Here is a 55,389-nt window from a genome sequence, read left to right as displayed (position 1 = left end):
CCCGGAGAACCGGTTGCGCGATGCGGATGGCTTCGCCGGGATCGACGGGGCGTTCCGGTTCGGGCGCGACAATGTCGCCGAGCGCGCGCTGGAGGTGCAGGAGATCCGGGGCGGCGAGACGGTGACGGTGTCGCCGGCGCCGACCGGGTTCGAGGGGAAATAATCGGGCGCTTTCCGGGTTGCTCTCTGCGAGGCCCCTTACCCAACCCGTTCCGGATCACGCGAAAATCGTTGCGGCGGGGTATGGCAAGCGGATGGGGGTCGTGTAGAGGATCGGGATGCCGATCCTGACCGCCGTCACCCATGCCGACCTGATTGCCGATGTCCGCGCGCTGGCCGCGAAGATCGCGCGCGAGACCGCCTGGCGCCCCGACTGGCTGGTAGGCGTCGGGCGCGGCGGATTGGTGCCGGCGGTGTACCTGAGCCATGCCGCGGGCGTGCCGATGCAGTCGGTCGATTATTCGGCGCAGGACGATGCGCGCGCCGCACCGGCGATCGAGCGGCTGGCCGCGCTGACCCGCGACGGGCAGCGGTTGCTGTTCGTCGACGACATCAACGATTCCGGGCGCACGATCGCGCAGCTGCGCACGCTGCTGGAGCAGGCAGGGGCGGCGCGGACGCATGTGCGCTTCGCGACGCTGATCGACAATCGCGGCTCGGCGGCGAAGGTCGATCTGGCGGCGCGCACGATCGACCGCGCGGTGACGAAGGACTGGTTCGTGTTCCCGTGGGAGGCGCTGGCCCCCGCGACCTCGATCGCGGCGGACGCGGACGAGGTGCCGGAGCGGACGGCGTAGGCCTTATCTAAATTCAACGAGTGTGCCGCTCCCTCGCCCCTCTGCGGGGGGAGAGGGATGCGCAGACTTAGGCTTTGCGGAGCAAAGTCTTAGTCGAAGCTGGGTGAGGGGTGGCGCTCACGCCAGGGAGCGCGCGAGCCTCCGGCTCGCTCGACCCCTCACCCAAGCTGCGCTAGCCAGCAAGCTGGCAAGCTCCGCTATCCCTCTCCCCTGTCCAGGGGCGAGGGCAGGACGGCGAGCGTCATGGATGTCGATCCGCGCTACGACCGCATCTACCTCACGGAAGCGTCACGATGCCCGTCACGTGCACGGTCGCGCCCTCGGCGTGGACCGCGCCGTTGACGATGCCAGTGATCGTCACCTCGGCGCCCGGCTCGGCGGTGATGTCGCCGCGGACCATGCCGGAGATGGTGACGCGGCATCCGGCCGCGATCGTGATGTCGCCGCTGACGATCCCCGAGACGTCGGCGTCCTGATCCAGCCGGAACGCGCCGCTGACGATCCCCGACAGGTCCCTCATGCCTTGATCAGCCCGATCTCGACGAGCCGCTGGTGGAGATAGCCGTTCGCGGTGATCGGATCGGGGTAGCGGTTCGGATTGTCGGCGGTGATCGTCTGCGGCAGCGTCTCGATCAGGAAATCGGGCGCGGGGTGCAGGAAGAACGGCATCGAATAGCGCGAATGGCCGCGGCGCTCGGGCGGCGGGTTGACGACGCGGTGGGTGGTCGAGGGCAGGACGTGGTTGGTCAGCCGTTGCAGCATGTCGCCGACGTTGACGACCATCGCGCCCTCCGGCGGCTTGACCGCGAGCCATTGGCCCGAGGCGCGGTCGAGCAGTTCCAGCCCCGCCTCCTCGGCGCCGAGCAGCAGGGTGATGAGGTTGATGTCCTCGTGCGCGCCCGCACGAACCCCTTCCGCATCGGCAGGGATCGGCGGATAGTGGAGCAGGCGCAGGACGGAATTGCCGTCCTTCACCGCCGGATCGAACCAGTCGGGCGCGAGGCCGAGATGGCGCGCGATCGCCGACAGCAGCCGGTCGCCGGCCCGGTCGAAGGCGGCGAAGAGTTCGACGAAGGTATCGCGGAAGCCCGCCGGGCGCGCTGGCCAGACGTTGGGCGCCATGTCGGCGGCGTAGCGGTGGCCTTCCGGCAGTTCGCGGCCGACGTGCCAGAATTCCTTCAGGTCGACGTGGCGCGCGTCCTTGGCGATCTCGGTCTTGAACGGGGTGTAGCCGCGCGCACCGCCGCCGCCGGGGGTGTGGTAGCGGCGCTTCTCGTCCTCGGGCAGCGCGAACAATTGCCCGGTCTCGGCCCAGGCGCGGTCGATCAGCGGCTGCGGCACGCCGTGGTCGGCGACGATCGCGAAGCCGAACCGCTCGAACGAACCACCCAGCGCGGCGGCGAACGCATCGGGATCGCGGGCCTGATCGGCGAGGCTGAGCGTGGGGACGTCAGCGGTGTCGGGAGCGGTGGCGGGGGTATCGAGCATGATGGGGCGGGTCCGTGATTCTGATCGCCCTAGGTAGGCGCTGCGCGGCGGCGATGCCAGCCACCGGAACCCGCATGGCGCGTCTGCCGTTCGATGAACGTAACGATTGGAGGAGCTTCGCGATGGGCGGGCATCAGGTGCATGGCCAGGGTTCGGGTGACGACGGCTACGACGAGGACGGCTATGACGAGAGCCAGCGCGCCGAAATCCTGGAGGCGACGCGCGACGGGCCGGGCGACGGCACGATCATCGTCGACCTCGACCCAGATGTCGGCAGCGACGACGACGCCGAGGACGAGGACGAGCTGCTGATGACCGACGACGAGGTCGCGGCCCCGGCGGGCGACGTCGACGCCGACGACGCCGATATCGAGGAAGACGAGTTGCAGGAGGAGTTCGACGACGGATCGGTCGAGGACGACGAGCTCGACGACCGCAGCGACACCGCCTTGCGCCCGTGATCCGCGATTGACCGGGCAGGGCGGCGGGCGCAGGATGCGCGGCGATGCTGATCGTCGCGCTTCTGCTCCAGGCCGCCGCGCCCGCCGTGCCGGCGCAGCACTCGATCCTGGCGCCGGTCGCCGACCAGCCGTGCGTGCGGCGGCGCGACGGTGACGAGGTCGTCGTCTGTGCCGATCCGCTGCCCGAACAGGCGCTGCCGCTGCCGGGCGAGGCGGTGTCCACGCGGCCGGTGCCGATCAACCGCGACATGACCGGCACCGGGGCGCTGAACGCCGAGGGATCGCCGTGCGCGACGAAGGTGGGCGGGTGCCAGGCCGGGCTGGACGTCTTCGGGGCGGGCACCGCGTTGATCCGCGGCGTGCAGAAGCTGGTCGCGCCGAACAGTTGCTGCGAGCGGCCGGGCGAGGCGACGAACCCGTTCATGCTGGTCGGCGACGTGGTGGGCGGGGCCGCGAAGGCCGGCCGGCGCAAGCCCGACAAGGCGAAGCGGGTCGCGATCGACCTGGACGAGCCGGTGCTCGCCGGGCGGGTGCATCCCTAGACTTCGATCCGGCAACGCTGGATCGGCGCCGCTTCCACGACAGTGGATCAAATCTAGAAGCGGGGCGGGGTCGACTCGCGTTCGACGACCGCGTGCGGGACGATCAGGTCGGTGGCGTCCTCCGCGCCGTCGCCGGTGCGGATCAGGCGCTCGGCGGCGCGGAACGCCATGTCCTCGGCGGGCTGACGGACGGTGGTGAGCGGCGGCCAGATCCGCGCGGCGAGCGTGGTGTCGTCGAACCCGGTCACCGCCAGGTCGCGCGGCAGGACGAGGCCGTGGCGGTGCGCCTCGGCGATCACCCCGGCGGCCATGTCGTCGTTGCTGCACATGATCGCATCGGGGCGCACCGCGCCGGTCAGAAGCGTGCGCGCGGCCTCCTCGCCCGAGGTGCGGTCGAAGCGGCCGGCGATCAGCAGCGCCGGATCGGCGACCCGCCCGTGCGCGGCGAGCGCGTCGTGATAGCCCGCGACCCGCGCGGCGCTGTCGGAATGGCGCGGGTTGCCGGCGATCAGCGCGATCCGGCGATAGCCGCGCGCGATCAGCAGCGCGGTCAGCTCGGCCATCGCGGCGCGATTGTCGATCCGCACCGTCGCGATGCCGGGCAGGACGTGCCCGGTGGCGATCGCCGCGACGGGCAGGCCCAGCTCGGCAAGCGCGGGCGATCCGCCGAGCAGCTCGGCGAACGGCGGCACCAGCAGCAGCGCGTCGGCGCCGCCGCGCGCCAGCGCGCGCGCCGCGGCCTCGGCGGCGGCGACTTCGCCCGGTACTTCCTCGTGGAGCAGCAGTTGCAGCCCGCGCGCGTTGGTGGCGCGCAGCGCGCCGACCAGGATCGCATCGAGGAACGGCGCGCGCGTGCCGCTGTAGAGCAGGCCGACGGTGGTGGCGCGCGCGCGGGCGAGTCGGCGGGCGAGGACGTTGGGGACATAGCCCAGTTCGGCGACCGCGGCATGGACCGCGGCGACCGTCGCCGGGCTGGCGCGCCCGGCGCGGTTGATGACGTTGGAGACGGTCATCGCCGACACGCCCGCACGCTCGGCCACCGCGCGGATCGTGACGCCGTGGCGGCGGCGCTCGGTCATGGCGCGCCGGCTGCGTCGCGGGGGGCGGGGCGCGGTTCCCGCAACGGGTCGCACCCTCCGCGCCGTCCTTGGCGAGTTCGAAGGACGTGTCGTGGGACACGTGCTTCGACAGGCTCAGTACGAGCGGGTGGTGGTGGTGCGCCCCGCCGCGCGACAAGCTCAGGACGAACGACGCAGGAGCGAACGCCAGGCGACATCGCGTCCACCGTCATCGCGGACGCCGCGCCGCGATCCGGACCCGGATCACGGCGCACGCGCCCGCGATGACGACCGTGTCGCTCAGATCGTGCCGGCCTTCATCAGCTTCACCGCATTGTCGCACGCGCGGGCGGTGAGCGCCATGAAGGTCAGCGACGGGTTGACGCACGACACCGACGCCATCTGCGCGCCGTCGGTGACGAACAGGTTCGGCGCGTCGTGCGCCTGGTTCCAGCGGTTGAGCACCGAGGTGCGCGGGTCCGCGCCCATGCGTGCGCCGCCCATCTCGTGGATCGCGTCGCCCGGCACATGCTCGCCCTCGCGGCTGGTGACCTCGGTGAGGCCGGCGCCGCGCAGCATCGCCTCGCCCTGCTCGCGCGCGTCGGCCATCATCTTCAGCTCGTTGTCGCGGAAGGTGACGTTGAACACCATCAGCGGCACGCCGAAGCGATCGACCTTGGTGGGGTGCAGCGACACGCGGTTGTCCTCGTACGGCAGGCATTCGCCGAACGCGGTCATGCCGAACTGCCAGTTGGCATATTTGCGCATGCCGTCCTTCATCGACTTGCCGAAGCCGACCGGCGCGGCGGGCGAGCGGAAGGCCGAACCCTGATAGCCGTAGCCGCGCTTGAACCCGACGCCCTCGTCGCCACCGACGTTGCGGAAACGGGGGATGTACACGCCGCCCGGACGCCGACCATATTCGATATATTCGGTCATGCCCGGGATGTTGCCGCCGATGCTGACGCGGAAGATGTGGTCCATGACGTACTTGCCGAGCGTGCCGCTGCTGTCGAACCAGCTGCGCCCGTCCGGCCGCTTCGAGTTCATCATGATCTGCACCGAGGCGAGCGCGGAGGCGCACAGGAACACGATGCGTGCCTGCACGACCTGCGCCTGGCCGGTCTTGGCGTCGATGTAGCGGACGCCGGTCACGCGCTTCCTGGCGGCATCATATTCCAGGTTGGTGACGACCGCGTCCGAGCGCAGCGTCAGCTTGCCGGTCGCGCGCGCGGCGGGCAGCGTCACTGCCTGCGTCGAGAAATAGGCGCCGAACGAGCAACCGTTGCCGCACTGGTTGCGATACTGGCACTTGGTGCGGTTCTGGTCGGGCTTGTCCTCGGTCATGTTGGTGAGGCGCGTGTTGATGAGCTTGCGACCGGGGAACTTGGCCTCGAGCCGCGGCTTCACCCACTTCTCCGCGATGTTCATGTCCATCGGCGGCTGGAAGTCGCTGTCGGGCAGCTGCGGCAAATTCTCGCGCGAGCCCGACACGCCGATGTAATTCTCGACGTACTTGTACCAGGGCTCGACGTCCTCGTAGCGGATCGGCCAGTCGATCGCGATATTGTCGCGCTTGTTCGCCTCGAAGTCCTCGGGCGCCCAGCGGAACGACCAGCGACCCCAGATCAGCGACTTGCCGCCGACCGCGGCCGGGCGGATCCAGTAGAACTTGCTGCCTTCGTCATAGGCATAGGGGTTCAGCCGGTCGTCGTTGTAGAACTTGCGGTTGCTGGGCGTGACATAGCCGTGCTTGGTGATGAAATAATCGCTTTCCATCAGCGCGGGCGGCATCGAGTTGCGCGCGGGCACCTCATAGGCGGGCTTGCCGTCATAGGGGTAGCCTTCGCCATGCTCGACCATGATGCCGCGGTCGAGCATCAGGACGCGCAGGCCCTTCTCCGTCAGCTCCTTCGCGGCATATCCGCCGCTGACGCCGGAGCCGATGACGATCGCGTCGAAAGTGTCGGTCGCTGCCATTTCTGTAATCCTCTCCGTCGGCGCGATCAGAAGCGCAGGGCGCGCAACGTGCGGTAGCTGGTGGTGATGTCGGGCAGATAGGGCGCCGGGCACTGATCGTTCTCGACGTAGAAGTGCTTCACGCCGGCGACACGGTTCAGCTTGAAGATCGCGCCGAAGTCGATCTTGCCCTCGCCGACCGCGCACATGCTGCCGTCGGGGCGCTTGTCCTTGACGTGATAGGCGTAGATGCGCCCGGCCAGCCGGCGGATCAGCGCCGCCGGGTCCTGCCCCGCGGTGATCGCCCAGAACAGGTCGAGCTCGACCTTGACCAGCGCCGGATCGGTTTCCTTGAGCAGCCGGTCGTAGAGCGACACGCCGCCGGGCTTCACCGTGAACTCGAAATCGTGGTTGTGATAGGCGAAGTCGAGCCCGGCCTTCTTCAGGTCGCGCGCGAAGCGGTTGAAGTCCTTGAGCGCCGTATTCCAACCCGCCTCGTTGCGATGCTGGTCGGTCATGTACGGCAGGATGACCGTGTCGGCCCCCAGCGTCTTGGCCATCTTCACCGCGCCGTTGAAGTCGGCGAGCAGCCACTCATAGGGCACGTGGACCGACGGCGCCTTCAGCCCGAGCCGGTCCTGCGTGCGGCGCAACGCGGCATGATCCATCTTGTCATAGCCGCCGCCGCCATATTCGATCTCGCGGTAGCCGATCTTCGCGACCTTCTCGAGCGTGCCCATCGGGTCGGGCCCGAAGATCTCGCGAACGGTGTAGAGCTGGAGCCCGACCGCGCCGAGCTGCGCGGCCGAGGCAGACCCGCCGAACAGCCCGAGGGCTGCCAGACCGCCGGCACCGGCGAGGACGTTGCGACGCGTGGCGATCATGACGAATACACCTTGTTGACCTTGGAATAGGGGAAAGCACCGTCGTAGCTGCCGGGGACGGGCAGATACTCGCGCTCCTGCGTGATGCCGATTTCCGACGTGTAATAACCGGCGATCACCATCTGGCGGAACGGATCGAAGAACGCCTTGCCGCCCGGCAGCTTGTCGTCCATCGCCAGCGTCAGCAGCGCATCGTGCTGTGCCGGCGTCAGCTGCGCGGCGGGCTTCTTGTAGTCGGCCTTGGCGCGCGCCTCGATCGCGTCGAGCCCGGCGATGATCGGCACTCGGTCCTCGGGCGTAGACCAGTCGGCCAGCAGCTTCTCGATATATTGCGGCACGCCCGCGGCGATCGCGCCGGGCGTGTCGGTGGTCGGCACCACCCGGTCGCTGAGCGCGGTCATCAGCGCGCGCTGCGGGGCGGTGAACACCTGAACGCTCGGCGGCCCCTCGCTGATCGTGGGGATGACGCCCTTCGTCTGCGCCACCGCCGCGGCGGCGCGCGCCAGCGGGGCGTAGAGCGACGCCCCGAACATGGCGGCGATGCCGCCCATAGCCTGTCGTCTGTCGATCACTCACCCTCTCCCAGAATATGCGTCACGCGGCGTCGATCGCGCGATAGGCGGCGATCAGCCGCTCCTCGCCCGCGCGCCCCGCTACCGAATTGCCGTGTTCCATGCCGATCACCCCGGCGTAGCGCCGTTCGCGCAGGTGCCGGACGACGTTGCGGTAATTGACCTCGCCGGTCCCCGGCTCCTTGCGGCCGGGATTGTCGCCGAACTGGACGTAGCCCATCTCGTCCCAGACCATGTCGAGCGAGCGGATCAGGTTCCCGGACTGGATCTGCTCGTGATAGCAGTCGGTCAGGATCTTGATCGCCGGGCTGTTCACCCCGCGCGCCACCGCATAGCCCGCCGCCCACGATCGCATGTAGACGTTGGGATGGTCGGTGCGGGTGTTGAGCGGCTCCATCACCGCGACCAGCCCGTGGGGGGCGAGGATGTCGCCCGCGCGGCGCATCAGGTCGATGACGCGCCCGGTCTGGATCTCCATCGGGACCTTGTGGTCGACGAAGCCGGTGACGACGGTCATGTGCTTCGCGTTCAGCCGCTTGGCGACCTCGACCGAGGCGCGGACGTCGGCCAGGAACGCCTCGCGCTCCGCGCCGTCGTCGCTGCCGAAGATCGGCCTGAACTCGGCCCATTTCGGCATCGATGCGACGAACACGCCCATCGTCATCCCGCGCTGTTGCAGCGCCCTGGCCATCGCCTTCTGGTCGTCGACCGAACGCCCGCGCGCCTCGTTGTCTTCCCACGCGCGAAAGCCCTGGTCGGCGGCGAAGGCGATCTGTTCGAGGCGGTTGCCGCGGCTGGCGAAGCTGCCCTCGTGCGGCGCGTAGTTGAGCGAGAAGGTGGCGGCGTTGCTCACCTTGCCTTGCCCCTGTGCCGAAGAGGAAAGCGCGGCGGCCACGCCGCCGGCCAGGACCGAGCGGCGCGACGGGGTCATGCCACCGCCGCCGTGCGGCGGCGACGCTCCGACAGCCAGATCGCGCCGAAGACGAACAGCAGCACGACCGGGACCAGCGCCAGCTTGGCGAACGACTGCGAGGCGGCGGCGTCCTCGACCTGGCGCAGCGCCTCGCCGGTCAGCTGCTTGAAGGCCTCGGGCCCGCCGGCCAGCCGCACCTTGGCCTCGTCGAACATGCCGCCCAGCAGCGGCAGGACGAAGAAGCTGGCGAGCGCGCCCGCCGAGCCGACCAGCCCCAGCGCCCAGGCGCCGCCGCGCGGGTAGCGTTCCGCGACCGAGGCGAGCATCGTCGGCCACATCACGCAGACGCCCAGCCCCCAGACGGTGGAGGCGAGGATCGCGGCGACCGGCGACTGCGCGCGCGACAGGAGGAACAGCCCGATCGCGGCGAGCAGGCTGGAGATCCACAGCAAGCCGGGGTTCGACAGCTTGCCCGCCAGCCGGCCCGCGAAGTGGCGGAAGACGAACATCAGCGCGCTGATATACACCAGCAGCAGGATGCCGCGCATGCCGACGCGGTTGGTGAGCGCGACGTCGAGCCACTGGCCCGGCGCCAGTTCCGACGAGGCGGTCAGGAACATCGCGGCGAACCATACGAAGAAGCTGGGGCGGCGGAACACCTCGCCGATCATCGTGCCGAAGCTCTCGCCCTCGACGACCGCGGGGGCGGGCGGGAAGGTGGTGGTCGCGCCGATCACCACGACGCCGATCGCGGGCAGGAACACCAGCCCCATGATCGCCTGCCACGGCACGACGTTGGCGAGGAACACGCCCGCCAGCCCGCCGATGATGAGCCCGCCGGGATACCAGGCGTGGAGCACGTTGAGGCGGTGCGTCGTCTCCTCCGGATAGAGCCGCGCGGTCAGCGGGTTGATCGACGCCTCCGCCAGGCCCCAGCCGATCCCGCTGAGCATCATGCCGAGCCAGACGAGCGAATAGATCGTCATGCCGCTGGCGATCGCCCCCGCGCCGACGATCAGCGCGGTACCGACGATGAAGCACACGCCGGAGCCGATCACGATCCGCTTCGCGCCGATCTTGTCGAGCAGCGCGCTGGCGACGAACAGGGTGATCGCGAAGCCGAGGAAGGCGGAGCCGAGCGCGGCGCCGATCAACTCGCCGGCCTCGACCGGCGCGATCGGATCGATCCACTGCGCCTTCAGGCTGCTGGCGATCGCCGCGCGCAGCGACGCGCTGACCGCCGCGGTGGTCAGCGCCAGCACGCTCAACCAGAACAATCGGGACCGATGCTGCCCGGTGAACGTCGCTGCCTCTGTCTGCACCCTCTACCCCTTTGCGCTCACGCGATTCTTTTTATCGTATTTTTGTCAGAGTGGCCGATCACGCGATCCCGAGCAAGCGCCGGTTCGCGCCCGGATCGGCCCCGCCCGCGAAATCGTCGAAGGCGCGTTCGGGGCGGCGGATCATATGTGCGGCGATGAACGGGGCACCCTCGCGCGCGCCGTCCTCGGGGTGCTTCAGGCAGCATTCCCATTCCAGCACCGCCCAGCCCGCGTAGCCATATTGCGTCAGCTTGGAGAAGATGCCGCCGAAATCGACCTGCCCGTCGCCCAGCGAGCGGAAGCGGCCCGGCCGGTCGACCCAGTCCGAATAGCTGCCGTACACGCCCGCCTTGCCGGTCGGGTTGAACTCGGCATCCTTGACGTGGAACATGCGGATGCGGTCGTGGTAGAAGTCGATGAACTGGAGATAGTCCATCGCCTGCAGCACGAAGTGGCTGGGATCGTAGAGGATGTTGGCGCGCTTGTGCCCGCCGACCGCGTCCAGGAACCGCTCGAAGGTGGTGCCGTCGTGCAGGTCCTCGCCGGGGTGCAGTTCGAAGCAGAGGTCGACGCCCTGTTCCTCGAACGCGTCGAGGATCGGGGTCCAGCGGCGGCCGAGTTCGGCGAACGCCTCCTCGACCATGCCGGCGGGGCGCTGCGGCCACGGATAGACGAACGGCCAGGCGAACGCCCCCGAAAAGGTGGCGTGCGCGTCGAGCCCGAGGCGGCGGCTGGCCCGCGCGGCGAGCTTCAGCTGCTCGACTGCCCAAGCCTGGCGCTCGGCGGGCTTGCCGCGCAATTCGGCGGGCGCGAACACGTCGAACGCGGTGTCGTAGGCGGGGTGGACCGCGACCAGCTGCCCTTGCAGGTGCGTCGAGAGTTCGGTGATCGCGACGCCCGCCTCGCGGCAGCGGCCGACCAGCTCGTCGGCATAATCCTGGCTCTCGGCGGCGAGCGACAGGTCCATGCAGCGTTCGTCGCGGGTCGGGATCTGCACCCCCTCATAGCCCGCGTCTGCCATCCAGCGCGCCGCGTTGTCGAGCGTGTCGAACGGCGCGGCGTCGCCCATGAACTGGGCCAGGAAGACGCCGGGCCCCTTCATCGTCGGGGCACCGCTCACTTGGCGGTCTCGGACTTCAGATAGGCGATGATCGCGGCGCGCTTCGCGGGATCCGGCGTCGCGATCGGCATGCGCGTGCCCGGCACCACCTTTTGCGGCGCGGCCAGGAAGGCGTCGAGCGACTTGTCGTTCCACTTCAGCTGCGCCTTCTTGAAGGCGGCCGAATAGTTGAAGCCGGGCGCGGAAGCGGGCGCGCGGGTGAACAGCCCCGACAGGTTCGGGCCGATGCCGTTGCGGCCGCCCTTGTTGAGCGTGTGGCACGCCTTGCACGCGGCGAACGCCTGCGGTCCGTTCTGCTGCGCGGGGGCGGGCGCCGCAATCGCCAGAGCGGCGACCGCGACGATCGGGGCGGCGAGAAGCCCGGCGACCAACTTCATGCATCTCTCCAAACGCGAATTGATTGCCGCCAGTTTACCGCTAAACCGGGCGATAGCAAGGCGGCTGACGTTACGGTCTTCGTAATGGCGGTATGCAACTAACGGGAGGATGAATGGCGCGGGTAGAACCACTTAAGCTGGGCATGGTCGGCGGAGGCGAAGGCGCGTTCATCGGCGCGGTCCACCGGATGGCGGCGGGCGTCGACGGCGACTGGCGGCTGGTCGCGGGTGCGTTCAGCAGCGATGCGGGACGCAATTCGCGCACCGGCGACCTGCTCGGGTTGCAGCCGGAGCGCGTCTATGCGTCAATTGATGCCATGCTTTCCGCCGAGCGTGCGCTTCCCCGGGGCGAGCGGATCGACGCGGTGGCGATCGTGACGCCGAATCACCTCCACGCGCCGATGTCGATCGCCGCGCTCGACGCCGGCTTTCACGTGATCTGCGAAAAGCCGATGTCGCTGAACCTGGCCGAGGCGCGCGACATCGCCGCCGCGGCGACGCGGAGCGGGAAGCATTATGCGCTCGCCTTCACCTACAGCGGTTATCCGCTGATCGAGGAAGCGCGCGCGCGCGTCGCGCGCGGCGACTTCGGCGCGATCCGGCTGGTGCAGGTCGAATATTCGCAGGGCTGGCTCAGCAGCGCGCTCGACCGCGAGGGCAATCGGCAGGCGGAATGGCGCACCGATCCGGCGCGTGCCGGCCTGGGCGGCTGCCTGGGCGATATCGGCACGCACGCCTTCCAGCTGGCCGAACATGTCGGGGGCGTGCGCGTCGAGTCGCTGTGCGCCGACCTGACCACGCATGTGCCCGGTCGCCGGCTGGACGACGACGTCAGCGTGCTGCTGCGCTTCGCGGGCGGCGCGCGCGGCGTGCTGAAGGCGACGCAGGTCGCGGCCGGTGACGAAAACGGCTTGCGGCTGCGTATCCACGGCGAAAAGGGCGGGCTCGACTGGGCGCAGATGGAGCCCAACACGCTGACGCTGCGCTGGCTCGATCGCCCGGCGGAGATCGTGCGGACGGGCGGGCCGGGGCTGGCGGAGACGACGCTGGCGCGGATCCGGACGCCGGCTGGGCACCCGGAAGGCTATATCGAGGCGTTCGCCAACCTGTACCGCGCGGTCGCCGCGACGATCCGCGGCGGCGATGCGGAGGCGGAACGCGGCGCCGCGGCATGGTTCCCGGGTGCGGAAGACGGCGTGCGGACGATGGCGTTCGTCGAGGCGGTGGTCGCCAACGCGACGTCGGAGCAGAAGTGGAGCGGGCTGGCGGAGTAGGCCGACCAGAATTCGCTCCCCTTCGTCACCCCGGCCTTCGCCGGGGTGACGGGCAGGGGCGGGCACGAGGGGGCTACCGCACCACCTTCGGCAGGATAGCGTCGAGCAGGATCATCCCCGCCTCGGTCACCCGCAATCGCGGACCCTCGCGCACGATCAGCTCGGGCAAGGCAGCGATCGCGGCGAGGTCGACGATCTCCTCGACGCGCATCCCGCCGGCCGCCGCGATACCCTCGACATCGACGCCCTCGCGCAGCCGCAGCCCCATCAGCAGCGCCTCGCCGACGCGGGTCGCGGCGTCCAGCGGTTCCTCGCTCTCGATCCCGTGCGCGTTGCGCGCGACCGCCGCCAGCCAGTTTTCCGGCTTCTTGCGGCGGAAGGTGGCGAGATGGTCGCGCCGCCCGTGCGCACCGGGGCCGATGCCGGCATAATCGCGGTAGCGCCAGTAAGCGAGGTTGTGGCGGCTCTCCGCGCCGGGACGCGCGTGGTTGGAGATCTCATAGGCCGGCAGCCCGGCGGCGGCGGTGCGCGCGCGGGTCAGCTCGAACAGGTCGGCGGCGGCGTCGCCGTCGGGGATCGCCAGCCGCCCCGCCGCCGCCTCGGTCGCGAAGCGCGTGCCGGGCTCGATCGTCAGCTGGTAGACCGACAGATGCTCGGTCCCGAACGACAGCGCACGCGCCAGCTCGGCGTCCCAGGCGTCGGGCGACTGGCCGGGGCGCGCATAGATCAGGTCGAAGCTGACCCGCGCGAAACTGCGCTGCGCCACCTCCAGCGCGCCGAGCCCCTCGCGCACGTCATGCGCGCGGCCGAGGAAGCGCAGTGCGTCGTCGTCGAGCGCCTGTAGCCCCAGCGAGACGCGATTCACCCCCGTCGCGGCCAGATCGGCGAATCGCGCCGCCTCGACCGACGACGGATTGGCCTCCAGCGTGATCTCGACGTCGCCGACCGGCGTCCAGGCGGCGGTCGCGGCCTCGATCAGCGCGGCGACGGTGCGCGGCGGCATCAGCGACGGCGTGCCGCCCCCGAAAAAGATCGAGCCCAGCCGCCGCCCCGGCATCTGCGCGACTTCGTGGGCGAGGTCGGCGAGCAGCGCGTCGTGCCACTGCGCCTCGTCCACGGTGGCGCGGACATGGCTGTTGAAGTCGCAGTAAGGGCATTTCGAGACACAGAACGGCCAGTGGATGTAGAGCGCCAGCGGCGCCGCCGCACGCGCCGCACGGTCGCGGGCGGCTGCCGCGGCGCGGCCGGAGGGAACGAGGTCGATCACTGCCATGATGGCGGCGCATATGGCGGTTCGTCGCAGCAAAGGCCACATGCGGCGCAGGCGGGCGCTGATCCATGTTGCAGCACGCACGGGCGCGCGCCATTCCCGCCGACGATGGTTTTTCGTCGATTCGTCGCGTTGCTGCTCGCCGTCCTTTGCTGCACGCCCGGTGTCGCCGCCGGCGTCGAGTGGCGGATGCGGCCGCCGACGCCGTCACGCGATGCCTCGCTGCTCCAGCGCGCGATGCTGGACGTCCACAATCGCGCGCGCGGCGAGGTGGGGCTCGCCCCGCTGGCGTGGAGCCCGACGCTGGCCGAGGCGGCGGCGGCGCATGCGCGGGTGCTGGCGCGCAGCGGACGGCTGTTCCATGCCGCGCAACCGGCAGGGGCGGCATGGCAGGGCGAAAACCTGTTCGCGGGCACGCGCGGCGGCTACGATTATGGCGAGATGGCGCGCTACTGGATCGAAGAGCGGCGCAACTTCCGCAACGCGCCCAGCCCGCGCTTCAGCCGCACCGGCCGCTGGCAGGACGCCGCGCATTACGCGCAGATCGTGTGGCGCGACACCACGGAGGTCGGCTGCGCGATGGTGCCCGGGCAGAGCGACGATTTCCTGGTGTGCCGCTATGCGCCGGGCGGCGAGGTGCGGGGGCGGCGGGCGTATTGAGAACGGCTGACGTCGGGGATCATTCCCAGACTGTCATTCCCGCGCAGGCGGGAATCCAGACGCGCAGGTCCCTCGGTAGAGCCGACAGGTCAGAGTTTCTGGATTCCCGCCTTCGCGGGAATGACGGGAAAGGTGGCGAGAATGACGGCCGCGGGTAGGCGAGTCCGGGCCGTCAGAAGACCGCCGCGACCATTTGCCGGAAGGCGTCGCCGCGGTGGCTGATCTCGTTCTTCGCCGGCTCGTCCATCTCGCCGAAGGTGGCGTCATGGCCGACCGGCAGGAACACCGGGTCGTAGCCGTGCCCCTTGTGCCCGCGCGGCGGCCAGACGAGCGTGCCGTCGACACGCCCCTCGAACCATTCGACATGGCCGTCGGGCCACGCCAGCGCCAGCGCGCAGATGAAATGCGCGTCGCGCGGCGCGTCCGGGATCGCCGCGAGCTTGTCCTCGACCAGCCGCATCGCCTGCGCGAAGTCCTTCTCCGGGCCGCCCCAGCGCGCCGAGAAGATGCCGGGATCGCCGCCCAGCGCGTCGACGCAAAGGCCGCTGTCGTCGGCCAGCGCCGGCAGCCCCGACAGGTCCGCCGCCGCGCGCGCCTTCAGCTCGGCGTTCATCACGAAGGTGGTGCCGGTCTCCTCGGGCTCGGGCAGGTCGAGCGCGCCCGCCGAGATGACCTCGAGGCCATAGCCCTCCAGCAGCGCGCCGATCTCGCGCACCTTGCCGGCATTATGGCTGGCGATCACCAGCCTGCCCGGTTTCAGCTTGCGGATCGCCTGCGGATCCATGCCTTCCCCGCTCATGCGACCGCGCGGCCCTGTGCGGCGAAGATCTCGTTGCAGCCGATCCGGGCGAGGCGGAGCAGCCGCAGCAGCGCTTCCTCGTCATAGGTGGCGTGCTCGGCGGTCGCCTGCGCCTCGGCGATATGGCCGTTTTCGAGCAGCACGAAATTGGCGTCGGCATCGGCGTTCGAATCCTCGACGTAATCGAGGTCGAGCACCGGGTTGCCCTGGTAGATGCCGCACGAAACGGCAGCGATCTTCTGCTTGATCGGATCGGCGGTCAGCTTGCCCGAGGCGAGCAGCCCGTCGACCGCCAGCCGCAGCGCGACCCAGGCGCCCGAGATCGAGGCGGTGCGCGTGCCGCCGTCGGCCTGGATCACGTCGCAGTCGAGCGTGATCTGCCGCTCGCCGAGCGCGCCGAGGTCGGTCACCGCGCGCAACGACCGGCCGATCAGCCGCTGGATCTCCTGCGTGCGGCCGGACTGCTTGCCCTTGGCGGCCTCGCGGCTGCCGCGCGTGTGCGTGGCGCGCGGGAGCATCCCGTATTCGGCCGTCACCCAGCCCTGGCCCTTGCCGCGCAGGAACGGCGGCACGCGCTCCTCGACGGACGCGGTGACGAGCACCTTGGTATCGCCGAAGCCGATCAGCACCGAGCCCTCCGCATGGCGCGTGAAGCGCGGCTCGATCGTGATGGGGCGCATCTGGTCGGGGGTGCGGCCGCTGGGGCGCATTCAACTCTCCTCAAGGTCGGATCGTCCACGCCCTAGCCCGGTTGGTGCGGGTGCGCCAGCGACAAGCGGGAGGGATATGATGCGGGCGATGATGATGGCGGCGGCGCTGGTGGCGGGGTGCACGCACGCGGCGGCGCGGCCCGGCGGCACGGCGGCGGCGGGCGAGGCGATCACGCTGGCGACCGGGGCGTGCTTCGGGGCGTGTCCGGTGTACCGGGTGACGATCCGGCCCGACGGGACAGGGACGTTCGAGGGGCAGCGCTTCACCGCGGTGACGGGTGTGCGGGCGTTCACCGCCGACCCCGCCGCCTATCGCCGGTTCGCCGCGATGCTCGCGCCCTATCGACCGGCGCAGGGCGTGCTCGATTACGAGCGCGACCGGTCGCTGTGCGGGGATGATATCGCGACCGACATGCCGAGCGCCGACGTGACCTGGGCGGGCGAGAGCGAGCGCCGCCTGCACTTCTACTTCGGCTGCGGGATGGAGCGGAACCGCACGTTGCGCGAGACGCTTGCCGCCGCCCCGCGGGTGCTGCCGATCGCGGGGTTCATCGGGAGGGAATAACGTAAGGTCGTCCCCGCCCGTTCAGGGACGCGCCTACGCCGTCAGCCACGCGCGTGCGGTCGCGGGGTCGTCGAAGACCTGCATGTACGGCTGCGTCATGACGCGGCGTACCTGCGTGCGCAGGATCGCGCCGACCGCGACGATCGCGATCCGGCTCGCCTTCGGGAACGGCGCCATGTGCCGTGCGAAGGCGGCCAGCGTATCCTGCGGTTGCGGGCCGCACGCGCTCATGTCGATCATCAGCCGATAGCCGGGGCGGAAGCGCGCCGCCAGGAAGCCGCGCATCACGTCCTGCGTGTAGGTCGCGACCTCGGCGGGCGTGAAGATCCGGTGCCAGCGGATCGCGAGCAGATGGGCATCCTGGTCGAATGATACGTCGTACATTACTGATCTTCCTTGCTTGTCACCATGGCGTGCCGAGGTTGCCGAAAGATGAAGGCGCGGGCGGTTGAGCCGCGCCGCCGCTTTGCATACATCCTGGTGCGTGAGCCCATCGCCGCCCATCGCCGAGCTGACCGATCGCGCGCGCGATATCTTTCGCCGCGTCGTCGACGGCTATCTGGAAAGCGGTCAGCCGGTCGGATCGCGGACGCTGGCGCAGGCGGGGCTGAACCTGTCGCCGGCCTCGATCCGGGGCGTGCTGGCGCAGCTGGAGCTGGCCGGGCTGCTGACCGCGCCGCACACGTCGGCGGGGCGGATGCCGACCGAGCGCGGGCTGCGGCTGTTCGTCGACGGCATGATGCAGGCGCACGCGCCGACCGATGACGAACGCAAGCAGATCGAGGCGCGCGCCGGCACCGGGGGGCCGGTCGAGGAGGCTTTGGCGGCGACCACCGCCGCCTTGTCGGGGCTGTCGGCGTGCGCCGGGCTGGTGATGGTGCCCAAGCGCGAGGCGGTGCTGCGCTCGATCGGTTTCGTGCCGCTGGGGCCGGTCCAGGCGCTGGCGGTGCTGGTCGGCGAGGACGGCGGGGTCGAGAATCGCGTCATCGACCTGCCGCCCGGCGTCGCGCCGGGCGCACTGGTCGAGGCGGGAAATTACATGACCGCGACGCTCGCCGGGCTGACGCTGGGCGAGGCGCGCGCGCGGCTGGAGCGCGAGGTGGCGGCGGGCCGCTCCGCGCTCGACGCCGCGGCGCGCACGCTGGTCGAGCGCGGGCTGGCGATCTGGAGCGAGGATGGCGCCCGGCGTCCGGTGCTGATCGTGCGCGGGCACGGGCGGCTGCTCGACGATGCCGACGCCGCCGACCTGGAACGGGTGCGCGCGCTGCTCGACGATCTCGACGGCAAGCAGGAGGTCGCCGCGCTGCTCGACTCGGCGCGCGCGGGCGACGCGACGCGGATCTTCATCGGCGCGGAGAACAAGTTGTTCACGCTCAGCGGCTCGTCGGTGATCGCCAAGCCGTTCCGGGGCCGCGACGGCAACGTCGTCGGCGTGGTCGGGGTGATCGGGCCGACGCGGTTGAACTACGCGCGCGTCGTGCCCATGGTGGATTTTACGGCCGCGACGCTCACCCGGTTGCTCGGGTGAGGCGCGGCAATTCGACGTAGAAGAACAGGACGACCATGACCGAGAACGCCAATCCCGCCGACGACCTGCGCGAAGCGACCGCTGACGCCGCCCCCGAGGTCGCGGAGCATGACGCCGCCGCGGCGCGGGTCGCGGAGCTGGAGGAGCAGCTCGCCGCCGCCCGGCAGGAGACGCTCTATGCGCAGGCCGACATCCAGAACGTCCGTCGCCGCGCCGAAAAGGACGCCGCCGATGCGCGCGCCTATGCCGCGACCGGCTTCGCGCGCGACGTGCTGTCGGTGGCCGACAATCTCGACCGTGCGCTGGCCGCGATCCCGGCGAGCCTGCGCGAGGACGAGAAGTTCAAGGGGCTGGTGACCGGGCTGGAGGCGACCGGGCGCGAGCTGGCGAACGTGTTCGGCCGGCACGGCCTGACCAAGATCGAGGCGATGGGCCAGCCGCTCGATCCCAACAAGCATCAGGCGATGATGGAGATGCCGAGCGACGCGGCACCGGGCACGGTGGTGCAGGAGATGCAGTCGGGCTGGATGATCAAGGACCGCCTCCTGCGCCCGGCGCTGGTCGGCGTGGCGAAGAAGCCGGACTGAGATAGCACGCCGGTTTCCACACATCCCTCCGTCATTCCCGCGCAGGCGGGAATCCAGAATCTCCGACGTTCCGGTCCTTGCGAAGACCTGCGCGTCTGGATCCCCGCCTCCGCGGGGATGACGGCTTGGGAAGCCGGGCTGCGGATCAACAAAAAGGGCGGGTCGCGATTTCCATCGCGCCCGCCCTTTTTCGTGGCCGCAGCCGCGCGCGGCCTCAGTCGAGGCGGCGCGCCAGTTCCACGTTCAGCCCCAGCGCGATCAGCGTGCCGAGCGCACCCGACAGCAGGTACCCGCCCGCCGCGACCAGCCCGAACGCCTGCGTCAGCGCCAGCGCCGCCAGCGGCGCGAAGCCGGCGCCGAACAGCCACGCGAGGTCCGAGGTCAGCGCCGCGCCGGTATAGCGTGCGCGCTTGGGGAAGTTGCTGGTCACCGCGCCCGACGACTGGCCGAAGGAGATGCCGAGCAGCAGGAACCCCATCACCATGAACAGGATCTCGCCGGCGCGTCCGCCGTTCAGCAGCGTCGGCGCGAAGCCGCTGAACGCCGCGATGCCGGCGGCGGTGTAGCCGAGCACGCTGCGCCGTCCGATCCGGTCGGCGAGCAGCCCGGACAGCACGATCGCGCCCAGCCCGACGACGCCGCCCAGCACCTCGATCATCAGGAAGGTCGAGATGTCCTCGCGCGTGTACAGCGCCACCCACGACAGCGGGAACACCGTCACCATGTGGAACAGGGCGAAGCTGGCCAGCGGCGCGAACGCGCCGATGATGATGTTGCGCCACTGCGCCTTGACGGTTGCGGTCACGCGCGACGGGGTCAGCTCGCGGCTGTGGAACAGCTCGGCATATTCCGGGGTCACCACGATGCGCAGCCGCGCGAACAGCGCCACGACGTTCAGCGCGAAGGCGACGAAGAACGGATAGCGCCAGCCCCAGGAGATGAAGTCGACCGGCTCCAGCGTCGAGAGGAAGAAGGCGAACAGCGCGCTCGCCACGATCAGCCCGAGCGGCGCGCCGAGCTGCGGCACCATCGCCCACCAGCCGCGCTGCCGGTCGGGAGCGTTGAGCGCGAGGAGCGACGGAAGGCCGTCCCACGCACCGCCCAGCGCGATTCCCTGGCCGACGCGGAACAGCGCCAGCAGGATCGCCGACCAATGGCCGATCGTGTCGTAGCCGGGCAGGAAGGCGACCAGCACCGTCGAGGTGCCGAGCAGGAACAGCGCGATCGTCAGCTTGGTCCCGCGGCCGTAGCGGCGGTCGAGCTTCATGAAGATCTGCGTCCCGATCGGGCGCGCGATGAAGGCGAGCGGGAACAGCGCGAACGACCACAGGGTCGCGGCGATCGGTTCCATGTAGGGGAAGATCACCGCCGGGAAGACGATGACCGAGGCGATCGCATAGACGAAGAAGTCGAAGAATTCCGAGGTCCGCCCGATGATGACGCCGATCGCGATCTCACCGGGGCGCACATCGTGGTCGCCTTTGCTATGAAGGGCGCGAGCATCCTGCTCGAGCGGCGTGGACGAAGCGGTGGCCATATTCATTCCCGATCGGTCGGACGGACGTATTCCGGCGGAGCCCTACCCTAAACCATCGCGCGCGTGGATGGGACAAAATGTCCTATTCCGCTGCGACGCAGCAAAGCCTAGCTGCGCGACCATGACCCGTCGTCCCGCCCCCATGACCCGTCGTTCCGCGCCCGGCCGCCCGCCTTTCGTCCGCCACCTGGCGGCCGCGATCGCGCTCGTCGCGCTCGGCGGGTGCAACACCGTCGTGATGAACCCCGCCGGCGACGTCGCCGCGCAGCAGTCCAGCCTGATCGTGTGGTCGACGGTGCTGATGCTGCTCATCATCGTGCCGGTGATGGCGCTGACGGTGCTGTTCGCCTGGCGCTATCGCGAACAGAATACCGAGGCGGCGTACGAGCCCGACTGGGATCACTCGACCGGGCTCGAGCTGGTGATCTGGGCCGCGCCGCTGCTGATCATCATCGCGCTGGGCGCGCTGACCTGGGTCGGCACGCACACGCTCGACCCGTACCGCCCGCTGGCGCGCACCGCGCCGGGCAAGCCGGTGGCGGCGGCCGTCAAGCCGCTGGAGGTGCAGGTCGTCTCGCTCGACTGGAAGTGGCTGTTCATCTACCCCGAGCAGGGGATCGCGACCGTCAACGAACTGGTCGTGCCGGTCGACCGTCCGGTGAAGTTCACCATGACCTCGTCGAGCGTCATGAACGCGTTGTGGGTGCCGGCGATGGCCGGGATGATCTACACCATGCCGGGCATGGAGACGGTGCTGCACGGCGTGCTGAACCGCACCGGCAAGTTCGAGGGCCGCTCGGGCAATTACTCGGGCGCCGGCTTCTCGCACATGACCTTCTGGACGCATTCGGTGTCGCCGGCGCGCTTCGCGCAATGGGCCGCTGGCGTTAAGCGCAACCGCTGGCAGCTGGACAATGCGACCTACCTCAAGCTGGCCGCGCCCAGCGAGAAGGTGCGCCCGATCGGCTTCGGCACCGTCGACCCCGGCCTGTTCAAGCGCGTCGTCGCGATGTGCGTGAAGCCGGGCACCAGCTGCATGGAGAATATGTCGCACGCCGGCCCGGCGGTGAACGACCGGCCGCAACGTGCCGACGAACCCGAAGGCGCGCTGACCCGCGACGCGGACGAAAAGGGCGAGAGCCCGCACCTGAGCGCCCCGCACGGGGCCGCGCCGGGTGCGAACGATCCGGGGGCGGGCAACCGCAACATGACCAGGCTCGACACGCTCGGGCTCGACCATCCCGCGCTGCGGCGCGCCAACGCCTCCAAGGAGGCTTGAGGACAGCATGTCGGACGACCTCATCAAGACGATCTTCGGGCGGCTGACGCTCGAGAGCTTCCCGATCCACGAGCCGATCCTGGTCGGCACCTTCATCATGGTGGCGATCGGCGGCGCGGCGGTGCTCGGCGCGCTGACCTATTTCAAGCTGTGGGGCTATCTCTGGAAGGAGTGGTTCACCAGCGTCGATCACAAAAAGATCGGCATCATGTACATCGTGCTGGCGATCATCATGCTGTTGCGCGGCTTCGCCGATGCGCTGATGATGCGCGCGCAGCAGGCGATGGCCTTTGGCGGCAGCGAAGGCTTCCTGCCCGCGCACCATTATGACCAGGTGTTCACCGCGCACGGCGTCATCATGATCTTCTTCGTGGCGATGCCGTTCGTCACCGGGCTGATGAACTTTGTCGTTCCGCTCCAGATCGGCGCGCGCGACGTCAGCTTCCCGTTCCTGAACAATTTCAGTTTCTGGATGACGGTCAGCGGCGCGGTGCTCGTGATGATGAGCCTGTTCGTCGGCGAGTTCGCACGGACCGGGTGGCTGGCGATGGCGCCCTTGTCGGGGCTCGATTACTCGCCCGATGTCGGCGTCGATTACTATATCTGGGCGTTGCAGATCGCCGGCGTCGGCACGCTGTTGTCCGGCGTCAACCTGCTGACCACCATCGTCAAGATGCGCGCGCCGGGCATGAGCCTGATGCAGATGCCGATCTTCACCTGGTCGGCGCTGGTCACCAACGTCCTGATCGTCGCGGCCTTCCCGGTGCTGACCGCCGTCCTCGCGATGCTCAGCCTCGACCGCTACGTTGGCACCAACTTCTTCACGAACACCGGCGGGGGCAACCCGATGATGTACGTGAACATGATCTGGATCTGGGGCCACCCGGAGGTGTACATCCTGATCCTGCCGGCGTTCGGCGTGTTCTCGGAAGTCGTCTCGACCTTCTCGGGCAAGCGGCTGTTCGGCTACACCTCGATGGTCTACGCGCTGATCGTGATCTGCATCCTGTCGTACCTGGTGTGGCTGCACCATTTCTTCACGATGGGATCGGGCGCCAGCGTCAACAGCTTCTTCGGCATCACGACGATGATCATCTCGATCCCGACGGGCGCGAAGATCTTCAACTGGCTGTTCACGATGTATCGGGGACGGATCCGCTTCGAGCTGCCGATGATGTGGGCGGTCGCGTTCATGCTGACCTTCGTGATCGGCGGGATGACCGGCGTCATGCTGGCGGTGCCGCCGGCCGACTTCCAGTTCCACAACTCGCTGTTCCTCATCGCGCACTTCCACAACGTCATCATCGGCGGCGTGCTGTTCGGGATGTTCGCGGGCGTGAACTATTGGTGGCCCAAGGCCTTCGGGTTCAAGCTCGACAAGTTCTGGGGCACGATCAGCTTCTGGTGCTGGGTGGTCGGCTTCTGGGTCGCGTTCGCCCCGCTGTACGTGCTGGGGCTGATGGGCGTCACCCGCCGCCTGCGCGCCTTCGAGGATCCGTCGCTGCAGATCTGGTTCGTGATCGCCGCGATCGGCGCGCTGATCATCGCCGCCGGGATCGGCTCGATGCTGATGCAATTCTACGTCAGCATCCGCGATCGCGAGAAGCTGCGCGACGTCACGGGTGATCCGTGGAACGGGCGGACGCTGGAATGGGCGACCTCGTCGCCGCCGCCGGCCTATAACTTCGCCTTCTCGCCGGTCGTCCACGATCTCGACGCCTGGCACGACATGAAGTCGAAGAAGGCCGAGCGTCCGACCACGGGCTTCCGCGCGATCCATATGCCCAAGAACACCGGCGCCGGGATCATCCTGGCCGGGCTGTCGACCGTCTTCGGCGCGGCGATGATCTGGTACGTCTGGTGGCTGGCGGCGCTGTCGTTCGCGGCACTGATCGCGACCGCCATCGGGCATACCTTTAACTACGACCGCGACTTCCACATTCCCGCCGAGGACGTCGTCAACAGCGAGGATGCGCGCACCCGCGCGCTCCAGCAGGCGGGGGTGTGAGCACGATGAGCACGACGACGCAGACGGCGCCGGGTACCGAGGCGCCCTCTTACTACGACCTGGACGAGCATGAGCATCCGCCGGGCGCCAGCACCATGCTGGGCTTCTGGCTGTACCTGATGAGCGACTGCCTGATCTTCGCGATGCTGTTCGCCGCCTACGGCGTATACGGCGGCAGCTATGCCGGCGGACCGGGGCCGAAGGAATTGTTCGAACTGCCGCTGGTCGCGGTGAACACGACCGCGCTGCTGCTGTCGTCGATCACCTACGGCTTCGCGATGCTGAACGCGGACGAGCAGAACAAGGCGGCGACGCTGCGCTGGCTGGGCGTCACCGGCGTGTTCGGCGCGGCGTTCCTGTCGATCGAGTTGTACGAGTTCAGCACCCTGATCCACGAAGGCGCGGGGCCGTGGCGCTCGGCGTTCCTGTCGTCGTTCTTCACGCTGGTCGGTACGCACGGGCTGCACGTCACCTTCGGCATCGTCTGGCTGGTGACGCTGATGGTGCAGGTCGCGCGGCGTGGGCTGGAGCCCGCCAATCTGCGTCGCCTCCAGTGCCTGTCGCTGTTCTGGCACTTCCTGGACGTCATCTGGATCGGCGTCTTCACCTTCGTCTACCTGTTGGGAGTGCTCCGCTGATGAGCGCCGATACGCACGGCCACGCCCCCGCCCACGGGCACGACCACGTTCACGATGCGCATGACCGCCACGCCCACGACCATGGCGGCGCGGCGCACGGATCGCGGCGGGAATATTGGATCGGCTTCATCCTGTCGGTGCTGCTGACCGCACCTGCCTTCGCGCTGGTGATGAGCGGGATCATCCCCGATCCGCGCGTCACCGCCGGGATCGTGATCGCGCTCGCGCTGGTGCAGATCGTGGTCCACATGATCTACTTCCTGCACATGAACACCAAGTCGGAGAACGGCTGGACGATGCTCGCGCTGATCTTCACCGCGATTATCGTGCTCATCGTCATCGCCGGGTCGCTGTGGGTGATGTACCACATGAACCTCAACATGATGCCCGGCATGCAGATGGAGCAGTCGAGCGGCGGCATGTGATGCGGGGGCGCTGGGCCTTTGCCGCGCTCGCGCTGCTGGGCGCGGTGCTGCTGGCGGGGCTCGGCGTGTGGCAGGTCGAGCGGCGCGCGTGGAAGCTCGCGCTGATCGACCGCGTGGAGCGGCGGCTCGCCGCCCCGCCGGTCGCGCCGCCCCCGCCGTCGCGCTGGGCGACGATCGGCGCCGACGACGCCTACACCCGCCTCGTGGTAGCGGGGCGCTGGCGCCCGGTACCGCCGGTGTTCGCGCAGGCCGTGACCGACGCCGGCGCCGGCTTCTGGGTGCTGTCGCCGCTGGACACCGCGCGCGGCACGATCCTCGTCAACCGCGGCTTCGTGCCGCGTCGCGACCCGGCACTGATGGCCGAGGGGCCGGCGCGCGTGACCGGGCTGTTGCGCGTCACGGAGCCGGGCGGCGGCTTCCTGCGCAACAACGATCCGGCCGCCGACCGCTGGTACTCGCGCGACATCGACGCGATCGCGGCGGCGCGGCGGCTGGGGCCGGTCGCGCCGTTCTTCGTCGATGCCGACGCCGTGCCGGGCAACACCGGACCGCGCGGCGGGCTCACCGTCGTCACCTTCCGCAACAATCACTTGGTCTATGCGGTGACGTGGTTCACGCTGTCGGCGATGATGGGGTTCTTCGCCTGGCGCATCGCACGCGCGGGCGGTGAGCGCCGGGAGCGTGATCGGGGAACCGGAACCTCATGATTGCGGTAACAGGCCGGCAACCTTTCGATCCTAACTCAGGATAGAAGAGGTGGTCGCGTGTCGAAACTGGATGATGCATCGGAGCAACTGAACATCGTCGTGGCGCATATGCGTCACGGGATCGTCATCTATGATCGCGACGAGCGCATCCGCCTGATCAACCCGTGCGTCAGCACGATCTTCGACCTCGGACGGACGGCGATCGCGGCCGGTGACACGCTGACCGACTATATCGAGCGGATCGGCGAGCGGGTGGGGTGGCCTGCGGAGCGGCGCGCGGCGATCGTTCGCAACCATCGCCTGTGGGCGGAGGAGCGATGCTCGCGGACCTTCGACCATCATTTCGACGACGGGAAGATCCTGGAGATCGGCTTTCACCCGCTGCGCGAGGGCGGCGCGGTGCTGACGTTCGTCGATGCGACCCACGAACGCAACCTGCGAGGCGCCAGCGTGCGCCGCGACGGACTCGCGCGCGAGGCGCGCGCGATGCTCGACAAGGTCGGCCGGATCGCGTCGGATACCCGGTTGGTGGCGTTGAACGCCAGCATCGAGGCCGCCCGGCTGGGATCGCAGGGGCGCAGCTTCGCGGTCGTCGCGGAGGAGGTCAGGGGATTGTCACGGCAGACGTCCGACGTGCTGGTAGAGATCGGTCGCATCAACGAGGCATCACTCAGCCTGACCTGACCCGCGCGGATGGCCGCGTCGCTGCGACGACCCGGCCATCTGCATGGTGGCGCTTCCTGCGTGCTTGGGCGTAAGGAAGACTCAATGCCCGCCTCTGACATCATCGCCGGAACCGGGCTGCGCGAGGACGCGGGGCGGCGCAACGTGCGGCTGTTGTCGATCCTGCGCTGGCTGGCGGTCGGCGGGCAGCTCGCCGCGATCGCGCTGGTGCATTTCGTCGTCGGGGTGCGCTTGCCGCTGGTACCGATGCTGGGCGCGGTGGCGGTGCTGGTCGCGCTCAACCTGGCGATCGGGCAGCTCGTCGGCCGGCGGCCGATCACGTACGGCGCGCTGTTCGCGACGCTGCTCGTCGACGTCGCGTGCCTGACGACGCAGCTGTATCTCAGCGGAGGGGTGGGCAACCCCTTCGTCACCCTGTTCCTGCTCCAGGTCGTGATCGCGGCGCTGCTGCTGCGCGATCATGCCAGCTGGGCGATGGTGGCGCTGACCAGCGCGCTGTTCGCGTGGCTCGCGCACGCCGCGCCGCCGTTCGCACTGCCGCCGGGCTGGGCGTCGTCGCTGTCGACCCCCTACGTCGCGGGCAGCTGGTTCAACTTCACCCTGACCGCGACGCTGCTGGCGCTGTTCGTCACGCGGATCGTGCGCAACGTCTCCGAGCATGACGCGCGGCTCGCCGCCTTGCGGCAACGCGCGGCGGAGGAGGAGCATATCGTCCGCATGGGCCTGCTCGCCAGCGGTGCCGCGCACGAGCTCGGCACGCCGCTGTCGTCGATCGCGGTGATGCTGGGCGACTGGCGGCGCGAGCCCGCGATCGCCGCCTCGCCCGCACTGCTCGCCGATCTGGAGGACATGCGCACCGAAGTCACCCGCTGCAAGGACATCCTCAGCCAGGTACTGCTCGCCTCGGGCGAGGTGCGCGGGATCGCGCCGGTGCGCACGACGCTGCGCACCTTCCTGGCGGGGATCGTCGGCGACTGGCGCGGCAAGACCGGGGTGGCGGCGGCCTATGAGCATCTGATGACCGGCGACCCGCGGATCGTCGCCGACAAGGCGCTGGCGCAGACGATCACGAACCTGCTCGACAATGCGCTGGAGGCCGGCGGGCGCACGATCGCGCTGTGCGCCTGGTGGGACGGCGACCGGCTGGTGCTGTCGGTGCGCGACGATGGCCGCGGCTTCGCGCCGGCGATCCTCGACGGGCTCGGCAAGCCGTATCTGAGCACCAAGGCGCGGCGCGGCGCGGGGCTGGGGCTGTTCCTGGCGGTCAACGTGCTTCGGACGCTGGGCGGCGCAGTGTCGGCGCGCAACCGCGAGGGCGGCGGGGGCGAGGTGACGCTGACGCTGCCGATCGCCGCGATCGCGGTGCCGGAGGAGGGCGCATGACCGACCGACGCTTGCTCATCATCGAGGACGACGAGGTGTTCGCGCGCACGCTGGCACGCTCGTTCGAGCGGCGCGGCTATCAGGTGCGCGCGATCGCCGATCCCGACGATCTCGACGCGGTGGTCGCGGCGCTGAGGCCCGATCACGCGGTGGTGGACCTGCGGCTCGGCAACGCATCCGGCCTCGCCTGCGTGGCGCGGCTCCACGCGCTGGATGCGCAGATGCGGATCGTGGTGCTGACCGGCTTCGCCAGCATCGCGACCGCGGTGGAGGCGGTGAAGCTGGGCGCGACCAACTACCTCTCCAAGCCGGCCAATTCCGACGATATCGAGGCGGCCTTCCAGGCCAGCGGGGAAGGCGACGCCAGCGTCGAGCTGGTCGCCTCGCCGACCTCGCTCAGGACGCTGGAATGGGAGCATATCCACCAGACACTGGCGGATTGCGGGTTCAACGTGTCCGAGGCTGCGCGGCGGCTGGGGATGCACCGGCGGACGTTGGCGCGAAAGCTGGGCAAGCGGCATCTGTGACGCCCGCCCGTCGTCTAGCGGCCTTGGCGTCATTCCCGCGACGGCGGGAATCCAGACGCGCAGGTCCTCGCAACAGTCGAGACGTCAGAAGTTCTGGCTTCCCGCCTTCGCGGGAATGACGGATGGAGGGGTCAGGCAAGCGCCATCCACACCGCCATCGCGATCATCATCACGTTTTCGGTCAGCGACACGAACCCCAGCGGCACGCGCGTCGCGCCGCCGACGCAGGCGCATTTCAGCTCGCGCTTGTCGACATAGACCGCCTTTATCACCGACACCGCGCCGACGGTGCCGATGAACAGCGCGATCGGCACCGACAGCCAATCGGCGACGTGGGCGACCATCAGCACGCCGGCCAGCCCTTCCGCGAACGGATAGACATAGCCGTAGCGGACCCAGCGCTTCGCCAGCAGGTCGTAGTTGAGGAACATTGTCGAGAAGGTCTCGACATCCTGCAATTTGAGCAGCGCGAGCACGCACATGCTGAACGCGACGAACCACTCGCCCGCGCGCATCGTCAACGCGGTGCCGAACGCGGCGGTGCTGGCGGCGAGTGCCATCAGCGCGGTCATCGCGAACACCGCGACGACCGGGCGATAGCTCGTCGCGCCCGCGGGCGGCACGTGGATGCCGAAAAAGCGCCGCACGTCGTCATAGCCGCCGATGCGCCTCTCGCCGATGAAGGTCTGCGGCGTGGTCTTGACGCCATGCTCGGCCTTGAAGGCGTCGGTTTCGGCGCGGGTGCGCAGCCAATGGTCGTCGACGGTGTAGCCGCGGCGTTCGAGCAGGTCCTTGGCCTTCAGGCCGTAGGGGCAGGTGTGCGACGGCATCACCATCCGATAGAGCGTGGCGCGTTTCTCGGTCATGCCGGTCAGATAGGGATCATGCGCCCAGAATGCGCCGGTAGAGCGCAATATAGTCGTCCGCCATCCGCGCGACGCTGAACCGTTCGGCGACCGCGCGCCGGCAGGCGGCGCGATCGATCTCGCCGGCGCGGGCGATCGCGGCGACCGCCTCGGCGGGGCTTTCGACCAGGAAGCCGGTGACGCCGTGTTCGATCAGCTCGGGCATCGACCCGCGCCGCGTCGCGATCACCGGCGTCCCGCACGCCATCGCCTCGATCACCGACAGCCCGAACGGTTCGTCGAAGTTGATGAGGTGGAGCAGCGCGCGTGCCTGCCCCAGCGCCGCGATGCGCGCCTCGCCGCCGACCGCGCCGTGGTAGCGGACCCGTGCGTCCAGTTGGGACGCGACCGCCCGGTCGTAATAGCCCTGATCCTGCACGATCCCGTAGAGGTCGAGCGCACGTCCGGACGCGCGCGCGGCGGCGATCGCCTCCGCCGCGCCCTTGTCCGGATGGAGTCGCCCGAAGAACAGCAGGTCGTCGCCGCCCGCTGCGTGGAAGCGGAAGTCGTCGAGCGGGATGCCGTGGTGGATCGTCGCGGCGTAGCGCAGGCGCGGGTGCCGGTCGGCATCGCTGATCGCGACATAGTGCACCCGGTCCTGAAAGGGCGCGTACATCGGCAGGATGCGGTCCGACGAGAAGCCGTGGATCGTCGTGACCATCGGCGTGTCGACCAGCGGCGCGAAGGCGTGCGCGGGGAAATCCGCCTGGTTGTGGATCAGGTCGAAGCGATTGGCCTGGGCGAACAGGTGGCTGAGGTGGCGGTATTCCCACACCTTCGCGTCGATCGATGGATCCTCGCAATAGGGTGCGGGGACGACTCCGTCGAGCGTCGCGCCGGTCACGCTGTCGAGCGTCGCGAACAGCGTGACGTCGACCCCGCGCTCGACCAGCGCCTCGGTGAGGAGGTGCGTGACCAGTTCCCACGGCCCGTAATGGCGCGGGGGCGTCCGCCACGCGATCGGGGCGAGCATGGCGATCTTCATGGGTGATAGTCCTTGTTACTTTCCCCCTGCATTGTCACCCCGGCGGAGGCCGGGGTCCAGTGGCGGGCGCTTCGTGGGATGCGGGACCGTGTCCCAACTGGACCCCGGCCTCCGCCGGAGTGACGGCTAAGGCCTGAAAATCAGGCCCTCATCTGCGTAGAGCATCCCGAGTTCGGGATCGCCATCCAGCGTCGACGCGAGTGCGTCGCCGGCCCAGTGAAAGGTAATGGCGCGCCGCGTCATATTGAGCGCCACCCGCAACACCTCCTCGCCATGCCGCCGCTCATACGCCAGCACGCCGTCCGCCGCCTCCAGCAACCGGAAATCGCCGATCGACAGCGCCGGATGCGCGCGTCGCAGCGCCAGCAGCCGGCGGTACAGCACCAGCATCGACCCGGCGTCACGGTCCTGCGCCGCGACGTTGCGCAACGGCCAGTCGGGGTTGAGCGGCAGCCATGGCTCGGCGCTCGAGAAGCCCGCGAACGGCGACGCATCCCACGGCATCGGCGTGCGCGAGCGGTCGCGTCCGATCCCGATGCCGGGCTGGCGCAGCTCCTGCGGATCGCGCACCCGCTCGGGCGGGATGTCGACCTCGCCGATCCCGATCTCGTCGCCCTGGTACAGCGTCGGGGTACCGCGTAGCGTGAGCAGCAGCATCGCCGCGACCCGCGCCTGCGCCTCGCCGATGCGCGCGGCGATCCGCGGTGCGTCGTGGCTGCCGATCACCCAGTTCGGCCAGCCGTGGGGCGGCAGGCTCGCCTCGTACGCCGCGATCATCGCGCGCAGGCCGGCGGCATCCCACGCATTCTCGATCAGCTGGAAGTTGAACGGCAGGTGGACCTGCGGCCGCTCGGGCGTGCCGTACCAGCGTGCGTGCCGGTCGTTGGGCAGGAAGATCTCGCCGATCAGCACGCGCCCCTCCGCCCCGGCGCCGTACCCGTCGGCCAGCGCGCGCATCTCGGCCGCAATCGCGTGCGCTTCGGGCTGGTCGGTCGAATGCTGCTGGATCAGCCGGTCGCGCTCGGTGATGCCGGGGCGCCAATCGGGGTTCGGCGGATTGTCCGGAAAGCCCTCGGCCTTCACGATATGCCACAGCACGTCGATCCGGAAGCCGTCGACCCCGCGATCGAACCAGAAGCGCATGACGTCGAGCATCGCCGCCTTCACCGCCGGGTTGCGCCAATTCAGGTCGGGCTGCTGCTTCAGGAACGCGTGGAGGTAATATTGGCCGCTCGCCGCGTCATATTCCCAGGCCGAGCCGCCGAAATCGCTGATCCAGTTGTTGGGCGGGCCGCCATCGGGGGCGGGATCGCGCCAGATGTACCAGTCGCGTTTCGCGCTGTCGGGCCCTCGGCGGCTCTCGACGAACCACGGGTGCCGGTCGGACGTATGGTTCGGGACGAAGTCGAGCAGCAGCTTCAGTCCGCGCGCATGGGCCGCGGCGAGCAGCCGGTCGAAACCGGCGAGATCGCCGAACAGCGGCTCGACCCCGCAATAATCGGCGACGTCATAGCCGAAGTCGGCCATCGGCGAGGGAAAGATCGGCGACAGCCAGATCGCATCGACGCCGAGCGAGGCGACATGGTCGAGCCGCCGCTCGATCCCGGCCAGGTCGCCGACGCCATCGCCGTCGCTGTCCTGAAAGGAGCGCGGGTAGATCTGGTAGACGGTGCCGCGTTCCCACCACGGGTGATCGTTTCGCTCGCTCATCGCAGGCGGTAACGGTGGCGGGGGTGATGCGATCCCTTCTCGCCCTCGCCCTCCCCTTCGTCATTCCCGCCTCCGCGGGAGTGACGGCATTTGGCCTGGAGGCGCAGCAACATAACGTCACCGTTACGAAGGAACAAAGCCCCGCACCGCGCCTTCAACATAGGTTGGGGCAGGGGGCGATTATCTTCGGGTCGGGGCGGCAATCCGCATTCAATACGTTCGGCACGGAAGCCGGGTGGCTGGCCGGGCTGACCGGCTGGATGGTGGTCGGCGCCGTCGTCATTGCAGCCGCGGTCGGCGTACTGATGTTTACGGCGCAGCGCAGCCGGGAGGGCGCGCTGACGCATCGACAGGGCATGCGGCTGGTGCTGTGGGCGGGCGGCGTGGTGCCGACCGTGGTGCTGCTGACGCTACTGATCGCGACGCTGCCGGCGATGCGCCCGATCCGTGTGCAGCCCGACGACCTGCGCGTCACCGTCACCGGCGAGCAATTCTGGTGGCGGGTCCGTTACCAGCCGCCCAGGCAGGCGGCGGTCGACGATTCGAATGAGCTGCGCCTGCCCGTCGGGCGCGATGTCGAATTGCTGCTGGAGGCCGGCGACGTGCTCCACAGCTTCTGGGTGCCGGGGCTGGCGGGCAAGCTAGACATGGTGCCGGGCCGCACCAACAAGCTGGTCGTCCACGCGACCCGCGCCGGGCGCTTCCGCGGGCAATGCGCCGAATTCTGCGGGCTCAGCCACGCGTTGATGGCGTTCGACGTCGTCGCGATGGAGCCGGCGGCGTTCGACGCATGGCTGGCGGCACGGCGCGCCCCGGCGACGGTCGTCGGCGAGGGCGCACGGTTGTTCGCCGCCAACGGCTGCGGCGGGTGCCATGCCGTGGCGGGGGTCGCGGGCGGCGCGATCGGGCCGGACCTGACGTACCTCGGCCGCCGCCCGTCGCTGGGCGCGGGAATGCAGAAGCTGACCCACGCCAATCTGGTGCGCTTCATCCGCAACGCCCCCGGGGTGAAGCCTGGCGCCCGGATGCCCGCCTATCCGCAGATGACCACGCAGGACGCCGCGACGATCGCGCGCTGGCTGGAGCAACCACGATGAGCCTCCACGCGCAGGACGACGCCGGCTTGCGGGCCGCGCAGGAAGATCGGCTGCGGGAGGTGTGGAAACCGCCGCAGGGCTGGTTCTTCCGCTGGACCGACACCAACAACAACCAGGTCGGCATCTGGTACACGCTGACCGCGTTCGGCTTCATGCTGTTCGCGGGCGTGCTGGCGATGATCATGCGCGCGCAGCTCGCCGTCCCCGACAACGACCTCGTCAGCCCTGCGACCTTCAACCAGCTGTTCACGCTGCACGGGTCGATGATGATGTTCCTCTTTGCGGTGCCGATGTTCGAGGCGGTGTCGATCATCCTGTTGCCGCAGCTGCTGGGTGCGCGCGACCTGCCGTTCCCGCGATTGTCGGCGTTCGGCTATTGGAGCTTCCTGATCGGCGGCGTCTTCGTCTCGGGCTCGATCTTCTTCAACGTCGCGCCCGACGGCGGATGGTTCATGTATCCGCCGTTCACCACCCGCACCGACCTGTCGGGGCTGGGCGCGGGCATCTGGATGCTGGGGCTCAGCTTCATCGAGGTGTCGTCGGTGGCGGCGGCGGTCGAGCTGATCGTCGGCGTGCTGAAATGCCGGCCGCCGGGGATGCGGCTGAACCTGATGCCGCTCTACGCCTGGTACATCCTGGTCGTGGCGGTGATGATCCTGTTCGCCTTCCCGCCGCTGATCGCGGGCGACGTGCTGTTCGAGATGGAGCGGCTGCTCGGCTGGCCGTTCTTCGACCAGGCCAAGGGCGGCGACCCGATCCTGTGGCAGCACCTGTTCTGGATCTTCGGCCACCCGGAGGTCTATATCGTCTTCCTGCCGTCGATCGCGCTGTTCGCGATGATCGTGCCGACTTTCGCGCGACGGCATCTGCTCGGCTATCCGTGGATCGTGCTGGCGGCGGTGGGAACGGCGTTCCTGTCGTTCGGGCTGTGGGTCCACCATATGTTCACGACCGGGCTGCCGAAGATCAGCCTCGCCTTCTTCTCCGCCGCCTCCGAAGCGGTGGCGATCCCCACCGGTATCCAGATCTTCGCGTTCATCGCAACCTTGTGGGCTGGACGCGTGGTCTGGTCGACGCCGTTGCTCTACGCGACGGGCTCGATCGCGATCTTCGTCATCGGCGGGCTGACCGGCGTGATGGTGGCGATCGCACCGTTCGACTGGCAGGCGCACGACACCTATTTCATCGTCGCGCACCTGCATTACGTGCTGATCGGCGGCACGCTGATCCCGCTGTTCGGCGGACTTTATTATTACTGGCCGCTGATCACCGGCAAGAAACTGTCCGACCGCATCGGTCGCACCGCCTTCTGGCTGCTGTTCGCGGGCGCCAACCTCACCTTCTTCCCGATGCATTTCTCCGGCCTGCTAGGCATGCCGCGCCGCGTGTTCACCTATCCCGAGGAACTGGGGATCGGCGGGCTCAACATGGCCTCGACGCTGGGGTCGTGGGTGTTCGCCGCCGGGGTCGCATTGATCTGCTTCGACCTCGCGCGCAGTCCGTGGCGGCAAAAGAGCCCGCGCAACCCGTGGAGCGCGGGCACGCTGGAGTGGCTCGCGCATCCGGACGACGAGGATTGGGGCATACGGTCGGTCCCGCTGATCGAGAGCCGCTACCCGATCTGGGACCAGCCGGACTTCGTGAAGAAGGTCGACGAGGGCCGCTTCTTCCTGCCCGATGCGGAGGAAGGCCGGCGTGAGACGATCATCACCAGCGTGCTCGACGCGCGGCCGGTGCAGGTCATCCGGCTGGGCGGGCCGAGCATCAAGCCGATGCTGACCGCGATCGCGCTGGGCAGCGTGTTCATCCTGACGACCTATCACCTTTACTGGGCGGCGCTGGTCGGCGCGGTCGTCACGCTGGCGATGGTGCTGTGGTGGCTGTGGACCGGCACCGCGGAGATCCCGGAGAAGGACTGCAAACCGATCGGGCACGGGATCGAGCTGCCGCTGTATATCTCCGGCGCATCGGCCAGCGGCTGGTGGGCGATGTTCATCACGATGATGGCCGACGCGACCGCCTTCTCGGGGCTGGTGTTCGGTTATTACTTCTTCTGGACCCGGCATGAGGACTGGCCGCCGAGCGGCGCCGGGCTCGACGGGCCCGGTGCGTTCTGGCCGATGGTCGCGCTGGCGGTGTCGCTGGCGGGCTGGGCGATGACGATCGCTGCGCGCGAGACGAACCGCCGCGGCGCGGTCGGCATCGCGCGCACCTTGCTGGGGCTGGGGGCGGTCGCGTCGCTGGCGGCGATCGGCGCCGGGCTGGCCGGGCCGTGGCTGTCGGGGATGGCGCCGAAGCTGCACGTCTATCCCGCGATCGTCTGGACGCTGGTGATCTGGACGACGGCGCATTCCGGGGTCGGCGCGATCATGCAGCTGTACACGCTGGCGCGCAGCGTCGCGGGCAAGATGACGCCGCGCCACGACGCCGATGTGCGCAACATCACCGTCTATCAGCATTTCATGGCGCTGACCGCGATCGTCACCTACGCCACGATCGGCCTGTTCCCGGGGGCGGCATGAAGAACGAAGCGCCGCGCGGCCCCGAGCGGCGGGGCATCCGCCACCGCCTTCGCGAGGTACGCGTCACCTTGTGGACGCTGATCGTGCCGCCGAGCGTCTGGGCGGTGCACTTCCTCTTCTGCTATCTCTGGGCGGCGGTAAGCTGCGCCAAGCTGGGCGAGCTGCCGCGCTTCACGGTCGCCTTCGTCATCGGCACGATCGTCGCGGAGGCGATCATCGTCGCGTCGGGGTGGGTGGCATGGGTCCAGACCCACACGCCCGGCGACCCCGCACCGCACGACCAGGGCACCGACATCGACCGGCTGCGCTTCCTGGCGATGTCGACGCTGCTGCTGGCGGGGTTGAGCTTCATCGCGGTGATCTTCACCGCGGTGCCGGCGCTGATGCTGACGGATTGCCGGTGATCGCGGCGGGAATCTTGCTCGCGCTGGCGGCGACGATGCTGGGGTTCGCCGGTCTGGGCATGACCGGGCACATGGCGGCGCATATGGGTGCAGTGGCGCTGGCGGCACCGGTGCTGGCGCTTTCCCCGTCATTCCCGCGGAGGCGGGAACCCAGAACCTCTGACGGTTGCGTTTCTTTCGATGGACCTGCGCGTCTGGATTGCCGGTTGCGCGGGAATGACGGTCTCCTTGGGGCGGGCGGGCCGCTTGGCTGGGCCACGATCGAGTTCGTCGTCGTCTGGGCGTGGCACGCGCCGGCGTTGCGCGACCTGGCGGACACGCACGTCGCCGTCGCACTGATCGAGCAGGCGATGTTCCTGATCGTCGGCGTCGGGCTGTGGCGCGCGGCGTTCGCGCATCCGGCGGGCGGGGTCGCGGCGCTGCTGCTCACCTCGATGCACATGACCTTGCTCGGCGCATTGATCGGGCTGGCGTCGCGGCCGCTGTACGCGATGATGGCGATGCATCCCGCGCCCGGTCTCGATGCGTTGACCGACCAGCAGCTCGGCGGCGTGGTGATGCTGGTGATCGGCGGTGCGGTCTATTGCCTGGGCGGTCTCGCGCTGCTCGGCACCTTGTTGCGGGAGCGGGCGGCGGCATGACGATCCGGCTCACCTGGAAACGCGCGGGTGCCGCGCTGCTCGGCATCGTGCTCGCCGCGCTGCTGTTCGCCTGGTCGGGCATTTTCAACATCGCCGCCTCGTCGGGGCATTGGGCGGTGACCGAATGGTTCCTGCACTGGACGATGCGCAATTCGGTGAAGACGCACAGCTTCTTCGATTCGCCCAAGGACCCGATCGCGACCGACGGTCAGCTGGTGAGCGCCGCCGGGCATTTCGCCGCCGCCTGCGCGACGTGCCACGGCGCGCCCGGCCAGCGCCCGTCGCCGGTGATGCAGAAGGCGATGCCGCCCGCGCCCGACCTGTCGGTCAACGCCGCGCAATGGACCGACGGGCAGCTGTTCTACATCCTGCGCCACGGCGTGAAATATTCGGGGATGCCGGCGTGGGGGGCGGAAGGGCGGGACGACGAGATCCGCCGCATGGTCGCCTTCGTCCGCCGGCTGCCCGGCATGACACCGGCACGATATCGCGCGCTGGCGGGCGAGGCACAGGGGGCGGGGATCACCGATGTGCGCGCACTCGGCAGCAACGTGCTGGCCGGCTGCGTCGCCTGCCACGGCGAGGACGGGCGCGGTCGCGGCCAGCCCGACATACCCGTACTGGGTGGGCAGCGCGCGGGTTACCTCGAGGCGGCGCTGGCCGCCTATGCCGATGGCCGCCGCGCCAGCGCGGTGATGGGCAATGCCGCCGCGGTGCTGACGCCGGCGGAGCGCCGCGCGCTGGCGCGGCATTTCGCCGCGATGCCCGGTATCGGGCCCGGTATTGAGCCCGGTACCGGGCAGGCGACTCCGCAAGGCGACCCGCGCGCGCGCGTGATCGTCGAGCGCGGCTTGCCCGAACGGCAATTGCCGGCCTGCGCCAGCTGCCACGGCGCGGGCAAGCCGCAGCCGGTTCTCGCCGGGCAGCGCGCGACCTATATCGCCGCGCGGCTGCGCTACTGGAAAGGCGACGGCAAGGAGATCGACGCGCGGCTGCCCCAGAACGTAATGCCGGTCATCGCACGCCGCATCCCGGAGGAGCTGATCGATCCGCTGGCGCGCTATCTCGCGGGCAACACACGCTAATTTCCCCGTGCTTGCATCCGATTGTTAACGGCGGCATGCTAATCGCCTGACACCGCGGAAGTTGCCTTGCACGAGGTGACGCTGCCCGGCGCCACGATCGCGCCCGGCAACAGGCAAGGAGGCAGCGGTGAAGGCCGAAGTGCACGACGAAACCGACCTGCTTGCCACGCTGGCGCGCAAGAATGCGGTGCTGCAGGCGATCAACCGCATTTTCCACGAGGCGCTGGGTGCGACCACCGTGGAGGCGCTCGGCCGCCTCTGCCTGGCGGTCGCCGAGGACCTGACCGGCGCGTCGTTCAGCTTCATGGCGGAGCTGACCCCCGAACGCGACCGGCTCCACGACCTGGCGATCAGCGACCGTGCCTGGACGGTGTTTCGCCGCGCGTGGCCGGACGCCGGCGAGGATCTGGTCCCGACGCATCTCGACCTGCACGGGCTCTACGGTCGCGTGATCCTCGACGATGCCAGCCTGATCGCCAACGACGCGCGCGGGCATCCGGATGCGATCGGCACGCCGCCCGGCCATCCGCCGCTGGAATCGTTCCTGGGCGTGCCACTGCGCCGGCAGGGGCGGCTGATCGGCGTCATCGGGCTCGGCAATCGCGCCGGCGGCTTCCGCGAGATCGACCGGCTGGCGGCCGAGGAGCTGGCGCCGGCGATCGTCCAGGCGCTGACGGCCAAGCGCACCGAAGTGGCGCTGCGCGAAAGCGAGGACATGCGCCGCGTCAGCATGGAACTGGTGCCCGCGATGCTGTGGCGCACCGACGCGTCCGGCCGCAACAAGATGAGCACCGGGCAGTGGACCGACCTGACCGGGCAGAGCGAGGCGGATGCGGCCGAATGGGGCTGGCTCGAGGTGGTGCATCCCGCCGACCGCAGCGCGGCGGAGGCGGCGTTCCGGCACTCCTACGCCTGCGGCGACCCGCTGGAGCATCAGGTACGGCTGCGTGATCGCGACGGTGCCTATCGCTGGTTCCTGATGCGGCAGGTGCCGATCCGCGACGGGCCGCGGGCGACCACCGACTGGCTGGGCGCGGCCACCGACGTCCACGACCTGCGGATGCTGGAGGAGCGGCAGCGGCGGCTGGTCGCCGAGTTGCAGCACCGCGTGCGCAACATCCTGACGGTGGTCCGCTCGGTCTTCGCACGCACCGTCGAGGCGGGCGGCGCGCTGGAGGATGTCGCGGACCATTTCCGCGGCCGCCTGGACGCGCTGGCGCGCACGCAGGCGATCGTGACGCGCACGCCCAGCGGGCACGTCGACCTCCAGAATCTGATCCGCGACGAGCTGCTCAGCGTCGGCGTGGCGGATGGCGAGGCGATGGCGATCACCGGCCCCGACATTCTGTTGCCCGCGCGCGCCGCCGAGGCGATCGGGCTGGCCGTCCACGAACTGGCGATCAATTCCGTCAAGTATGGCGCGCTGCGCGTGCCAGGCGCGGCGCTCGACATCCGCTGGTCGACCGGCGTGGAGGTGGACGGCGTCCCCGCCGTTCGGCTGACCTGGACCGAAAAAGGTGTGCCGGTCGTGCCGATTTCACCTTGTCGTCAAGGCTTTGGTACGGAATTGATTTGCGAGGCGTTGCCCTATCAATATGGTGCGGAAACGCGACTGAGGTTCGTCGGCGGCGGGGTGCGATGCGAGATCGCCCTGCCGTTGCAGGAGGAAGGGACGACATTCTGAGCGATAACGCCAATCTGACGGGCAAGCGCCTGCTGATCGTCGAGGACGATTATTTCATTGCCTCCGACCTGAAGCGCGCGCTGGAAGCGCATGGCATTACCGTGGTCGGCCCGGTCGGACGCGTCGCCGACGCGCTGGCGCTGATCGAGCGCGAGCGGATCGACGTGGCGATGCTCGACGTGAACCTGGGCAATGCGATGTGTTTTCCCATCGCGGAGCGGCTGCGCACGTGCGGGGTGCCTTTTCTGTTCCTAACCGGTTATGATGCTTGGACGTTGCCGGAATCGCTGCGCGACGTGCGGCTGCTCGTCAAACCCTTTGACAGTGCAGCGGTCGTCGCCGCCGTGCGTAACCTGTGCGAGATGGAGAAGGTCCGATGATCCGAGGACAGTTGCGCACCGACCCGCGCGGACCGGCGCTGACGCGACTGATGGCGCTCGCCGCGCTGGACCAGCCCGCCATCGCGGCGCTGACCGCCGCGATGGAGGAAGCGCGCGCGATCCGCTCGCGCCGCGACATCGTCACCGAGGGGCGCGAGATCACGCAGGCGCTGCTGCTGCTGTCCGGCTGGGCGGCGCGGGTGCGGCTGCTGCCCGATGGCCGGCGGCAGTTTTTGAGCTTCCTGCTGCCCGGCGACCTGATCGGCGCGTGCGACCATCCGCACGCCGCGGCGGTATCGACCGTGATCGCGATGTCCGACGTGACCGTCTGCCCGCTGCCGGTCGCCGACGCCGGCTCGCCGCTGCACGTCGCCTATGCGATCAGCCGCGCGATGGACGAGGGGCACCTGCTCGCGCAGATCACGCGGCTGGGCCGCCTGAACGCGCAGGAACGGATCAGCGACCTGCTGCTCGAACTCTACGAGCGGCTGACGCTGAATGGCACGGTCAGCGGCAACGGCTTCGACCTGCCGCTGACGCAGGAAACGCTCGCCGACGCGCTCGGGCTCACCTCGGTCCACGTCAACCGCATGTTGCAGCAGGCGCGGCGCGAAGGCGACATGCAATGGCGGGTCGGGCACGTTCGGCTGAGCGATCCCGCCGGCCTGGCGCGCAAGATCGGCCATGTGCCGGTGCGCGTCTCGGTCCGCTGAGCCCGCCCCCCGGGCCGACCCGGACCGTGCGCGACGGCGCCGATGCGCCGGAGCCGGGCGCACGGCCGATGCGCCGCGACGCACTCGCCCGGCGTAATGCGCTGATCGAGGCGGCGCGCGTCTGCTTCGCGCGGGCGGGCTATTTCGTGCCGCTGGAGGAGATCGCCGACGTCGCCGGGGTCGGGCGCGGCACCTTCTACCGCAACTTCAAGGACCGCGTGGCGCTGGCGCTGGCGGTGTTCGAGCGCGAGATCGACCGGCTCGGCGCGCTGGTCGACCCCGCGCTGCCGCTCGACCGCGCGCTGGCGCGGCTGGTGATCGAGGGCGAGGAAGCGACTCGGCTGTTCGCGCGGCTGACGATCGACATGCCGCTGGACGGCGACCATCGCGACGCCTTCGACGCGCTGCGCGAGCGGCTGGAGGCGCTGCTGCGACCGCTGGCGACGCGCGGCCACCGCGAGGGGACGCTGGCGCGCGATCTGGGCGCGCGCGAGCTGACGCTGGCGGTCCGGATGCTGGGGGCGATCGTCTCCAAGGCGCCGACGACCCGTCGCGATGCCCTGCTGGACGAAGCGCTGGCGCTGGTGACGGTCGGGCTACGGCCGCGCTGACGGGGCAGGATCGCGCCAGCCCAGCCCCAGGTTCTTCTGCACCGCGATATATTGGTTGGTCAGCTGGGCGCGTCCTTGTTCGGCCGCGATCGCCGCCGACAGCCGTTGCCGCTCGATATCGAGCTGGTCGACCAGCGTGCTCGTCCCGGCATCGACGCGCTGCGCGTTCAGCCGCGCCGCGCGCTGCGCCGACTGGTCGGCCAGCAGCAGTTGCGCGAGCTGCTGCCGGGTGTTGCCGAACCGCGACAGGCTGGTCTCGGCATCCTGGAGCGCCTCCAGCACCGTCTGCCGATACTGTGCCGCCGCCGCGTCGCGCTGCGCCTCCGCGCCGCGCACCGCAGCGCGGTTGCGTCCGAAATCGAGGAACGACCAGTTCAGCATCGGCGCCGCCACCGTCGCCAGCTTCGACGGATCGAGCACGTCGCCGATCCCGGTGCCGCCCAGCCCGACGACGCCGAGCAGGTTGAGCGACGGGAACATCTTGGCGGTCGCCACCCCGACCTGCGCATTGCCCGCCGCCAGCGCGCGTTCGGCGGCGCGGATGTCGGGGCGGTGCGCGATCAGCGCGGCCGGGTCGCCGATCGGCACTTGCGCGGGCGGCAGCGGCACCGCCACCACCGGCGCCAGCGTCGCATCGAGCGCGCCGGGCGCACGCCCCGTCAGGATCGCCAGCTGGCCCTTGTACTCGTCGATCTGCGCGGCGAGCGGAATGGTCTGCGCATCGGTGCTGTTGAGCTGGTTCTGCAACCGCTCGACCTGGAGCAGCGAGGCGGTGCCCGCGGCATAGCGCTGCTGCACCAGCGCCAGTTGCCGGCGTTGCAATGCGCTCGACTGCGCGTTCAGCCGCGCGCGCGCCTGTGCATCGCGCAACGCGACATAGGCCTGCGCGACCTGTGCCGACAGCGTCACCTGCGCATCGGCCAGCTGCGCGAACCGCTGGCCCTCGGTCGCACGCCGTTGCTCTTGCGCGCGGCGGCCCCCGCCGAACAGGTCGGGCTCCCACGACGCCATCGCGCCGAGATTGTAGAAGTCGAGCGTCGTGTCCCGGTCCCCGCCGCCCTGGTCCCCGCCACCCTGCTGCGCGCCGCCCTGCTGCCCGCCACCCAGGTCGGTGCCGGGCAGCCGCGCGTTGAGATACACCGCACTGGCGCTGACCGACGGCAGCCGCGCCGCGCGCTGCTGCCGATATTGCTCGCCCGCCGCACGCAGGTTCGCCTCCGCCGCCGCGATCGTCGGGCTGTGCGCCAGTGCATCGTCGATCAGCGCGGTCAGCGTCGCGTCGCCCAGCGTCTCCCACCAGCGCGCCAACCCGGGCGCGGGCGTGAACGCTGCGTCGCCGGCGCGGACGAACGTGCCGCGCGCCACCGCGTCGGAGGCGACCGCCGGCGGTCCCTTGTAGTCGGGGCCGACGGTGCACGCGCCCAGCGCTGCCAGCGTGAGCGCGAGGGGAAGGGCAGGGAGGAGGTGGCGCATCAATGCATCGCCGCCGGCGCGGCGCCCTTGGGAAGCGGACGAAGGAACAGGACCAGCGGCAGGACGACGAAGGTGCCCATGCCCATGATCCAGAAGATGTCGTTGTAGGTCATTACCAGCGCCTGCCCCTGGATCTGCTGCCCCAGCGTGCGCAGCGCCGCCTGCGGCCCGCCCAGCGACTGCGCGGTGGCGGCCATATAGTCCTGCACGCGGACCGAATTGGCGTTCAGCGTCTCCTCGATCCGGCGCGCGTGGAACCACGACCGCTGGTCCTGGATGATCGCGATTCCCGCCAGCGCGAAGCTGCCGCCCAGGTTGCGCATCGCGCTGAACAATCCGGAGGCGTCGCCGGCCTCGGACGGCGGGACCGATCGGATCGCGGCCTGGCTGAGGAACAGCATCGCCAGGATCTGCCCGACCCCGCGCAGCAACTGCGATTCGGTGAAGTCGCTACCCACCGAATCGATCGTCAGATTGGCGTCGAGCAGCGCCGACGTGCCCATGATGAGCAGCCCGGCGCCCACCGCCAGGCGGATGTCGACCCGCACCAGCAGGATCGGCACGATCGCCATCATCACGAAGCTGGGGATGCCCGCCAGCAGCACGACCTTGCCCGATTGCAGCGCGTTATAGTCGGCGATCGCCGCCAGGAACTGCGGGATCGCATACGACGTGCCGTACAGCACGACGCCCAGCACCAGCCCCATCACCGCCACCGATCCGAACTGCCGGTCGAGCAGCAGCCTGAGCTTGATGACCGGGCGCCGGGCGAAGACCTGTCCGGCGAGCAGCAGCGCGAAGCCGGCCATCGTGACGACGAACATGTAGCGGATCAGCTCGGAGGAGAACCATTGCTCGCGCTGCCCTTCCTCCAGGAACACCGTCAGCCCGCCCAATCCCAGCGCGAGGCCGGCGATCCCCAGCCAGTCGGCCTCGCGGAACAGGTGGAGGCGTGCGGGTTCGTGCTTCAGGCCCAGCAGGAGCAGCAGGACCAGCACGCCGCAGATCGGCAGGTTGAGGAAGAAGGCATAATGCCAGCTGATGTTCTCGGTCAGCCACCCGCCGACCAGCGGGCCGAGCACCGGCCCCAGGATCGCGGTCATGCCGAACGCGGCGATCCCGATCGGCTGTTGCGCGCGCGGCAGGCGCTGCGCGATGATCGTCTGCGCGGTGGGGATCATCGCCCCGCCGGTGAACCCTTGCCCGACACGCCCCACGATCATCTGCGGCAGCGTGTCGGCGGTGCCGCAGATCACCGAGAAGAGCGTGAACAGCACCGCCGCGATCAGCAGGAAGGTGCGCAGCCCCAGCAGCCGCTCCAGCCATGCCGCCATCGGGATGATGACGATCTCCGCGACCAGATAGGCGGTCGCGATCCACGTCCCCTCGGTGCCGCTCGCGCCGATCTCGCCCTGGATCGTCGGCAATGCGGAATTGACGATCGAGATGTCCAGCGTCGCCATGAACGCGCCCAGCGTCCCCGCCGCCACCGCCAGCCAGGCCGCCAGGTCGGCACGCTCCGCCCCGCCGGCCGGCAGGTCGGCGCGCGACGCAGCGGGGGTGGGGGCAGGGGGAGCGGCGCTCGCCACGCTCAGCGCTCCCGCTTGTTCGCCTGCTGCTGCCGGTCGCGCAGCCGCTCGATATCGTCCTTGGCGGAAATCGTGTCGACGGTCACCTCCACCGACAGCCCGGGCACCAGCAGCCGCCGGACCTCGGGCGTCGCCTCCAGCGCGATGCGCACCGGCACGCGCTGCGTGATCTTGGTGAAATTGCCGGTCGCGTTCTGCGGCGGCAGCAGCGAGAACTGCGCGCCCGTCCCCGGCGAGAAGCTGGCGACGCGGCCCTTCAGCACGATGCCGTCCAGCGCGTCGACCTTGATCTCGGCGGGCTGGCCGGGACGCATCAGCGCCAGCTGCGTCTCCTTGAAATTGGCGGTGACGTAGAGCTTGTCGAGCGGCACCAGCGACATCAGCCGCGTGCCCGTGCCCGCATACTGGCCGATCTGCACCGTCTTGTCGCCGACGCGCCCGTCGATCGCGGCGCGGATCAGCGTCGCGCCCACGTCGACATTGGCCGCGCTTTGCTGCGCGCGCGCCGCCTGCGCCTGCGCCAGCCCCTGGCGAACCTGCGTCTCGAACGCGGCGACGCGGCGCTCCTGCATCGTCAGCGCCGCGGCCTGCGCGCGCACCGCCTGCGCGGATTGTTCGGCGGCGAGCTGCAATTGCGCGAGTTGCTGGCGCGTCTCGGCGCCCGACGCGGCGAGCGGGCGGTAGCGTGCGACCTCCGCGGCATCGTGCGCCGCCTTGTCGCGTGCGGAGGCGAGCTGTGCGCGCGCCTGCTCGATCGCGGCATATTGTTCGCGCACCTGCGCGCGTGCGCTGTCGGCCTGCGCGTTGGCGACCGCGATCTGCGCCCCGGCCTGCGCGGCCTGCGCCTGTGCGTTGCGCGGGTCGATGCGGACCAGCGGCTGGCCGGCGCGGACGTCCTGGTTGTCGGTGACGAATACGTCCGCGACATAGCCGGCGACGCGCGGCGCCACCGTGACCATGTCGGCGCGGACGGTCGCGTCGTTGGTGTCCTGAAGATACTGGCCGTGCGCCTTGTAGCGCGCGTACCAGATCGCCCCCACGACGACGACGACCAGCGCCACGACGATCAGCACCGCCTTGGCGCGCCCGCTCAGCCCGCGGCGCGGCGTGGCGCCGGCGTCGTCGCGCTGCGCGTCCGTCGCGCCGTTATCCGCGGTGTCGTGGGGGGAGGCACCCTGTTCGGCCATCTATCCGGTCCAGCAACGAGAAGGCGCCCGCGACCGAAGCCGCGAGTCGCGAAGAAGCGGACAATATGTCCGCTTGTCGTCACACCGCAAGTGCCGCACTGCAACATGCCGTCCAATGATGGGATAATTGCCGGTTGTGCTCGCCGCACGGATCGGGGCACGATACGCCCGCGCGCGGCCACGAGACGGCGGCGCGCCTGAACGGGGAGACAATCGTCGGTGCAGCACGCTTTCGGTCGCAACCTGACCTACGGGCTCCACGAGGTGCTGGGGCGCGCGATCGTCGTCGGCGACTATGCCGACCGCCCGTTCCCCAACGAGGCCGATATCGTCCGCGAACACGGCGTCAGCCGTTCGGTCACGCGCGAGGCGGTCAAGATGCTCGCCGCCAAGGGGCTGCTCGGCGCGCGGCCGAAGCAGGGGACGTTCGTGCGCCCGCAGGACGCGTGGAACCTGCTCGACCCCGACGTGCTGCGCTGGCTGCTGGAGCGCGAGGCGTCGATCGACCTGCTGCGTCATTTCAACGAACTGCGGATCGGGGTCGAGCCGGAGGCGGCCGCGCTCGCCGCGCGCGGCGCCACCGCCGAACAGCAGCAGGCGATCTCCGCCGGTCTCGCGCAGATGGTGGCGGCCGAACGCGGCGAGGACGATACGCTGGATGCCGACATCGCCTTTCACGTCGCGGTGCTGCGAGCGTCGAACAATCCGTTCTTTCTCCAGTTCCGCGAGATGGTCAGCACCGCGTTGCGCACCTCGATCCGCTTCACCAACCGCATCGCGGGCCGCAGCGCGAGCATCGCCGAACATACCGCGGTGCGCGACGCGATCCTGGCCGGCGACGCCGCGGCCGCGCATGAGACGATGCGCGGGCTGATCGTCAACGTCCTCACGCTCATCGAGCAGCCGAGGGCCGACTGACCGCTACAGCGTCCGCAGCATCCGCGCCGGACGTGCGCGCAGCGCCGGCACGCTGCCCGCCACCCCGATCCCCAGCGTGATCGCGCTCGCTAGCGCCAGCGTCGCGGCGACCCGCCCCCAGTCGGGCGCGAATCCCATGTCGAACACGCGGGTGACGACATACCACCCCGCCGCGCCGCCGGCCGCGAGCGCCACGGCGGACAGCAGCGCGGCGAGCAGCGCATATTCGATCGCCTGCGCGCCCAGCACCTGCCGCATGCTCCCGCCCAGCAGCTTCAGCACCACTGCGTCGTAGCGGCGCGCGCGCCCGGAGGCGGCCACCGCCCCGACCAGCACCGCCAGCCCGGCCAGCACCGTCGCGGCGGCGGCGACGCGCACCGCGGTCGCGATCTGCCCCAGCAGCGCGGAAACCTGCCCGATCACGTCGCCGGTACGGATCAGCGTCACCGCCGGCATCGCCGCGGCCACCGCACGCGCGATCGCGCCGTCGCGCCCCGGCGGCGCATAGATGCTGGCGAGCAGGCTGTGCGGCGCTTCCTCGATATAGCCGGGCGAGAAGACGATTGCGAAATTCAGCCCCAGCCCCTGCCAGTCGATCCTGCGCAGCGCCGCGATCCGCGCCGGCACGTCGACCCCCAGCACCGAGACGGTGATCTCGTCGCCGATCCGCAGCCCCAGCGCCGCAGCGGCGCGATCCTCGATCGAAACCAGCGGAGGCCCGCGATAATCCGCCGGCCACCACCGCCCGGCGACCACCTGGTTGCGCGGCGGCACCCCTGCCGACCAGGTCAGCGTCCGATCGCCGCGCAGCACCCAGGCGTCGGCGGGCAGCGTTCTCAGCTGCGTCACCGGCACGCCCTTGATCGCGACGATCGCGCCGCGCAGCGACGGTACCGCCTCGATCCGCGCGCCGGGCGCCGCGCGCCGGACCGCGCCGCGGAACGTCGCCGCGTCCTCGGCAGGCACGTCGGCGGCGAAGAAGCGCGGCGCGCGCGCCGGCGCCGAGCCGGCGAGTTCCGCCGACAGGCTGGAATCGATCACCGCCAGCGCCACGAACAGCGAGAAGCCGAGCCCCAGCGCCACCACCAGCCGGTCGGTCGCCGCGCCGGGGCGGTGGAGGTTGGCGAGCGCGAGGCGCGGCAGCGCGCCGCGCGGGCGCGGCACCCGCGCAAGCGCGCGACGCAACATGATCCCGACCCCCCACAGCAACGCCACCAGCCCCGCGATCGCCGCCACGAACCCCAGCGCCAGCCAGCGGTCGCTCGCCGACAGCACCGCCAGCGCGACCAGCGCGGCGAGCAGCGCCGCCATCGCGGTCAGCACCCGCCACGACGGCCGCCCGGTATCGGCCAGCGCATCGCGCAGCAGCGTCGCGGCCGGCACGCGCCGCGCCTGCGCCAGCGCGGGCAGCGCGAAGAGGAGCGCGACCAGCACGCCCAGCACTGCCGCGGTCGCCAGCGGCCCGGGATAGATCGCCAGCCGCGGCACCACCGGCAACGCGTTCCCTGCGATGCGCGTCACGATCCACGGCACCGCCGCGCCCAGCACCAACCCCGGCAGCATCCCCGCCGCGCCGACCAGCCCCAGCTCGATCAGGAACAGCCGCGCGATCAGCGGCGAGCGCGCGCCAAGCACCTTCAGCGTCGCGATCATCTTCGTACGCGCCGCCAGATAGGCCGCGACCCCGCTGCCGACCCCGACCCCCGCGATCGCCAGCGCGGCCAGCCCGACCAGCAGCAGGAATTGTCCCAGCGTCGCGATCCCGCCGCGCACGCCCCGCCCGGCGTTCTCGGTCGTGCGCGGGGTCCAGCCCGCACCCGCGAAGCGCGCCGCCAGCCGCTTGCCCGTCGCTTCGGCGTCGACGCGCGGCGGCAGCACGATGCGATACCCGCTGCGATAGAGACTGCCCGGCTGGATCAGCGCGCTGGCGTCCAGCCCGCGCAGGTCGACCAGCACCGGGCTGCCGAGTGCGAAGCCGGCGCCCAGCCGGTCGGGCTCCTGCGCGATCAGCCCGACGACGCGGAACGGCACGGTGCCCAGCCGGATCGTGCCCCCGACCGTCACCCCCAGCCGTTCGGCGAGCGCCGGCGCGATCGCGGCTTCCCGGCCATGCGGCCGCGTCGCCAGCGCGCCCGGCGCCATCCGGAAGCGGCCGACCAGCGGCCAGCGATCGTCGACCCCGCGCAGCTCGGCGAGCGCGCTCTGATCAGACCCTGAATGCACCATCGCGCGCAGCGACACGACCTCCGCGACCGGTCCGGCGGCGGCGAAGGCGGCGAGTTCCTCCGGCGTCGCGCGGCGTTGCGACACGACCATCTCCAGATCGCCGCCCAGCATCGCGCGGCCCTGCGCATCCAGCGCGGCGAGCATCGCCGCCGACAGGCTGCCGATCCCGGCCAGCGCGGCGGTGCCCAGGAACAGGCACATCGCCAGCAGGATCAGCCCGCGGCCCCCGCGCCGCAGGTCGCGCAGCGCGAGGGTCCATGCGCTGCTCACGCGCGGCGATCGGCGACGATGCGCCCGTCGGCCAGCTCGACCACCCGCGCGCACCGTGCCGCCAGCGCGCGGTCGTGCGTGATGACCAGCATCGTCGTGCCCGCCTCGCCGGCGCGCGCGAACAGCAGGTCCATGATCGCCGCGCCGGTGGTGGTATCGAGGTTGCCGGTCGGCTCGTCGGCGAACAGCAGCGCCGGGCGCGCGACCAGCGCGCGCGCGATCGCCACGCGCTGCTGCTCGCCGCCCGACAGTTGCGCGGGATAATGCCCGGTCCGATGCGCGAGCCCGACCGCCGTCAGCTCCTCGCGCGCGCGCTCGAACGCATCGCTCGCCCCGGCCAGTTCCAGCGGCACCGCGACATTCTCCAGCGCGGTCATCGTCGGCAGCAGGTGGAAGGCCTGGAGCACGATCCCGATCCGCCCGCGCCGCGCGACCGCCAGCGCATCCTCGTCCAGCGTCGTGAAATCGAGTCCGGCGACATGCACCTCGCCCGCGGTCGGCCGCTCCAGCCCGGCGAGCACCGCCATCAGCGACGACTTGCCTGATCCCGACGCGCCGAGCAGCGCGACCGTGTCCCCCGTCTCCACGGTCAGGTCGACGCCGTGCAGGATCTCCACGCGGGCCGGCGGCTTGCCGAGCGCGAGGCGGACGTTGCGTGCCCGGATCGGCGCGCTATCTGGGGCGGATGGGAAGCCGGTCACGATTGCGTCGATACGGAGGGTGGTGGTGGCTTGTCCATCCGATCCTGCTGCTGTTGCTGGTCGCGCCGGCGCAGGCTGCGCCGCGCGCACCGTTGATATGGGCGTTCGGCGACAGTTTGACGGCGGGCTACGGTCTCCCCCCGGCGCAGGGATTCCCCGCGCGATTGCAGGCCGAACTGCGGCGGCAGGGGGTGGCGGCCACGGTGCGCAACGGCGGCGTGGCGGGCGACACTGCGGCGCAGGGCCGCGCGCGTCTGCTCTGGGGGCTGCGCGGATTGAAGGCGCGGCCGGATCTGGTGATCGTCGAACTCGGTGCGAACGACATGCTGCGCGGGCTGCCGGTGGCGCAGGCGCAGGCGAACCTCGACTGCATCCTCGCCGAGTTGCGCCGCCGCGGCATCCCGGTGCTGCTCGCCGGCATGCGCAGCGCGCCCAACATGGGCGCCGACTATGTCCGTGCGTTCGAGGGCATGTACCCCGCGCTCGCGCGCCGCCACGGCGTGCCGCTCTACCCGTTCTTCCTCGACGGCGTCGCGGGGCAGCGCGCCTTGTTCCAGGGCGACGGGCTCCACCCGAACGCCCGCGGCGTCGCGATCGTCGTCCGCCGGATGGCGCCCGCGGTGCGGCGGGCGCTCGCAACGAACGCGGCAGCACCCCGTTCGTCCTGACCTTGTCGAAGGACGTGTCCGGGCACGCGCTTCGACGGGCTCGGCGCGAACGGTCGGGCAACGGATCGCTTCGCGCCGCGGTCGGTTGATGGCGGGCAAGGAGATGCGATCATGACGACCAACCCCGAAAAGCGCGACGACGACGATCAGGCGCAGGCGATGGAAGAGGCGCAGGAAGAGGCCGCCGAGGAGCGCGAGGAAGAAGGCGGCTACCAGTAACGGCGCGCCCGCGGCTTACGGGCGCGACAGGCTGGCAAGCTCTGCGGGCGTGTTGACGTTCGCCAGCACCACGCCGGGCAGCACCGCGGTCGCGCCCGCCTGACCGGCCCACCGCCGTATGGCGCGCGCGCCGCCGCCGATCAGATGCGACAGCAACGGTTGCGCCAGCCGCGCGGGCCACAGCCCCACCGTCGGCGCCTCGGCGGCATAGGCGGGCGTTCCGGCGAGCAGCGCCTCGAACAGGTCGTCGGGAAGGAACGGCGTGTCGCATGCCGTCGTCAGCACCGCGTCATAGCCATGGTCGGCGGCATGGCCGAGCGCCCCCGCGATCCCACCGAGCGGGCCCAATCCCGACACCGGCAGATCGGGGATGCAGGCAACCGGCGCGTCGCTTCGCCCGACCACCACCAGCGCGGTGCAATGCGGTCGCAGGCTGTTCAACGCGTGATCGAGCAGCGTCGCGTCGTCCAGCATCGCCAGCGCCTTGTCGCTGCCGAACCGGGTCGCCTGGCCACCCGCTAGGACGGCGCCGAGGATGTTCATGGTATGGAGCGGGGCGATCCGCCCCCCGTGAGAGGGGCGGTGTGCCGATGGATCAGAGCGTGGTGAACACGACGCCGACCACCAGCGCCTGAGCCGCCAGGGCCAGCGCGGTGCTGGCGGCGGTTTCGAACATGCGCATGGGAATGGTCTCCGTATGCCGGGTCATGCCGGCACGGAGCCAAATGATATTTATTGCTCCAACGCGCAACAATCGAACAGAACATTCGTGCTTGCACTATTTGCAACCGAAATCTTGACGATTCGTCAACGCCTTGGCTCAGCCGGCAAACACACGGTCGAAGATCGTGTCGACGTGGCGATAGTGATAGCCGAGGTCGAACTTCTCGTCGATCTCGGCGGTTGACAGCGCCGCGGTGACCTCGGGATCGGCCTTCAGCAACTCCTGCAACGACAGCTGTCCGTCCGATTCCCACACCTTCATCGCATTGCGCTGGACCAGCCGGTACGCGTCCTCGCGGCTCACCCCCGCCTGGGTCAGCGCCAGCAGCACGCGCTGCGAGTGGACCAGCCCGCCCATCCGGTCGAGGTTCTTCTGCATCCGCTCCGGATAGACCAGCAGCTTGTCGACCACGCCGGTCAGCCGCGCCAGCGCGAAGTCGAGCGTGATCGTCGCGTCCGGCCCGATATAGCGTTCGACCGACGAATGGCTGATGTCGCGCTCGTGCCACAGCGCGACATTCTCCAGCGCCGGGGTTACGTAACCGCGCACCATCCGCGCCAGTCCGGTCAGGTTCTCGGTCAGCACCGGGTTGCGCTTGTGCGGCATCGCCGACGAACCCTTCTGCCCGGGCGAGAAATATTCCTCCGCCTCCAGCACCTCGGTGCGTTGCAGGTGCCGCACCTCGGTCGCCAGCCGCTCGATCGAGCTGGCGATCACCCCCAGCGTCGCGAAGAACATCGCGTGGCGGTCGCGCGGGATGACCTGCGTCGACACCGGTTCGATCGCCAGCCCCAGCTTCTGCGCGACATGCGCCTCGACGCGCGGATCGACGTTCGCGAACGTGCCGACCGCGCCCGAGATCGCGCAGGTCGCGATATCCTCGCGCGCCATGACGAGCCGCGCGCGGTTGCGGCGGAACTCGGCATGCGCCTGCGCCAGCTTCAGGCCGAAGGTCACCGGCTCGGCATGGATGCCGTGGCTGCGCCCGATCGTCGGGGTCAGCTTGTGCTCCTTCGCGCGGCGCTCCAGCACCTCCAGCAGCCGGTCGATGTCGGCGAGCAGGATGTCCGACGCGCGTGCCAGCTGCACCGACAGCGTCGTGTCGAGCACGTCCGACGAGGTCATCCCCTGGTGCATGAAGCGCGCTTCCTCGCCCACCTGCTCGGCGACCCAGGTCAGGAACGCGATCACGTCATGCTTGGTCACGGCCTCGATCGCGTCGATCGCCGCGACGTCGATCCGCGGGTTCGTCGCCCACCACGCCCACAGCGCCTGCGCCGCGCTTTTAGGCACGACCCCCAGATCGGCCAGCGCATCGGTGGCATGCGCCTCGATCTCGAACCAGATGCGATAGCGCGCCTCCGGCTCCCAGATCGCGGCCATGTCGGGGCGGGAGTAGCGGGGGATCATGCGCGCGGTCCTTCGAGGATAAGGGAGTTGGCGCGCGGGTAGCAGCGTGCGGGTGAAATTCCTACACCAGCCTAATCGTCCGCCCCTCGCGCGCCGACCGGTAGATCGCCTCGACGATCCGCATGTCGCGCAAGCCTTCCTCGCCCGACACGATCGGCTCGCGCCCGCTCACCGCGCATTCCGCCAGATGGTCGAGCTGCGCCGCGAACTGCGTCTTGCCCGGCCCCGGCGGCGGCGACACCTCCTGCTCGCGCCCGTCGCGCCCGGTCCACAGCCGGTTGCCGTCGTAGCGCGTGGCCGGCTCCAGCTCGACGCGCCCCTTGCTGCCCATCAGCAGGATGCGGTTCTGGTTCGCCGAATACATCGACTGGCACCCCGCGATCGCACCGGAGGGGAATTCGAGCGTCCACTCGATCATGTCCTCCACCTCGCGGAAACGCGGGTCGGTGCGATCGGTCGATTCGCGCGCGGTCACCGCGATCGGCTCCTCGCCGGTCATGTAGCGCGCCGCCTGGAGGCTGTAGACGCCCATGTCCATCAACGATCCGCCGCCCGACAGCGCCTTCTTCAGCCGCCACGCATTCGGATCGCCGGCATTGAACCCGTGCTCGGACCGCACATAGCGGATCTTGCCGGTATCGGGCTGCTTCGCCAGCCGCATCGCCGCCAGGTTCGTCGGCTCGAAATGGCAGCGGTAGCCGATCATCAGCTTGCGGTTCGCCGCCTTGCACGCCGCGATCATCGCCTCGCATTCGGCGACCGACACCGCCATCGGCTTCTCGCACATTACATGCTTGCCGGCCTTCGCGGCGCGGATCGAATATTCGGCATGCATGGCATTGGGCAGGCAGACATAGACGATGTCGACGTCCGGATTGTCGCGGATGCGATCGAAGTTCCGATAGTCGTAGATCGCGTTGTCGCCCAGGCCATGCTCGGCGGCGACCTTCTTCGCCTTCGCCGGATCGCCGCTGACCACCGCCGCCAGCCGGCTGTAGCGGCAGTTCCTGAACTCGGGGATGATCCGCCCGAGCCCGTATCCGCCCAGCCCGACGATCGCATAGCCCAGCTTGCGCTGCGGCGGCTGTGCACAGGCGCTGCCGGCGACCAGCAACGGCGCGGCGGCGATCAGCGTGCGGCGTCCGATCTCCATGGCGTACCTCCCTTTTTTCTCTGCCGGGCAGGCTGCGGATGCCGGCCGCGATTGTCAACGCGATCTATTTCAATCGCATAGCCAGGCCGGCGACGACCAGGTCGACGCGGTCGACCGCGGCGGCGACGCGCTGGTTGATCCGCCCCGCCACGTCGCGGAAACGCCGCGCGAGCGCATTGTCGGGGACGATCCCCCAGCCGACCTCGTTGGCGACCAGCACCACCCGCGCCGGGGTGGCGGCCAGCGCCGCGACCAGCGCCGCCGTCGCCGCCTCGTCGTCCGCCTCGCCGAGCAGCAGGTTGGACGCCCACAGGGTCAGGCAGTCGACCAGCACCACCCCGTCACACACGTCCGCCACCGCCTCGGCCAGCGCGACCGGCGCCTCGACGGTCCGCCAGCGCGTGTCGCGGTCGGCGCGGTGTCGCGCGATCCGCTCGCGCATCTCATCGTCGAACGCCTGCGCGGTGGCGACGAACACATGCGCGCCCGCGCAGCCTTCGGCCAGCGCCTGCGCATGCCGGCTCTTGCCCGATCGCGCACCGCCCAGCACCAGCCGCGTCCGCCACTCGCCGTCGCCCATCCCGTGTCGCCTCCGTCTTTTGCGCTTGCCTGCCTGTCCGCAAATGCTGATGGAGGCCGCCACCGCCCAAGTCGAGGCTCCACCATCGTGCGCGATCTGACCTTCCATGGGGGCCGCCTGGCAGCGGCGGCGCGGCTGTTCCCGCATGCGCCGTCCCCGTGGCTGGACCTGTCGACCGGGATCAACCCGCATCCGTGGACCCCGCCGGCGCGGTTCGCCATCGACCAGCACGCCTTGCCCGCGCCCGAGGCGCTCGACACGCTCCTCGCGGCGGCGGGCGCGGCGTTCGGCTTTGCCGGCGCGCTGGCGGCCGTCCCGGGCAGCGAGATCGCGCTGCGGCTGCTCGCCACGCTCGACCTGCCACGCCCGTGGCGGGTGGTGACGCCCTGCTACCGCACGCACCGTGACGCGCTGCCCGGCGCGACCCCGATCGCGGCGGACGCGGTCGAGGCGGCCGCCGGGGCAGGGGGCACGCTGCTGCTCGCCAACCCCAACAACCCCGATGGCCGGCTGTTCGCGCCGGAACGGCTGGTGCAGGTCGCCCGTCGCCTCGACGCACACGGCGGCGTGCTGGTGATCGACGAGGCGTTCGCCGACGCGATCGACGGCGCCAGCATCCTGCCGCTGCTCGGGCGCCACGACCCGGTCGTGGTGCTGCGCTCGTTCGGCAAGTTCTACGGGCTCGCCGGCATCCGGCTCGGCTTCGTCGCCGGGATGCGGTCGGTGGTCGAGCGGATCGCCGTGCTGCTCGGCGGCTGGCCGGTCTCGGCGACCGCGCTCGCCTACGGCACCGCCGCCTACCGCGACGCCGATTGGGCGACCGCGATGCGCACGCGACTGGCAGCCGAGGCGGCGGCGCTGGACGCGCTGCTCGCCGCGCACGGCTTCGATGCCCGCGGCGCCTGTCCGCTGTTCCGCCTGATCGACACCCCCGGTGCCCCCGCGCTGTTCGAGACGCTCGCCGCCGCCGCGATCCTGACCCGGCCCTTCGACGACGCGCCCCACCGCCTCCGCCTCGGCCTACCCGGCACGGCACACGACCGCCTCGCCACCGCGCTCACGTCATTCTCGCGCAGGCGCGAACCCGGACACGCCGACGCCGCCGCCTCTATCGAGACACCTGCGTGTCTGGATCCCCGCCTGCGCGGGGATGACGGGGAGGGCGGCGGACCATCACCATCCCCGCACGGGCAGGAACCCGGCAGCGCTCCGGTCGCCGCCCCACCGCATCTTCACGAGAACACGCGCGAGGACGACGCCAGCATCGCTTCTCCCTCGTCATTCCCGCGCAGGCGGGAATCCAGACACGCCGACGCCAGCGCCTCTATCGACAGCCCTGCGCATCTATACCCCCCTCGCGGGAACGACGGGGAGGGCGGCGGACCATCACCATCCCCGCACGGGCAGGAACCCGGCAGCGCTCCGGTCGCCGCCCCACCGCATCTTCACGAGAACACGCG

Annotated in this window: 56 protein-coding genes (1 of these 56 only partly in view); 29 read left to right on the top strand and 27 right to left on the bottom strand. The window is 70.0% G+C overall.

Annotation, left to right across the window (positions count from 1 at the left end; all coding sequences use genetic code 11):
- Positions 1-163: the final stretch of a penicillin-binding protein activator gene (locus J2Y58_RS08490; RefSeq protein WP_310101481.1), read on the top strand. 1,040 nt of this gene lie to the left of the window's left edge; the window shows 163 of its 1,203 coding nt (coding positions 1,041-1,203); its start codon lies beyond the left edge, outside the window; it ends in the stop codon at positions 161-163.
- Positions 164-278: 115 nt separating this feature from the next.
- Positions 279-797 (top strand): phosphoribosyltransferase domain-containing protein, encoded by a 519-nt coding sequence (locus J2Y58_RS08485; RefSeq protein WP_310101478.1) that lies wholly within the window; start codon positions 279-281, stop codon positions 795-797.
- Between the two features lie 277 nt (positions 798-1,074).
- On the opposite strand, the gene J2Y58_RS08480 is transcribed toward J2Y58_RS08485, so the two are convergent.
- Both J2Y58_RS08480 and J2Y58_RS08475 read right to left on the bottom strand, forming a co-directional pair.
- Positions 1,075-1,317, bottom strand: coding sequence for a polymer-forming cytoskeletal protein (locus J2Y58_RS08480; protein WP_310101476.1), 243 nt, complete (start codon positions 1,315-1,317; stop codon positions 1,075-1,077).
- Complete coding sequence (locus J2Y58_RS08475; RefSeq protein WP_310101473.1) at positions 1,314-2,285, bottom strand: 2-oxoglutarate and iron-dependent oxygenase domain-containing protein; 972 nt, start codon at positions 2,283-2,285, stop codon at positions 1,314-1,316. The genes J2Y58_RS08480 and J2Y58_RS08475 overlap by 4 nt, the downstream gene beginning before the upstream one ends.
- A 122-nt stretch (positions 2,286-2,407) precedes the next feature.
- On the opposite strand from J2Y58_RS08475, the gene J2Y58_RS08470 reads away from it, so the two are divergent.
- Positions 2,408-2,746 carry a DNA primase gene (locus J2Y58_RS08470; protein ID WP_310101976.1) on the top strand — a complete coding sequence of 113 codons (339 nt, stop codon included), beginning with the start codon at positions 2,408-2,410 and terminating at the stop codon, positions 2,744-2,746.
- Positions 2,747-2,790: 44 nt separating this feature from the next.
- Complete coding sequence (locus J2Y58_RS08465; protein ID WP_310101470.1) at positions 2,791-3,288, top strand: hypothetical protein; 498 nt, start codon at positions 2,791-2,793, stop codon at positions 3,286-3,288.
- A 53-nt stretch (positions 3,289-3,341) separates the two neighbouring features.
- Here the strand turns inward: J2Y58_RS08465 and J2Y58_RS08460 are convergent, their stop codons facing one another.
- The 8 genes from J2Y58_RS08460 to J2Y58_RS08425 form a co-directional block, all read right to left on the bottom strand.
- Positions 3,342-4,367: a LacI family DNA-binding transcriptional regulator gene (locus J2Y58_RS08460; RefSeq protein ID WP_310101467.1), complete on the bottom strand. Its 1,026-nt coding sequence runs from the start codon at positions 4,365-4,367 to the stop codon at positions 3,342-3,344.
- Positions 4,368-4,646: 279 nt separating this feature from the next.
- Entirely contained in the window at positions 4,647-6,326 is a 1,680-nt protein-coding gene (locus J2Y58_RS08455; RefSeq protein WP_310101464.1) for a GMC family oxidoreductase, read from the bottom strand.
- 26 nt (positions 6,327-6,352) lie between these two features.
- Positions 6,353-7,189 carry a sugar phosphate isomerase/epimerase gene (locus tag J2Y58_RS08450; protein WP_310101462.1) on the bottom strand — a complete coding sequence of 279 codons (837 nt, stop codon included), beginning with the start codon at positions 7,187-7,189 and terminating at the stop codon, positions 6,353-6,355.
- Positions 7,186-7,761, bottom strand: a complete 576-nt coding sequence (locus J2Y58_RS08445) for a gluconate 2-dehydrogenase subunit 3 family protein (protein ID WP_310101458.1) — start codon at positions 7,759-7,761, stop codon at positions 7,186-7,188. Before J2Y58_RS08445 ends, J2Y58_RS08450 begins: the two co-directional genes overlap by 4 nt.
- 22 nt (positions 7,762-7,783) lie before the next feature.
- On the bottom strand, positions 7,784-8,692 hold the full coding sequence (locus J2Y58_RS08440) for a TIM barrel protein (RefSeq protein WP_310101455.1): 909 nt from the start codon (positions 8,690-8,692) through the stop codon (positions 7,784-7,786).
- Entirely contained in the window at positions 8,689-9,996 is a 1,308-nt protein-coding gene (locus tag J2Y58_RS08435; RefSeq protein ID WP_310101451.1) for an MFS transporter, read from the bottom strand. The genes J2Y58_RS08440 and J2Y58_RS08435 overlap by 4 nt, the downstream gene beginning before the upstream one ends.
- Before the next feature lie 58 nt (positions 9,997-10,054).
- Positions 10,055-11,098 carry a sugar phosphate isomerase/epimerase gene (locus J2Y58_RS08430; protein WP_310101448.1) on the bottom strand — a complete coding sequence of 348 codons (1,044 nt, stop codon included), beginning with the start codon at positions 11,096-11,098 and terminating at the stop codon, positions 10,055-10,057.
- Positions 11,099-11,112: 14 nt separating this feature from the next.
- Positions 11,113-11,493: a c-type cytochrome gene (locus J2Y58_RS08425; protein WP_310101446.1), complete on the bottom strand. Its 381-nt coding sequence runs from the start codon at positions 11,491-11,493 to the stop codon at positions 11,113-11,115.
- 113 nt (positions 11,494-11,606) lie between these two features.
- Between J2Y58_RS08425 and J2Y58_RS08420 the strand changes: the two genes are divergently transcribed.
- The gene (locus J2Y58_RS08420) at positions 11,607-12,767 is read left to right on the top strand and encodes a Gfo/Idh/MocA family oxidoreductase (RefSeq protein WP_310101443.1); all 1,161 of its coding nucleotides are present in this window, start codon (positions 11,607-11,609) and stop codon (positions 12,765-12,767) included.
- A 73-nt stretch (positions 12,768-12,840) separates the two neighbouring features.
- Here J2Y58_RS08420 and hemW read toward each other — a convergent pair whose 3' ends face one another.
- A complete protein-coding gene (gene hemW, locus J2Y58_RS08415; protein WP_310101441.1) occupies positions 12,841-14,040 on the bottom strand; it encodes a radical SAM family heme chaperone HemW in 1,200 nt (399 codons plus the stop codon).
- 105 nt (positions 14,041-14,145) lie between these two features.
- Between hemW and J2Y58_RS08410 the strand changes: the two genes are divergently transcribed.
- Positions 14,146-14,697, top strand: a complete 552-nt coding sequence (locus J2Y58_RS08410; RefSeq protein WP_310101438.1) for a CAP domain-containing protein — start codon at positions 14,146-14,148, stop codon at positions 14,695-14,697.
- A gap of 172 nt (positions 14,698-14,869) precedes the next feature.
- On the opposite strand, the gene rdgB is transcribed toward J2Y58_RS08410, so the two are convergent.
- Complete coding sequence (gene rdgB / locus J2Y58_RS08405; protein ID WP_310101435.1) at positions 14,870-15,496, bottom strand: RdgB/HAM1 family non-canonical purine NTP pyrophosphatase; 627 nt, start codon at positions 15,494-15,496, stop codon at positions 14,870-14,872.
- Positions 15,493-16,206 (bottom strand): ribonuclease PH, encoded by a 714-nt coding sequence (gene rph, locus J2Y58_RS08400; protein WP_310101431.1) that lies wholly within the window; start codon positions 16,204-16,206, stop codon positions 15,493-15,495. Before rph ends, rdgB begins: the two co-directional genes overlap by 4 nt.
- A gap of 79 nt (positions 16,207-16,285) precedes the next feature.
- Here rph and J2Y58_RS08395 point away from each other — a divergent pair, with 79 nt between their 5' ends.
- The gene (locus J2Y58_RS08395) at positions 16,286-16,771 is read left to right on the top strand and encodes a DUF6438 domain-containing protein (protein WP_310101429.1); all 486 of its coding nucleotides are present in this window, start codon (positions 16,286-16,288) and stop codon (positions 16,769-16,771) included.
- Between the two features lie 33 nt (positions 16,772-16,804).
- Here the strand turns inward: J2Y58_RS08395 and J2Y58_RS08390 are convergent, their stop codons facing one another.
- Positions 16,805-17,155 (bottom strand): STAS/SEC14 domain-containing protein, encoded by a 351-nt coding sequence (locus J2Y58_RS08390; protein ID WP_310101425.1) that lies wholly within the window; start codon positions 17,153-17,155, stop codon positions 16,805-16,807.
- A gap of 100 nt (positions 17,156-17,255) precedes the next feature.
- Between J2Y58_RS08390 and hrcA the strand changes: the two genes are divergently transcribed.
- Positions 17,256-18,299 carry a heat-inducible transcriptional repressor HrcA gene (gene hrcA / locus J2Y58_RS08385; RefSeq protein ID WP_310101422.1) on the top strand — a complete coding sequence of 348 codons (1,044 nt, stop codon included), beginning with the start codon at positions 17,256-17,258 and terminating at the stop codon, positions 18,297-18,299.
- A 35-nt stretch (positions 18,300-18,334) separates the two neighbouring features.
- Complete coding sequence (grpE, locus tag J2Y58_RS08380) at positions 18,335-18,886, top strand: nucleotide exchange factor GrpE (RefSeq protein WP_310101419.1); 552 nt, start codon at positions 18,335-18,337, stop codon at positions 18,884-18,886.
- Positions 18,887-19,100: 214 nt separating this feature from the next.
- Here the strand turns inward: grpE and J2Y58_RS08375 are convergent, their stop codons facing one another.
- Positions 19,101-20,429 (bottom strand): MFS transporter, encoded by a 1,329-nt coding sequence (locus J2Y58_RS08375; RefSeq protein WP_310101416.1) that lies wholly within the window; start codon positions 20,427-20,429, stop codon positions 19,101-19,103.
- 136 nt (positions 20,430-20,565) lie between these two features.
- On the opposite strand from J2Y58_RS08375, the gene cyoA reads away from it, so the two are divergent.
- The 8 genes from cyoA to J2Y58_RS08335 all read left to right on the top strand — a co-directional run bounded on the left by cyoA (position 20,566) and on the right by J2Y58_RS08335 (position 28,074).
- Positions 20,566-21,702 (top strand): ubiquinol oxidase subunit II, encoded by a 1,137-nt coding sequence (gene cyoA, locus J2Y58_RS08370; RefSeq protein ID WP_310101413.1) that lies wholly within the window; start codon positions 20,566-20,568, stop codon positions 21,700-21,702.
- Positions 21,703-21,709: 7 nt separating this feature from the next.
- On the top strand, positions 21,710-23,710 hold the full coding sequence (gene cyoB, locus J2Y58_RS08365; RefSeq protein ID WP_310101410.1) for a cytochrome o ubiquinol oxidase subunit I: 2,001 nt from the start codon (positions 21,710-21,712) through the stop codon (positions 23,708-23,710).
- Positions 23,711-23,715: 5 nt separating this feature from the next.
- Entirely contained in the window at positions 23,716-24,348 is a 633-nt protein-coding gene (cyoC, locus tag J2Y58_RS08360; RefSeq protein WP_310101408.1) for a cytochrome o ubiquinol oxidase subunit III, read from the top strand.
- Positions 24,348-24,773: a cytochrome o ubiquinol oxidase subunit IV gene (gene cyoD / locus J2Y58_RS08355; protein ID WP_310101405.1), complete on the top strand. Its 426-nt coding sequence runs from the start codon at positions 24,348-24,350 to the stop codon at positions 24,771-24,773. The genes cyoC and cyoD overlap by 1 nt, the downstream gene beginning before the upstream one ends.
- On the top strand, positions 24,770-25,480 hold the full coding sequence (locus tag J2Y58_RS08350; protein WP_405053087.1) for an SURF1 family protein: 711 nt from the start codon (positions 24,770-24,772) through the stop codon (positions 25,478-25,480). Before cyoD ends, J2Y58_RS08350 begins: the two co-directional genes overlap by 4 nt.
- Before the next feature lie 57 nt (positions 25,481-25,537).
- Positions 25,538-26,164, top strand: coding sequence for a PAS-domain containing protein (locus J2Y58_RS08345; RefSeq protein ID WP_310101401.1), 627 nt, complete (start codon positions 25,538-25,540; stop codon positions 26,162-26,164).
- 84 nt (positions 26,165-26,248) lie between these two features.
- Positions 26,249-27,547 carry an ATP-binding protein gene (locus J2Y58_RS08340; protein WP_310101398.1) on the top strand — a complete coding sequence of 433 codons (1,299 nt, stop codon included), beginning with the start codon at positions 26,249-26,251 and terminating at the stop codon, positions 27,545-27,547.
- Entirely contained in the window at positions 27,544-28,074 is a 531-nt protein-coding gene (locus J2Y58_RS08335) for a response regulator transcription factor (protein WP_310101395.1), read from the top strand. The genes J2Y58_RS08340 and J2Y58_RS08335 overlap by 4 nt, the downstream gene beginning before the upstream one ends.
- A gap of 131 nt (positions 28,075-28,205) precedes the next feature.
- Here J2Y58_RS08335 and J2Y58_RS08330 read toward each other — a convergent pair whose 3' ends face one another.
- The 3 genes from J2Y58_RS08330 to J2Y58_RS08320 form a co-directional block, all read right to left on the bottom strand.
- On the bottom strand, positions 28,206-28,940 hold the full coding sequence (locus J2Y58_RS08330; protein WP_310101393.1) for a glutaredoxin: 735 nt from the start codon (positions 28,938-28,940) through the stop codon (positions 28,206-28,208).
- Between the two features lie 16 nt (positions 28,941-28,956).
- Positions 28,957-29,964: a glycosyltransferase family 4 protein gene (locus J2Y58_RS08325; RefSeq protein WP_310101390.1), complete on the bottom strand. Its 1,008-nt coding sequence runs from the start codon at positions 29,962-29,964 to the stop codon at positions 28,957-28,959.
- A gap of 126 nt (positions 29,965-30,090) precedes the next feature.
- A complete protein-coding gene (locus J2Y58_RS08320; protein WP_310101388.1) occupies positions 30,091-31,674 on the bottom strand; it encodes an alpha-amylase family glycosyl hydrolase in 1,584 nt (527 codons plus the stop codon).
- 26 nt (positions 31,675-31,700) lie between these two features.
- On the opposite strand from J2Y58_RS08320, the gene coxB reads away from it, so the two are divergent.
- The 9 genes from coxB (at position 31,701) to J2Y58_RS08275 (ending at position 40,811) form a co-directional block, all read left to right on the top strand.
- Positions 31,701-32,771: a cytochrome c oxidase subunit II gene (gene coxB, locus J2Y58_RS08315; RefSeq protein ID WP_310101385.1), complete on the top strand. Its 1,071-nt coding sequence runs from the start codon at positions 31,701-31,703 to the stop codon at positions 32,769-32,771.
- On the top strand, positions 32,768-35,293 hold the full coding sequence (locus J2Y58_RS08310; RefSeq protein ID WP_310101383.1) for a cbb3-type cytochrome c oxidase subunit I: 2,526 nt from the start codon (positions 32,768-32,770) through the stop codon (positions 35,291-35,293). Before coxB ends, J2Y58_RS08310 begins: the two co-directional genes overlap by 4 nt.
- On the top strand, positions 35,290-35,697 hold the full coding sequence (locus J2Y58_RS08305) for a hypothetical protein (protein ID WP_310101380.1): 408 nt from the start codon (positions 35,290-35,292) through the stop codon (positions 35,695-35,697). Before J2Y58_RS08310 ends, J2Y58_RS08305 begins: the two co-directional genes overlap by 4 nt.
- Positions 35,694-36,338, top strand: coding sequence for a cytochrome c oxidase assembly protein (locus J2Y58_RS08300; protein ID WP_310101377.1), 645 nt, complete (start codon positions 35,694-35,696; stop codon positions 36,336-36,338). Before J2Y58_RS08305 ends, J2Y58_RS08300 begins: the two co-directional genes overlap by 4 nt.
- Positions 36,335-37,423, top strand: coding sequence for a c-type cytochrome (locus tag J2Y58_RS08295; protein ID WP_310101374.1), 1,089 nt, complete (start codon positions 36,335-36,337; stop codon positions 37,421-37,423). Before J2Y58_RS08300 ends, J2Y58_RS08295 begins: the two co-directional genes overlap by 4 nt.
- 127 nt (positions 37,424-37,550) lie before the next feature.
- Positions 37,551-39,107: a GAF domain-containing protein gene (locus tag J2Y58_RS08290; protein ID WP_310101372.1), complete on the top strand. Its 1,557-nt coding sequence runs from the start codon at positions 37,551-37,553 to the stop codon at positions 39,105-39,107.
- Positions 39,062-39,487 (top strand): response regulator, encoded by a 426-nt coding sequence (locus J2Y58_RS08285; RefSeq protein WP_310101369.1) that lies wholly within the window; start codon positions 39,062-39,064, stop codon positions 39,485-39,487. Before J2Y58_RS08290 ends, J2Y58_RS08285 begins: the two co-directional genes overlap by 46 nt.
- Entirely contained in the window at positions 39,484-40,200 is a 717-nt protein-coding gene (locus tag J2Y58_RS08280) for a Crp/Fnr family transcriptional regulator (RefSeq protein WP_310101367.1), read from the top strand. The genes J2Y58_RS08285 and J2Y58_RS08280 overlap by 4 nt, the downstream gene beginning before the upstream one ends.
- Positions 40,201-40,226: 26 nt before the next feature.
- On the top strand, positions 40,227-40,811 hold the full coding sequence (locus tag J2Y58_RS08275) for a TetR family transcriptional regulator (RefSeq protein WP_310101364.1): 585 nt from the start codon (positions 40,227-40,229) through the stop codon (positions 40,809-40,811).
- Here the strand turns inward: J2Y58_RS08275 and J2Y58_RS08270 are convergent.
- The 3 genes from J2Y58_RS08270 to J2Y58_RS08260 are packed head-to-tail and all read right to left on the bottom strand — an operon-like array spanning position 40,797 to position 45,060.
- Positions 40,797-42,284 carry an efflux transporter outer membrane subunit gene (locus J2Y58_RS08270; protein WP_310101362.1) on the bottom strand — a complete coding sequence of 496 codons (1,488 nt, stop codon included), beginning with the start codon at positions 42,282-42,284 and terminating at the stop codon, positions 40,797-40,799. The two genes, J2Y58_RS08275 and J2Y58_RS08270, sit on opposite strands and share 15 nt — an antisense overlap.
- On the bottom strand, positions 42,284-43,873 hold the full coding sequence (locus tag J2Y58_RS08265) for an MDR family MFS transporter (protein ID WP_405053086.1): 1,590 nt from the start codon (positions 43,871-43,873) through the stop codon (positions 42,284-42,286). The genes J2Y58_RS08270 and J2Y58_RS08265 overlap by 1 nt, the downstream gene beginning before the upstream one ends.
- Before the next feature lie 2 nt (positions 43,874-43,875).
- On the bottom strand, positions 43,876-45,060 hold the full coding sequence (locus J2Y58_RS08260) for an HlyD family secretion protein (RefSeq protein ID WP_310101359.1): 1,185 nt from the start codon (positions 45,058-45,060) through the stop codon (positions 43,876-43,878).
- A gap of 219 nt (positions 45,061-45,279) precedes the next feature.
- Between J2Y58_RS08260 and J2Y58_RS08255 the strand changes: the two genes are divergently transcribed.
- Positions 45,280-45,978 carry an FCD domain-containing protein gene (locus J2Y58_RS08255; protein WP_310101356.1) on the top strand — a complete coding sequence of 233 codons (699 nt, stop codon included), beginning with the start codon at positions 45,280-45,282 and terminating at the stop codon, positions 45,976-45,978.
- Positions 45,979-45,981: 3 nt separating this feature from the next.
- Here the strand turns inward: J2Y58_RS08255 and J2Y58_RS08250 are convergent, their stop codons facing one another.
- Positions 45,982-48,474 carry an FtsX-like permease family protein gene (locus J2Y58_RS08250; protein ID WP_310101353.1) on the bottom strand — a complete coding sequence of 831 codons (2,493 nt, stop codon included), beginning with the start codon at positions 48,472-48,474 and terminating at the stop codon, positions 45,982-45,984.
- Complete coding sequence (locus J2Y58_RS08245) at positions 48,471-49,178, bottom strand: ATP-binding cassette domain-containing protein (protein WP_310101970.1); 708 nt, start codon at positions 49,176-49,178, stop codon at positions 48,471-48,473. The genes J2Y58_RS08250 and J2Y58_RS08245 overlap by 4 nt, the downstream gene beginning before the upstream one ends.
- Here J2Y58_RS08245 and J2Y58_RS08240 point away from each other — a divergent pair.
- On the top strand, positions 49,160-49,843 hold the full coding sequence (locus J2Y58_RS08240; RefSeq protein WP_405053085.1) for an arylesterase: 684 nt from the start codon (positions 49,160-49,162) through the stop codon (positions 49,841-49,843). The genes J2Y58_RS08245 and J2Y58_RS08240 overlap by 19 nt on opposite strands.
- A 234-nt stretch (positions 49,844-50,077) precedes the next feature.
- Here J2Y58_RS08240 and J2Y58_RS08235 read toward each other — a convergent pair whose 3' ends face one another.
- The 4 genes from J2Y58_RS08235 to cobU all read right to left on the bottom strand — a co-directional run bounded on the left by J2Y58_RS08235 (position 50,078) and on the right by cobU (position 53,929).
- Complete coding sequence (locus J2Y58_RS08235) at positions 50,078-50,605, bottom strand: molybdenum cofactor guanylyltransferase (RefSeq protein ID WP_310101350.1); 528 nt, start codon at positions 50,603-50,605, stop codon at positions 50,078-50,080.
- A 277-nt stretch (positions 50,606-50,882) separates the two neighbouring features.
- Positions 50,883-52,196, bottom strand: a complete 1,314-nt coding sequence (purB, locus tag J2Y58_RS08230) for an adenylosuccinate lyase (protein ID WP_310101347.1) — start codon at positions 52,194-52,196, stop codon at positions 50,883-50,885.
- A gap of 61 nt (positions 52,197-52,257) precedes the next feature.
- Positions 52,258-53,349 carry a Gfo/Idh/MocA family oxidoreductase gene (locus J2Y58_RS08225; RefSeq protein ID WP_310101344.1) on the bottom strand — a complete coding sequence of 364 codons (1,092 nt, stop codon included), beginning with the start codon at positions 53,347-53,349 and terminating at the stop codon, positions 52,258-52,260.
- A 64-nt stretch (positions 53,350-53,413) separates the two neighbouring features.
- Positions 53,414-53,929: a bifunctional adenosylcobinamide kinase/adenosylcobinamide-phosphate guanylyltransferase gene (cobU, locus tag J2Y58_RS08220; RefSeq protein ID WP_310101340.1), complete on the bottom strand. Its 516-nt coding sequence runs from the start codon at positions 53,927-53,929 to the stop codon at positions 53,414-53,416.
- A gap of 87 nt (positions 53,930-54,016) precedes the next feature.
- On the opposite strand from cobU, the gene J2Y58_RS08215 reads away from it, so the two are divergent.
- Positions 54,017-55,389 (top strand): aminotransferase class I/II-fold pyridoxal phosphate-dependent enzyme (locus tag J2Y58_RS08215; protein ID WP_310101337.1); only part of this gene is annotated, 1,373 nt, incomplete at its 3' end.

Source organism: Sphingomonas sp. BE138, assembly GCF_031456125.1.
In the GTDB taxonomy this organism is placed as follows: domain Bacteria; phylum Pseudomonadota; class Alphaproteobacteria; order Sphingomonadales; family Sphingomonadaceae; genus Sphingomonas.
This window is presented reverse-complemented; position numbering and strand designations above follow the sequence as displayed.

What these genes read in the sequence shown, in the direction of transcription:
- cyoA (WP_310101413.1), top strand. Translation starts at nt 20,566, where the DNA reads ATGACCCGTCGTTCCGCGCCCGGCCGCCCGCCTTTCGTCCGCCACCTG.
- J2Y58_RS08340 (WP_310101398.1), top strand. Translation starts at nt 26,249, where the DNA reads ATGCCCGCCTCTGACATCATCGCCGGAACCGGGCTGCGCGAGGACGCG.
- J2Y58_RS08280 (WP_310101367.1), top strand. Translation starts at nt 39,484, where the DNA reads ATGATCCGAGGACAGTTGCGCACCGACCCGCGCGGACCGGCGCTGACG.
- J2Y58_RS08410 (WP_310101438.1), top strand. Translation starts at nt 14,146, where the DNA reads ATGGTTTTTCGTCGATTCGTCGCGTTGCTGCTCGCCGTCCTTTGCTGC.
- J2Y58_RS08425 (WP_310101446.1), bottom strand. Translation starts at nt 11,493, where the DNA reads ATGAAGTTGGTCGCCGGGCTTCTCGCCGCCCCGATCGTCGCGGTCGCC.
- J2Y58_RS08235 (WP_310101350.1), bottom strand. Translation starts at nt 50,605, where the DNA reads ATGAACATCCTCGGCGCCGTCCTAGCGGGTGGCCAGGCGACCCGGTTC.
- J2Y58_RS08310 (WP_310101383.1), top strand. Translation starts at nt 32,768, where the DNA reads ATGAGCCTCCACGCGCAGGACGACGCCGGCTTGCGGGCCGCGCAGGAA.
- cyoC (WP_310101408.1), top strand. Translation starts at nt 23,716, where the DNA reads ATGAGCACGACGACGCAGACGGCGCCGGGTACCGAGGCGCCCTCTTAC.
- rph (WP_310101431.1), bottom strand. Translation starts at nt 16,206, where the DNA reads ATGCGCCCCAGCGGCCGCACCCCCGACCAGATGCGCCCCATCACGATC.
- J2Y58_RS08375 (WP_310101416.1), bottom strand. Translation starts at nt 20,429, where the DNA reads ATGAATATGGCCACCGCTTCGTCCACGCCGCTCGAGCAGGATGCTCGC.
- J2Y58_RS08475 (WP_310101473.1), bottom strand. Translation starts at nt 2,285, where the DNA reads ATGCTCGATACCCCCGCCACCGCTCCCGACACCGCTGACGTCCCCACG.
- J2Y58_RS08480 (WP_310101476.1), bottom strand. Translation starts at nt 1,317, where the DNA reads ATGAGGGACCTGTCGGGGATCGTCAGCGGCGCGTTCCGGCTGGATCAG.
- J2Y58_RS08485 (WP_310101478.1), top strand. Translation starts at nt 279, where the DNA reads ATGCCGATCCTGACCGCCGTCACCCATGCCGACCTGATTGCCGATGTC.
- coxB (WP_310101385.1), top strand. Translation starts at nt 31,701, where the DNA reads ATGCGATCCCTTCTCGCCCTCGCCCTCCCCTTCGTCATTCCCGCCTCC.
- J2Y58_RS08440 (WP_310101455.1), bottom strand. Translation starts at nt 8,692, where the DNA reads ATGACCCCGTCGCGCCGCTCGGTCCTGGCCGGCGGCGTGGCCGCCGCG.
- J2Y58_RS08260 (WP_310101359.1), bottom strand. Translation starts at nt 45,060, where the DNA reads ATGGCCGAACAGGGTGCCTCCCCCCACGACACCGCGGATAACGGCGCG.
- J2Y58_RS08455 (WP_310101464.1), bottom strand. Translation starts at nt 6,326, where the DNA reads ATGGCAGCGACCGACACTTTCGACGCGATCGTCATCGGCTCCGGCGTC.
- cyoD (WP_310101405.1), top strand. Translation starts at nt 24,348, where the DNA reads ATGAGCGCCGATACGCACGGCCACGCCCCCGCCCACGGGCACGACCAC.
- purB (WP_310101347.1), bottom strand. Translation starts at nt 52,196, where the DNA reads ATGATCCCCCGCTACTCCCGCCCCGACATGGCCGCGATCTGGGAGCCG.
- rdgB (WP_310101435.1), bottom strand. Translation starts at nt 15,496, where the DNA reads ATGAGCGGGGAAGGCATGGATCCGCAGGCGATCCGCAAGCTGAAACCG.
- J2Y58_RS08335 (WP_310101395.1), top strand. Translation starts at nt 27,544, where the DNA reads ATGACCGACCGACGCTTGCTCATCATCGAGGACGACGAGGTGTTCGCG.
- J2Y58_RS08295 (WP_310101374.1), top strand. Translation starts at nt 36,335, where the DNA reads ATGACGATCCGGCTCACCTGGAAACGCGCGGGTGCCGCGCTGCTCGGC.
- J2Y58_RS08395 (WP_310101429.1), top strand. Translation starts at nt 16,286, where the DNA reads ATGCGGGCGATGATGATGGCGGCGGCGCTGGTGGCGGGGTGCACGCAC.
- cobU (WP_310101340.1), bottom strand. Translation starts at nt 53,929, where the DNA reads ATGGGCGACGGCGAGTGGCGGACGCGGCTGGTGCTGGGCGGTGCGCGA.
- J2Y58_RS08225 (WP_310101344.1), bottom strand. Translation starts at nt 53,349, where the DNA reads ATGGAGATCGGACGCCGCACGCTGATCGCCGCCGCGCCGTTGCTGGTC.
- J2Y58_RS08460 (WP_310101467.1), bottom strand. Translation starts at nt 4,367, where the DNA reads ATGACCGAGCGCCGCCGCCACGGCGTCACGATCCGCGCGGTGGCCGAG.
- hemW (WP_310101441.1), bottom strand. Translation starts at nt 14,040, where the DNA reads ATGGCAGTGATCGACCTCGTTCCCTCCGGCCGCGCCGCGGCAGCCGCC.
- cyoB (WP_310101410.1), top strand. Translation starts at nt 21,710, where the DNA reads ATGTCGGACGACCTCATCAAGACGATCTTCGGGCGGCTGACGCTCGAG.
- J2Y58_RS08270 (WP_310101362.1), bottom strand. Translation starts at nt 42,284, where the DNA reads ATGCGCCACCTCCTCCCTGCCCTTCCCCTCGCGCTCACGCTGGCAGCG.
- J2Y58_RS08465 (WP_310101470.1), top strand. Translation starts at nt 2,791, where the DNA reads ATGCTGATCGTCGCGCTTCTGCTCCAGGCCGCCGCGCCCGCCGTGCCG.
- J2Y58_RS08240 (WP_405053085.1), top strand. Translation starts at nt 49,160, where the DNA reads ATGGGAAGCCGGTCACGATTGCGTCGATACGGAGGGTGGTGGTGGCTT.
- J2Y58_RS08305 (WP_310101380.1), top strand. Translation starts at nt 35,290, where the DNA reads ATGAAGAACGAAGCGCCGCGCGGCCCCGAGCGGCGGGGCATCCGCCAC.
- J2Y58_RS08420 (WP_310101443.1), top strand. Translation starts at nt 11,607, where the DNA reads ATGGCGCGGGTAGAACCACTTAAGCTGGGCATGGTCGGCGGAGGCGAA.
- J2Y58_RS08325 (WP_310101390.1), bottom strand. Translation starts at nt 29,964, where the DNA reads ATGAAGATCGCCATGCTCGCCCCGATCGCGTGGCGGACGCCCCCGCGC.
- J2Y58_RS08430 (WP_310101448.1), bottom strand. Translation starts at nt 11,098, where the DNA reads ATGAAGGGGCCCGGCGTCTTCCTGGCCCAGTTCATGGGCGACGCCGCG.
- J2Y58_RS08330 (WP_310101393.1), bottom strand. Translation starts at nt 28,940, where the DNA reads ATGACCGAGAAACGCGCCACGCTCTATCGGATGGTGATGCCGTCGCAC.
- grpE (WP_310101419.1), top strand. Translation starts at nt 18,335, where the DNA reads ATGACCGAGAACGCCAATCCCGCCGACGACCTGCGCGAAGCGACCGCT.
- J2Y58_RS08450 (WP_310101462.1), bottom strand. Translation starts at nt 7,189, where the DNA reads ATGATCGCCACGCGTCGCAACGTCCTCGCCGGTGCCGGCGGTCTGGCA.
- J2Y58_RS08470 (WP_310101976.1), top strand. Translation starts at nt 2,408, where the DNA reads ATGGGCGGGCATCAGGTGCATGGCCAGGGTTCGGGTGACGACGGCTAC.
- J2Y58_RS08390 (WP_310101425.1), bottom strand. Translation starts at nt 17,155, where the DNA reads ATGTACGACGTATCATTCGACCAGGATGCCCATCTGCTCGCGATCCGC.
- J2Y58_RS08285 (WP_310101369.1), top strand. Translation starts at nt 39,062, where the DNA reads ATGCGAGATCGCCCTGCCGTTGCAGGAGGAAGGGACGACATTCTGAGC.
- J2Y58_RS08320 (WP_310101388.1), bottom strand. Translation starts at nt 31,674, where the DNA reads ATGAGCGAGCGAAACGATCACCCGTGGTGGGAACGCGGCACCGTCTAC.